This window comes from Hydrogenophaga sp. NFH-34 (assembly GCF_021401345.1).
GTDB classification, from domain to species: domain Bacteria; phylum Pseudomonadota; class Gammaproteobacteria; order Burkholderiales; family Burkholderiaceae_C; genus Hydrogenophaga; species Hydrogenophaga electricum.
The window spans coordinates 166,969-224,639 of sequence record NZ_JACBGE010000002.1; the positions used below are offsets into that span (position 1 = coordinate 166,969).

The following is a 57,671-nucleotide window of genomic DNA, read 5'->3' on the forward strand; positions in this document are numbered from 1 at the left end:
GGAATTCCTCGTCGGCGGCGCCGACCTGCTGGCCCGCATCGAAGAGTCCTTGCAGGGGCATGAGGCCGGCGACGTGCTCGATCTGCACCTCGAACCGGAAAACGCTTTCGGTGACTACGACGACCGGCTGCTCTTTCTGGAGCCGCGCCAGCTGTTTCCTGACGACCTCGAAGAGGGCATGGGCTTCGAAGGCCTGCCCGAAGGCTGCAATCCCGCCGCGCCGCGCGACCGCCTCTACTTCGTGAGCGACATCTATCCCGATCATGTGGTGCTGGACGGCAACCACCCGCTGGCCGGTATTGCCCTGCGCCTGAAACTGAAGGTGCATGCCGTGCGGGAAGCCGAAGTGGCCGAAGTGGGCCGTGGCACCCTCGGCGCTGGCTTCTTCCGCGCCCACATCGACCCGCCCGCCGACACGCCCCCGCGCACCCTGCATTGAAAAAACCCAGGGCCCTCACGGGCTCTGGGTTTTTTCACCACGGCCTGGCGATTTCAGCCGCGACCGGTCGATCCGTACCCGCCTTCACCGCGCTCTGAGGGGGCGGCAAACTCGTCCACCACGTGGAAACGCGCCTGGACCACGGGCACGACGACCAACTGGGCAATGCGCTCCATCGGCTCGATGGTGAAGGGGGTCGGGCTGCGGTTCCAGGCGCTGACCATCAGCTGGCCCTGGTAGTCGCTGTCGATCAGACCCACGAGATTGCCCAGCACGATGCCGTGCTTGTGACCCAGGCCCGAGCGCGGCAGGATCAGCGCCGCATAACCAGGATCGGCCAGGTGAATGGCCAGCCCGGTCGGCACCAGTTGCCAGGCATTCGGGGCCAGTGAGAGCGGCGCCTCCAGGCAAGCGCGCAGGTCCAGGCCGGCACTGCCCGGCGTGGCGTAAGACGGCAACTGCCCGGCCAGACGCCGGTCCAGGATCTTCACATCGATCTGCATCAGGGGTTCCAGTCCTTCACTCGGTCTTCTTGAGCGACTCTTCGAGCGCCTTGGTCGGATCTTCGGGTTCCGCTTCCTCGGCAGCAGGCGGGGGCTCCAGCGTGGGAGCCGCGCCGGCCTCGTGGGATTCTTCCTCGCCACCCATTTGCAGATCCTGCATGTTGTTGAGCATGTCCATCACCTGTGCATCATCGACCTTGACCGCCTTGTCAAGATTGCCCAGCACCAGCCCCGGGTTGAACAGGATCACCGACACCATGATGAGCTGCAGGATGATGAACGCGATCGAGCCCTTGTAGATCTGTGACGTGGTAACGGCCGGGATGCGCTCACCGGTCACCTCGTCGGTGTAATCCTCGCGCGCCGCCACGCTGCGCAGGTAGAACAGCGCAAACCCGAACGGCGGTGTGAGGAAGGAGGTCTGCATGTTCATGGCCAGCAGCACCCCGAACCAGATGAGGTTGATGTCCATGCTTTGGGCCACCGGCACCAGCAGCGGAATCACGATGAACGCGATCTCGAAGAAGTCGATGAACATCCCGAGCACGAACACCAGCAGGTTCACGAAGAGCAGGAAGCCCAGTTGGCCACCCGGCAGCTTGTCGAACAGATGCTCCACCCAGATGTGGCCGTCCGCCGCATTGAAGGTGAAGCTGAACACGGTCGAACCGATCAGGATGAACAGCACGAAGATCGACAGCTTGGTCGTGTTCTCCACCGCTTCCTTGAGCAGCGACACACTGAGCGTGCGGCGGCCGGCAGCCATGATCAGGGCCCCGACGGCGCCCATGGCGCCGCCCTCGGTGGGCGTGGCCACCCCCAGAAAAATCGTGCCCAGCACCAGGAAGATCAGCACCAGCGGCGGGATCAGCACGAAGGTCACCTGCTCGGCCAGTTTGGACAGCAGCCCCAGGCGCAGCAGCCGGTTCACGAGGGCCAGCGCCAGCGCCAGGAACGAGCCCACGGTGATGGACATGATCACCACTTCATCGCCCGCCGGCGGCATCTCGCGGCCGATCATCGGGTTGATGATGGCTTCGTGGTTCATGCCCCAGAACCAGCTCGCGGCGGCGCAGATGGCCAGCAGCACCAGCAGGGACACGTGCCCGGAGGCACCGCTGGATTCGCGATAGATGCGCGCTTCAGGGGGCAGAGCCGGCACCCACTTGGGCCGGAAAATCGCCACCCCGGCGATGAAGAGCAGGTACAGGCCCACCAGCATCAGACCGGGAATCAGCGCCCCCTTGTACATGTCACCGACCGAACGGCCCAGTTGGTCGGCCAGCACGATCAGCACCAGCGAGGGCGGAATGGCCTGGGCCAGCGTGCCCGAGGCGGTGATGGTGCCCGTCGCGATGGTGCGGTTGTAGCCGTAGCGCAGCATGATGGGCAGCGAGATCAGGCCCATGGAGATCACGGCCGCCGCGACCACGCCGGTGGTGGCCGCCAGCAGCGCCCCCACCAGGATCACCGCCACCGCCAGCCCGCCGCGTACCGGCCCGAACACCTGGGCCACCGTGGCCAGCAGGTCCTCGGCCATGCGGCTGCGTTCGAGAATGATGCCCATCAGGGTGAAGAACGGGATCGCCAGCAGCGTCTCGTTCTGCATGATGCCGATCACCCGCAGCGGCAGGGCCTGGAACAGGTTGGACGGGAACAGCCCCACCTCCATGCCGATGAAACCGAAGAAGAGGCCCGTGGCCGCCAGCGCAAAGGCGACCGGGAATCCGGTCAGCAGGAAAAACAGCAGGCCCGCAAACATCAGCGGGACGAACTGGTTGGCAATGAGTTCGGTCATGTCCGTCTCGCTCAGTGGGTGGTCTTGGGTGCCACGGCGGCGTGTTGGTGCTCGGCTTCGGCAATCTGCTTGGCCAGCATTTCGGCTTCACTCGGCCCGGTGTGGTCCAGCGGGTCCGGACCGGATCCGGTCAGAAAGGCCAGGCGCTTGATGAGTTCCGAGAACCCCTGCAGCAACAGGAAGGCAAAACCCGCCGGAATCAGCAGGTACACCGGCCAGCGGATAAGCCCCCCCGCGTTGAGCGACACCTCCCCGGAGGCCCAGGCACGGGCGAACACCGGCCAGCCCTCGATCATCATGAGGATGCACAACGGGGCAAGGAAGACCACGATCCCCAGCACGTCGATCCAGTTGCGCGTACGCTGGCTGAACTTGCTGGAAACAAAATCGATGCGGACGTGCGCGTTGCGCAGGAAGGCATAGCCGCCCCCGAGCATGAAAACGGCCGCGAACAGGTACCACTGGATCTCCAGCCACGCGTTGGAGCTGGTGCCGAGCACTTTGCGCACCACGGCATTGCCCGCACTGATCAGCGTGGAAGCCAGGATCAGCCACATGGTCAGCTTGCCGACCCAGTGGCTGAAGGCGTCGATGAGCCGAGATAGCTTAAGCAGGAAAGTCATAAAGGTTCCCCTCAGGGACGGGAAAATCGCAAACCCAGCAGTCTACGATGGCCGCGATGTGGGCGGCTGTTCAAAGGCTGACGACCTGCCGTCGGCCACTGCACAAAAAACCCCGCACACGCGGGGTTTGCAGCCAACGGCAGGCGGGACCGCTTACAGCTTGGCCGACTGCATGTAGCGGTCGAACTGGGCATCGGTGAAGCGGAACCAGAGGTTCTGGTCCTTGCGGAAGTTGGAATAGTCCGTGTAGATCTTCTTCCAGTGTGGATTGGAGTCGGTGAGTTCCTTGTACAGGTCCATCGAGTGCTTGAACGCCGAATCCATCACCGCCTTCGGGAACGGCAGCACCTTGGCGCCAGCGGCCACCAGACGCTTGAGCGCCGCCGGGTTGCGGGCGTCGTACATGGCCTGCATGGTGACGTGGGCGTGCGAAGCCGCAGTTTCGACCATCGCCTTGTACTCGGGCGACAGTGCATTGAAGGCCGCCTTGTTGATGTAGAAGTCGACCTGGGCACCACCTTCCCACCAGCCGGGGTAGTAGTAGTTCTTGGCCACTTTCTGGAAGCCCAGCTTTTCATCGTCGTACGGTCCGATCCACTCGGCCGCGTCGATGGTGCCCTTTTCCAGCGCCTGGTAGATCTCACCGCCGGGAATGCTCTGCGGCACGCCACCCATGCGGGTCAGCACGCTGCCGGCAAAGCCGCCGATGCGCATCTTCAGACCCTTGATGTCGTCCAGGGTCTTGATTTCCTTGCGGTACCAGCCGCCCATCTGGGCACCGGTGTTGCCACCCGGGAAGTTGATGATGCTGTACTGGTCGTAGAACTCGCGGAACAGCTTCAGGCCGTTGCCGTCGTAGTACCAGGCCGTCAGCTGGCGGCTGTTCAGGCCGAAGGGAATGGCCGTGCCCATTGCAAAGGTCGCATCCTTGCCGGCGTAGTAGTACGGGCAGGTATGGCCCGCTTCGACCGTGCCTTGCTGCACAGCGTCCACGACGCCCAGCGCCGGCACGAGTTCACCCGGAGCGTGCACGGTCACGGAGAATTTGCCGCCCGACATTTCGTTGAGCTTCTTGGCGAACACGTCGGCCGCGCCATGAATGGTGTCCAGCGACTTGGGAAAGCTCGAGGTCAGGCGCCAGCGAATGGTGGCCTGGGCTTGCACGGCCGGCGCAACACCGGCGGCGAGCACACCCGCGATACCGGCATGCTTGATGATGGAACGACGATCCATGTGAGTTGACTCCGTAATGGCGTTGGACTTGCTTGCCTGACCGTTGTGCGTTCATCGCGCAACGGCAGACGGGTGACTTGCAACAGTCCGGGGCATTTTAGGGAGCGGGTTCGGGGTCAACTGTCGGGTTTTCCCTCGAAACACACGCCGTCACGGCCAGCCTTCAGGGTTCTGCAAGCTTGGTGAAAGCCCGGCGCAAGCCAACGCAGAAACCTCAACAGGTCATTGAAACCTTCTCACAAGCGCGCTGCTCAGGCCGCTTTCAGATCGTTGGCACCATCGATCAGCAAGGCACCGAAACGCGCGCGGATCGAACGCTCGATGCCGGCGGCATCCAGCCCCAGATCGGCCAGCAGGCGGCCCGGATCGCCATGTTCCGTGAACACATCCGGCAAACCCAGTGAGAGCACGGGCAGGGACAGGCCTTCGGCTTGCAAGGCTTCCAGCACCGCACTGCCTGCGCCTCCCTGCACGCACCCCTCTTCCACCGTGACCAGGGCTTCGTGGCTCCGGGCGAGCTCGCGCAGCAGGTCGGTATCCAGCGGTTTGGCCCAGCGCATGTTCGCCACGCTCAGCCCCAGGCGCTCACCCACTGCCAGGGCCGGGTGCAGCAACGGACCGAACGCGAGGATGGCCACACGACGCCCCTGGCGCCGGACCTCCCCCTTGCCGTACGGCAAACCTTCAAGGCCGGCCGGCACCTGGGCGCCGATGCCCGCCCCGCGTGGGTAACGCACCGCCACCGGGTGGTTTTGCGCGAACGCGGTCGACAGCAGTTGCCGGCATTCGGCCTCGTCGGCCGGACAGGCCATCGCCATGTTCGGAATGCAGCGCACGAAGGCGATGTCGTAGGCGCCGGCGTGGGTCGCCCCGTCAGCGCCCACCAGGCCGGCGCGGTCCAGCGCGAACACCACGGGCAGATTCTGCAAGGCCACGTCGTGGATCAGTTGGTCGTACGCCCGCTGCAAGAAGGTCGAATAAATGGCCACCACCGGCTTCATGCCTTCGCAGGCCAGACCGCCGGCAAAAGTGACGGCATGCTGCTCGGCGATGCCGACATCGAAGTAACGCCCCGGGAAGCGCTGATGGAATTCGACCATGCCCGAGCCTTCGCGCATGGCCGGTGTGATGCCCACCAGACGCGTGTCGGCCTCGGCCATGTCGCACAGCCACTGCCCGAATACCTGGGTGAAGGTGGGCTTGGGCGGTGTGGCAGGCTTGACCAGCCCCACCGCCGGATCGAACTTGCCCGGTCCGTGGTAGGCCACCGGATCGGCTTCGGCCAACTTGTAGCCTTGCCCTTTTTTCGTGACCACATGCAGAAACTGCGGCCCGCTGTCGTTGTCCATCAGATGCCGGATGTTCTCCAGCGTCGGGATCAGCGATTCGAGGTCGTGCCCATCGATGGGACCGATGTAGTTGAAGCCGAATTTTTCGAACAGCGTGGCCGGCACCACCATGCCCTTGGCATGCTCTTCCAGCCGCTTGGCCAGTTCGAACAGCGGCGGCGCCCCCTTGAGCACGGACTTGCCCACATTTTTGGCCGCGGCATAGAACTGCCCGCTCATGAGCTGGGCCAGATAGCGGTTGAGCGCTCCCACCGGCGGCGAGATCGACATGTCGTTGTCGTTGAGGATCACCAGCAGGCGGCCGGTTTCCACACCCGCATTGTTCAGCGCCTCGAAAGCCATGCCGGCGGTCATGGCACCGTCGCCGATGATGGCCACCGAGCGGCGGCTTTCGCCCTTCATCTTGGCCGCCAGCGCCATGCCCAGCGCGGCCGAGATGCTGGTGGACGAGTGCGCGGTGCCGAAGGTGTCGTATTCACTCTCATCGCGGCGCGGGAAGCCGCTGATGCCGCCCCATTGCCGCAGCGTGTGCATGCGGTCGCGCCGGCCGGTCAGGATCTTGTGCGGGTAGGTCTGGTGCCCCACGTCCCACACCAGCCGGTCTTCCGGCGTGTTGAAAACGTAGTGCAGCGCGACCGTCAGCTCCACCGTGCCCAGGTTGGAACTGAGATGCCCGCCCGTGCGCGACACGCTGTCGAGCAGGTAGGCGCGCAACTCCTGCGCCAGCGGGCCCAGTTGGGTGCGGGGCAGGCGCCGCAGGTCGGTGGGGGATTCGATCGTGGAAAGCAAGGAGCTCATGTGGTTTTCAGGGACGCCAGCGCCCCTCCCTGTTCAGTGCGTGCGCCGCCCCACCCAGTCGGCCAGCGCGTGCAGATGGTCGGCCTGCGGCAGGCGGCTCTCGCGCAGCGCGGCGTGGGCTTCACCCAGCACGCGGTCTGCGTAGGCCTGGGCCCCGTCCAGCCCCATCAGCGAAACAAACGTGGGCTTGTCGGCAGCGGCATCCTTGCCTGCCGTTTTTCCCAGCGTGGCGGAGTCGGCGGTCACGTCAAGAATGTCGTCAACGACCTGAAACGCCAGGCCGATGCTTGCGCCATAACGGCGCAGCGCCTCCTGCGTGGGTGCGTCGGCCAGCCCTGTGGAAGCGCCCATGGTGACGCTGGCCTGCAGCAGGGCACCGGTCTTGAGCCGGTGCATGGCCTCCAGGGCCGGTTGGTCCAGCGCCAGGCCCACGCTGGCCAGGTCGATCGCCTGCCCACCGGCCATGCCCTGCCCGCCCGCAGCCCGTGCCAATTGCCGGCACAGCGAGGCCGCCATGGCGGGCGGCAAAGACCCGTCGTCGGGCAACATCAGTTCAAACGCCAGGGCTTGCAGCGCGTCACCGGCCAGAAGGGCCTGCGCCTGGCCATAGCGCACGTGCACGGTGGGCTTGCCCCGGCGCAGCACGTCGTTGTCCATGCAGGGCATGTCGTCGTGCACCAGCGAATAGGCGTGAATGAGCTCCACCGCGCACGCGGCGCGCAAGGCCGCTTCGGGCAACCCACCGACGGCCTCGGCCGCGGCCAGCACCAGCAGCGGACGCAGACGCTTGCCACCATCGAGCACCGCATAGCGCATGGCGTCACCCAGCCCGGCGGGTGCATCGGCACACACCCAGCGGGACAGCGCGGCTTCCACCGCTTGTTGCTGGCGCTCGCGCCAAGCCCCGAAGGTGGGCCAGGACAGGTCATTCATCACGGCACTCACGCAGCATCCCAGGGTTTGAGCTGCCCGTCGTCGAGCACCTTGATCTGGTTCTCCACGGCGTCCAGACGCTCGCGGCAGAACGCCAGCAGTTCGGCCCCCCGCTGGTAACGGCCGAGCAACTGGTCCAGGGGCAATTGCCCGGCGTCCAGATCGGCCACGAGTTGCTCCAGTTCCTGGAGAGCGGCCTCGTAGCTGGCCGCGGGCGGGGCGGCCCGGGAACGCGGTGTTTTGGAAGGAGAGGAAGTGGTCATCGGGAGACGGTTGGGGTCCCGGCGCAGCGCGTCGGCCAGCGCCCCGGCACAGCCGCCAGGCGCGCCGCAAAGTGAAAGATTTTAACTGCTGCCCCTGCGCATCCCGCATCGCAAAAACCCACGCTGCGCCAGGCCTTCAATGGGAGCCCCGGGGTACAATCGCCGGTCTTTTTTTCAACTGACGGGCCTTACAGCCCGGAGGGACGAACCCACCCACCCATCCCGCGCCGATCGTTCACTCGTTAAGCGCTTCACCCTGCCCCTTCATAGGGGGAGTCTTTAGGTCAGGACCGTCATGTCTGATTTGAGTCTTCAATTGCAGCAGGCCGCAAGCCAACTTCCGGTTTCCAGCTACTTCGACGAGGCATTGTTCCGCCAGGAACTTGAAACGATCTTTCAGCGCGGGCCCCGCTATGTGGGGCACTCCAACGCCGTTCCCGAACTGGGCGACTACTTCGCCCTGCCCCAGGAAGATGAAGGCCGTGCGCTCGTGCGCACCGCCCGGGGGGTGGAACTGGTCTCCAACGTGTGCCGCCACCGGCAGGCCGTGATGCTCAAAGGCCGAGGCAACCTCGGCCAGAACGCCAGCGGCCATGCGGGCGGGCACATTGTGTGTCCGCTGCACCGCTGGACCTACAACGGCGGCCAGAGCGCCGGCACCCGGCTTGGCAATCTGCTGGGTGCCCCGCACTTTTCGCAGGACCCCTGCCTGGACCTCAAGCGCTACCCGCTGCGCGAATGGAACGGCCTGCTGTTCGAAGACAACGGCCGCGACATCGCCGCCGATCTGGCGGGCATGGGCCCTGCCGCCACGCTCAATTTCGACGGCATGGTGCTCGGCCACGTCGAGTCTCACATCTGCCACTACAACTGGAAGACCTTCATCGAGGTCTATCTGGAGGACTACCACGTCGAGCCCTTCCACCCGGGTCTGGGCAACTTCGTGACCTGCGACGACCTGAAGTGGGAATTCAAGCCCGAGTTTTCGGTGCAGACCGTGGGCGTGCAGAACCTGCTGGCCCAGTCAGGCAGCCCCGCCTACCAGCGCTGGCACGAGGTGCTGATGAAGTTCCGCAACGGCGAATTGCCGGCGCACGGCGCCATCTGGCTGACCTATTACCCCCACATCATGGTGGAGTGGTATCCGCACGTGCTCACGGTGTCGACACTGCACCCGCTGGCGGTCGACAAGACGCTGAACCTGGTGGAGTTCTATTACCCCGAAGAGATCGTCGCCTTCGAACCGGAGTTCGTGGAGGCGCAACGCGCCGCCTACATGGAGACCTGTATCGAGGACGACGAGATTGCCGAGCGCATGGATGCCGGCCGCAAGGCCTTGCTGGTGCGCGGCGACAACGAGGTCGGGCCGTACCAGAGCCCCATGGAAGACGGCATGCAGCACTTCCATGAGTGGTACCGGGAGAAGATGAGCTTCCCCCCCGCCGCCTGAGGGGCGCCACCTGCGGCCCGGCCAAGCCGGTTCCGCGGTGGCCCAGGCCAGACACCCCGTCATCCACACCGCTTCACCGGACTTTTTCATCATGCAGGCTTTGTGGATGTTGCTGGGCGCATTTTTCTTCGCGTCCATGGCGGTGTGCATCAAATTCGCGTCGCCACACTTCAACAGCTTCGAAATTGTGGCCTACCGCGGGCTGATCGGCATGGTCCTCCTGCTGGGTCTGACCCGCGCCCGGGGCATCTCGCTGCGCACCCGCTATCCGATGATGCACGCGTGGCGCAGCCTGGTGGGCACCATCGCGCTGACCAGTTGGTTCTACGCCATCGCCCACCTGCCGCTGGCCACCGCCGTCACGCTCAACTACATGAGCAGCGTCTGGATCGCCGCCTTCCTGCTCGGTGGCACCATCATCACGCAAGGTTTCGGCATGCCGGTACGCCGCCAGTCTCCGCTGTTCCTGGCGGTGATCGCCGGCTTCATCGGTGTCGCCATGATGCTGCGCCCCACGCTGGGCCCCGATCAGTTTCTGGGGGCCCTCGTCGGGCTGTTCTCGGGACTCTTCTCCGCACTTGCCTACCTGCAGGTGGCCGCACTGGCCCGGGCCGGCGAACCGGAGAGCCGCACCGTCTTCTATTTTTCGGTGGCGTCGGTGATCGCCGGCCTGCTGGGCACGGCGGTGGCCGGCATCTCGCCCTTGACCTGGCCGGCTGCGCTGTGGTTGCTGCCGATCGGCCTCCTGGCCGTCTTCGGCCAGCTCTGCATGACACGGGCCTACACCCGCGGCTCGACCATGGTCGTGGCCAACCTGCAGTACTCGGGCATCGTATTCGGCGGCATTTACGGCCTGACGCTGTTCGGCGACCGACTGCCCCTGATCGGCTGGCTCGGCATGGCGCTGATCATCGTCAGCGGCATTGCCGCCACGGCCCTGCGCGAGCGCGCTGTGCCCAATGCACCGGCCGAAGAGCATTGACCTGAAGCGGCCCTGAGCCCCGCCCAGGCGGGTGATGGCCGCCTGCCCGCGACTGCGACAGAATGCAGCCATGTACCAGACCCTCATCACCCCTGCCCAACTGCAGCAGCTCATTGCCAGCGGCGAACCGCTGCGCCTGTTCGACTGCAGCTTCGAACTGACCGATCCCGACGCCGGCCACCATCAGTTTCTGACGCAACACATCCCGGGTGCCACCCACGCGCACCTGAACGAGATGCTGAGCGAGATGCATGGCCGCGATACCGCCAGCGGTGGTCGGCACCCGCTGCCTGCGCGCGAAGCCTTTGCGAACCGTCTCGGCGCCGCCGGCGTGCGACCCGACATGCAGGTGGTGGTTTACGACCGCCAGGGTGCCAACTACTGCGGACGCCTGTGGTGGATGCTCCGCTGGTGCGGGCATACGGCCGTGGCGGTGCTCGACGGCGGTTTGCAGGCCTGGGTTGCGCAAGGCTTAGCCACCCGCAGCGGCCCGGCAGACCCTGTAGCCCCCGCCAGCCAACCCTACGGGCTGCGCGCACCGCTGGTCCCGATGGTCACCACCAGCGAACTGATGGCCCGGCTGGGCCGCGCCGACACGACCGTGCTGGATGCCCGGGGCGCGCCGCGCTTCCGTGGCGAAACCGAGCCGCTGGACCCGGTGGCCGGCCACATCCCCGGCGCCCTCAACCGGCCGTTCCCGAGCAACCTGGGCCCGGATGGCCGTTTCAAACCGGCCGAGGTCCTGCGCGCGGAATTTCTTGCCCTGCTGGGTGCCCGCGCACCGGAAACGGTGGTTCACCACTGCGGCAGCGGCGTCAGCGCCATCCCGAACGTGTTGGCCATGGCGGTGGCGGGCCTGGGTACCGGCAGCCTGTACGCGGGCAGTTGGAGCGAGTGGTGCACCACCCCCGGCGCCCCCTGTGCCAGCAGCCAGGCTCAACCCCCTGCCGCATCCGCCGATACTCCTCTCAAGCACTGAGACGGCGGCGCCCGGCTTGCCCTTCCGTTCACTGGCGCGCAACTTGAAATTATTCCCCCGCACTCCGGCCGTTCCCGCGCGCCATCTGCACGCCGACACCGAGCGCCTGATCGCCCTCGTGGTGGGGGTGTTCAGCTCGGCACTGGTCCCCCTTCTGTACGCGCAAAAACCGATCGATGCCGCCGCTCCGGGGCTCATCGCAGTGTTGGCCTGGGCCTGTGTGGCCCTGCTGCATCTGGGCTACCGGCGCTATGTCGTTCACGTGCTCGTCTTCGGCACACAACTGGCCGCCATGCTGGACGCCGTGGCTTACGGCTCACTGCGTTCGGCCTCGACCAGCGCCATGGTGGCCGCTGTGGCCGGAGCCGGCATCTTTCTCAGTCGACGGGCCCTGGTCGCGGCCGTGTGTTTCGCGCTCGGGGCCATGGCGCTGCTCACGCTGGCCGAATGGCACGGCCACATCCGCGTCGAGTCGCTCACCATCACCCTCAACACCTTGCTCACACACGGGGCAACCACCATGGTCGTCGCCCTGGTGGTCTTCTACGCGCGGCGCCAGAACGACCAGGCGCTGCACCGGCTGAGCACCGAGCTGGAAGCGCGTCGGGCGAGCGAACGCCAGCGCGATCGCAGCATGAGCCGGTTTGCCCGCATCTTCCGCAACAGCCCGAGCCCGCTGGTGGCCCAATCGGCCCGGACTGGCCGCATTCTCGACGTCAACCCGGCCTTCGAACGCCATTTCGGCTACAAGCGGTCACAAGTGCTGGGGCATGACGACGCCTTCCTGTGGGCAGAACCGGAACACCGCGAAGCCTACCTCCACCGCCTCTGGCACGAGCGCCGCACCGAGAAAGTGGCCGTGCACTGCCGACGAGCCGATGGCAGCACCTTTGAAGCCGTGATTTCCTCTGAGTTGGGTGACGCCCGCAGCGACCAGCTCATCATCACCACGGTCGACGACGTGACCGCGCAGAACGCGGCGATGGAACAGTTGCGCCGCTCCGAAGAACGCTTTTCCAAGGCCTTCAACTTCAGCCCGCTGAACATGACCGTCACCCGCCTGTCGGACGGTCAGTTCATCGAAGTCAACCGGGCCGAAGACAAAGTCCAGGGCCGACCGCGAGACGAACTGCTGGGCAAGACCTCCGTGGAAATGGGCGTGTGGCCCACGCCCGAAGACCGCGCCGCCTTTGTGGCCCGGCTGCGGCGTGACGGTCACGTACACGGCTACGAAACGCGCATGCGGCACAAAGACGGCCGGCTGGTCGATTCGCGCCTGTGGGCGGAAATCATCGACATCGACGGCGAACCCTGCGTGCTTTCCTGCACCGTCAACGTCAGCGAAGAAAAGCGGCGCGAAGCGCTGCTGAGCGAGCTGGCGCGCGGCATGGCCGGCCACACCGGTGAAGCCCTGTTCGACAGCCTGACACGCCACATGGCCCAAGCGCTGGGCGCCGACATGGCCGGCCTGGCGGAAACGACCGACGACCAATGGATGCGTACCCTGGCCGTCTACGCCGACGGCGCGCGGGCCCCGGACTACAGCTACCTGCTGGCCGGGACCCCCTGCGAACAGGCCATGCGCCACCCCTCCCTGTGCATCTTCGCCCGCGACGTGGACCTGCTGTTCCCCAACGACGCCGAGCTCAAAGGCCACGGCTTCAAGGCCTATGTGGGCCAGGGCCTGTTCGACGAAGACGGCCAGCCCATCGGCATCCTGCACGCCCTGTGGAAAGCCCCCATGGCGCTGGACGCCCAGCGTCAGACGCTGATGTCCATCTTTGCCGGCCGGGCCACCGCGGAGTTGCTGCGGGCCCGCCGTGAACGCGAAGTCCGCCAGCTCAACGCCACGCTCGAACAGCGGGTGCTCGAGCGCACGGCAGAACTGCAGAAGCTCAACGACGAACTCGACTCCTTCGCCTATTCCGTCTCGCACGACCTGAAGTCGCCGCTGCGGGCCATCGACGGCTTCACCCGCGTGCTCAACGACCTGCTGGCCGAAAAGGCCACGCCTGAAGAGCGCCAGTTGCTCGATCGCGTGCTCGGAGCCACCCAGCGCATGGGCATGCTGATCGCCGACCTGCTGGCACTGGCACGCATCAGCCAGGGCGCGCTGGAGCGCCAACCGGTGGACCTGAGCGCCATGGCCCAGGAGGTGCTGGAGCATGAGCAGGAACGACAACCCCAACGCATGCTCCAGTGGCGGATCGCCCCGGGCCTGCAGGCGCACTGCGATCCGCGCCTGATACGCATTGCCCTCGAAAACCTGCTCGGCAACGCGGTGAAGTACACCCGGGACCAGCCGCAACCGCTGATCGAATTCCACAGCGAGCTTCCCGCCGACGGGGGTGCGCCGGTTTTTGTGGTGCGCGACAACGGCACCGGATTCAACATGGCGTATGCCGACAAACTTTTCAAACCGTTCCAGCGCCTGCACAGGCCCGGCAGCGGCTTTGAGGGCACCGGCATCGGCCTGGCCACCGTGCGCCGTGCGGTCGAGCGCCATGGCGGCACCATCAGTGCCTGCGCCGAACCGGGCCGGGGTGCCGAGTTCCGGTTCACGCTGAGCGCGCCCGACACCCCCGGCCCGGAGACGGCGCCATGACCTTGCCACCGGACGATGGCGCCCCGCTGACCGCCGAGCAGCCACCCGGCATCCGGCAGTATCAGGAGCGGTCGCTGTTCGTGCTGCTGCTGGGCATCGCGCTGTCGAGCCCACTGGTCACCGGCAGCGTTTTCGCCCGTGAAGGTCTGACGCCGCTGTCGCTGGTGGCCATGGCGCTCACCGCTGCCGTCTGGCTGCTCCTGGGGCTCTATCACTACGGCCAGCGCCAGCGCGTGGCCAACCTGCTGGTCTATGTGCTGGTGCTGGCCTCGGGCGCTGCCATCGCCGCCCAGGGCTCGGTGCGCAGCTCGGCCTCACTGGTGATGCTGGCCGCGGTCGTCGGCGCCGGCACCTTCCTGCCACGGCGCAGCATGCTGTTGTGCGCTGCGCTGGCCATCGCCCTGCTGGGCGCCCTCAACCTGATGGAAAACCGGGGCCTGCTGCCGGTGACGGATATGGACACCGGGTGGGCGGTCTGGGTCACGCAGGCGGCGGTGCTGCTGAGCCTGCTCGTGGCCGTGAGTTTCGGACGCCGCCGCATGATCCACGCGTTCCAGGCCCAGAACCGGGCCCTCGAAGAAGTCATCCGGACGCAGGACGAGCTGAAGGCCAGCCAGGCGCGCCTGCAGGCGCTGTTCCGCAACAACCCGGCGGCCTGTGCGGTCCAGGTGCTGGCCTCTCGCACTCTGGTGGAAGCCAACGAGGCCTTCATCCAGATGTTCGGCTACCCGCGCAGCGAACTGCTGCACCAGACCCCACCGACGCTGTGGCATCACCCGCCAGACCGGCAGGCCTTTCGGGCGGCGCTGCACGCCAGCGGGCGCGTGCGAGGCATGCAGGCACAAGGCCGGCGCAAAGACGGCTCCCTGTTCGACGCCAAAGTGCATGCCGAGGTGGTGCGTCCGGGCGACGAGGACCTCGTCATGGTGATGGTGATCGACGTGACGGCCGAAGTGGCCTCGCGGCGCGAACTCGAACAATCCCGTGACCGCTTCTCCAAAGCCTTCAACTTCAGCCCCCTGGGGATGACGATCACGCGCCTGTCGGACGGCCAGTTCGTCGAGGTCAACCCGGCCAACGAGCGGGTGCTGGGCTGGACCCAGGCCGACTTTGCGGGCCGCAATGCGCTGGAGGCCGGCGTGTGGCCATCGCGCGAAGACCGTGACCGCTACGTGGCCCAGTTGCTGCACGACGGGCGGCTGGCCGGCTACGAGACCCGCATGCGCACCAAGGCGGGCGAGGTGGTCGACGTGAAGGTCTGGGCGGAAAAGATCGAACTCGATGGCGAACCCTGCATCCTTTCCTTCACCCTCAACGTGGCCGAAGAAAAGCGCCGCGAAGCCATCCTGCTCAACGTGGCCCAGGGGGTCTCGGAAGAAGTGGGGGAAGCCTTTTTCCGGTCGTTGGTGGAGCACCTGGCCCGCGCCATCGGTGCCGACGGCGTGATGGTCGGCGAAGTCGGCCAGCACCGCCGGCTGCGCACCCTGGCCACGATCTGGCAAGGCCAGCTGCTGCCGCCGCAGGAGCACCCGCTGCACTTCACGCTGTGCGAGCAGACCCTGCAACAGCACCGGCTCCTGCAGCACGAAATCCCCGAGCCCGGCCCGATGCCGCTGGTCGCCCCGTTCCGCCACGCCCCCCTTCGCGCGTTCGCGGGAATGCCCCTGCGGGATGACGACGGCGCGCCGGTCGGTCTGCTGATGGCGGTCTGGCGAGATCGTCCGCCGCGCCAGCACGACCTGCCCTCCCTGCTGACCATCTTCGGCAGCCGTTGCACCGCCGAGCTTCAGCGGCTGCGGCGTGACCGCGAAATCGCGTCGCTGCACGGAACGCTGGAGCAGCGCGTGGCCGAACGAACCGCGCAGTTGCATTACCTCAATCGCGAGCTCGACGCCTTCGCCTACACCGTCTCGCACGATCTGAAGTCGCCCCTGCGCGCCATCGACGGCTTCATGCACCTGCTGCAGGAACAGCTCGATGACCGCCTGCAGCCGGACGACCACGACCTCATGCAGCGGGTGCAGGATTCCGTGACCCGCATGGGCAGCCTGATCACCGATCTGCTGTCGCTGGCCCGGGTCAGCCAGGGGCAGCTCCAGCGCATGGACACCGACCTCACAGACCTGGCCGAAAGCGTGATCCGCCGCGAGCGCGATCGCGACCCGACCCGCGAGGTGCGCATCTGCATCGCCCCAGGCCTGCGTGCCAACTGCGACCCCCGCATGGCGCAGATCGTGCTGGAAAACCTGCTGGGCAACGCCTGGAAATACTCGCGCCAGCAGCCTGATGCCATGATCGAGCTCGGTCTGCTGGCAGCCACGCCAGACGCGGCCGACACCGCCGTGCCGCAGTTCTACATCCGCGACAACGGAGCCGGCTTCGACATGTCGCGCGCCGACCGCTTGTTCAAGCCCTTCACCCGCCTGCACTCACCACAGGAGTTCGAGGGCACGGGCATCGGGCTGGCCACGGTGCGCCGCATCATCGAGCGGCACGGCGGTGAAATCCAGGCCCAGGGCGCCGTCGGCGCCGGTGCGACCTTTCGGTTTTCCTTCGGCCGGCCTGGCATTGACGGCTGAAGGCGCCGCAAGGGCGCATCCGGCAGGCCGGGTGCTTCAGTGCGCGTGGTGGGCGAAGCGGCTGACCAGGGTCACCAGCCCGATGCCGGCCACCAGCCACAGCACCTGGGCCACCGTCTGCCCCAGGCTCAGGCGTTTTTGCAGTTGCGGGATCAGGTCGGCCAGTGCAACGTAGATGAAGCTGCTCGACGCGGCGACCAGGAAGTACGGCAGCCAGTCGGCAAACTGCGACAGCAGAAAGTACCCCGTGACCCCACCCAGCGCCGTCACGGTACCGGCCAGCGACACCTTGAGCAAGGCCGCGCGCTGCGTGCCCGAGGTCGCACGCAGGACCGCCAGGTCACCCATGTGGTGCGGCACCTCGTGCGCCAGCACCGCCAGCGCCGCCACCACGCCCAGCCGCATGTCCGCCAGGAACGCCGAGGCGATCAGGATGCCGTCGCCGAAGGCGTGCACGCTGTCGCCGGCCAGCACCGTCCAGCCGCCCGAGCGCAGGCCCCCTTCGGCCTGTGCGTGGTGGTGATGCCCCGCGTGATGGTGGTGGTGACCCGCGGCGGGATGGTGATGGTCATGACCGCCGAGCCCGGCGTCGGCCGCCATCCCGGCCTGGCCGTGCTCATGGCCGTGGTGCCAGAGTTCGGCCTTGTCCAGCAAGAAGAAAAACACCAGCCCTGCCAGCAACAGCGCAAACAGCTCGTGCGCACCCGCCGCGCTCTCGAACGCCTCGGGCAGCAGGTGCATGAATGCCGTGGCCATCAAGGCCCCCGCCGCCAGGCTGAGCATGTGCTGGGTGAAGCGCGCCAGCATCGCGAACCCCAGCACCGCCGCCAGCCACACACTGCCAACGCCGGCGGCCACCGTGCCCAGCAGGATCGCAAACAGGGTCATCTTGTTGTTTCCATCCACAAAAAAAGGGCCGCTCCCGCGGCCCTGTGACAGAGAGGCTCCGGCCCGGTTCAGGCCACGCCGTGCTGCTGGAACCAGGCCAGTGCACGCTTCCAGCCGTCTTCGGCGGCCGCCTGGCGGTAGCTCGGCCGGTAGTCCGCGTGGAAGGCATGGGGAGCCTCGGGGTACACCACAAAGGTCGACGCCTTGGCCGCCGCATTGCCGGCCGCCAGCGCAGCCTTCATCTTATCAACGGAGTCCAGCGGAATCCCTGTGTCGGCCTCGCCGTAGAGGCCCAGCACCGGGCCATGGAGCTGCGCCGCCACGTCGATGGGGTTGCGCGGCGTCAGGTCGTTCTGTGCCCCCACCAGGCGGCCATACCAGGCCACGCCGGCCTTCACCGCCGGGTTGTGCGCCGCGTACAGCCACGTCTGACGCCCACCCCAGCAGAAGCCCGTCACACCCAGCTTCCGGGTGTCGCCGCCATGGGCCGCCGCCCATTTCACGGTGGCGTCCAGATCGCCGATCACCTGCGCGTCGGGCACCTTGGAGATCACCTCGGCGATGAGCTTGGCCATCTCGCCATACCCCTGCGCGTCGCCCTGGCGCACGAACAGCTCCGGCGCAATGGCCAGATAGCCGGCCCGGGCGAAACGGCGCGCGGTGTCGGCGATGTATTCGTGCACCCCGAAGATCTCCGACAACACCAGCACCACCGGCAACCCGGTCTTGCCCGCCGGCGCGGCGCGGTAGGCCGGCATGGAAAAGCCGTTCACGTCGATCATCACCTCGCCGACCGTGAGGCCGTCGGCCGGGGTCTTGATCGCCGTCTGCGCCAACGTCGGCAACGTGGAGGCCGCATAACCCACGCCCAGCGCGGCCTTGAGCGCGGTGCGGCGGGAGGGACCGGCCTCGGTCGACAGGCCGGGCAGCAGGGCGGAAAGATCCTGAGTCTGCGATTCGTTGAGCATGGTGGTCATCTCCTGTTTGGGGGTGGGAAAGCTGTGGTGATCCAATTTGAAACCTGAAAGTTCACCCACGCAGACGATGAACGAAATGGTTGTGCTTATTCTTGGTGACCCCATTGAAGAGCGCGGTATGACTTTTGGACGTGCTGCATTTATCCCAGCGGCATGCCATTCCAAATGCTGTCTCCCGCAACACAAAAAGGGCTACAACTCAACAAAAGTCAAACCAATCTCAAGCTTTCGATCCACGCAGTCATTCCTGACGGGCGAGCCCGCTCTGCGCTCCCGTTCACCGGGCGACGAACTCAGGTTTCAATCCACGCCCGTCATTGCTGACGGGCGAGCCCTTCGCATCCATCAACTTGATCCATCACCAGATTTTTCAGACTCTGCACGAACCGCAAACGGTAACGCTGAAAAATCGCTTCGCCCAAAACAGCAAGTGAGGAAAACATTCAAGAAATCAATGGAATACGAGGTGCGCGAACCTTCCAAGGCACCGTCCGGCACTTCAGGTTCGCGCAGTCATGATAAGCGGCCGACACGGCCATCACCAGCTCAAAGCACGAGCGGACCGTCGAAATCCACCGCCTTGAAATGCCCGTGTTCGCGCATTTCGGCGCCCCGAACATCCGGGACACGGTATAGCCGCAAGCAGTCCTGCGTCGGTTCGATCTCGGCCAGCAGCTTTCGCTCCAGCTCTTCGAAGCCAGACAGCTCGACCCGGCACTCGAACACAGATTTCTGGACCCGCTGCCCCGTGCTCTCGCAGACTTTGGCCACCCGCCTCAGCCGGCGCCGGCCAGTTGCGGTCTCGGTGCTCACGTCATAACAAACGATCACCAGCACGCCAACACCTCACCACACCAGAAACGGCAGATACCCGGTGACCAGCCCGGATTCGTCACTTTCCAGCCAGATCGCCCGCGCCATCAGTCGCGCCTGCACCAAGGGCACCAGACCGAGCGGCAGCGCCTGCTTCAACACCGGGTGTTGAACCTCCTCCTGCTTGCGCTCCTGAAAAGCCACCACAACGCCCGTCGCGTTCGCCCGTCCATGGAAAACACCGACCGCAAATCCGCCTTGACCAACAAGGGCTGTCGATCAAAGTACTGGCGCGCCGCTTCACCCTCCAGGCCATGCAGCACATCCAGGTCACCCGCATCAGGCAACGCGCGCAACGTGGCGGCCAAGTCTTGCGTGCCACGCGTCAGCGCTGCCACCCTGTTTCTCAGTTTCTTGCCCACGGGCCTATCCCCGCTCGCGCGGGGGAACCGACCGGAATGGAGAAACCCGACACGATCAGATGGGCCTATCCCCGCTCGCGCGGGGGAACCTCTACCGCCGTGGCGTGCATGGCCTGCTGGTAGGGCCTATCCCCGCTCGCGCGGGGGAACCGCGCCGGGCCCGCTCGATTGGGGAGTCGGTGGCGGCCTATCCCCGCTCGCGCGGGGGAACCTTGCACGGTGGCGAGCTGGCGCATGGCCGACTGGGCCTATCCCCGCTCGCGCGGGGGAACCAACTGCGCGCCCCACATCACGAAGGCGTCGGAGGGCCTATCCCCGCTCGCGCGGGGGAACCAGCGTGCCCGAGCCCTTCGCGCTCTTGCCCTGCGGCCTATCCCCGCTCGCGCGGGGGAACCTCCCACGCCAGTGCGCTGGAAGTCAGCGTGGTGGGCCTATCCCCGCTCGCGCGGGGGAACCAAACGATGCACAGACTCGGACAGATCGCTCGGGGGCCTATCCCCGCTCGCGCGGGGGAACCACGGTGGTGCTGCCGTAGTTGATGCCATAGGCGGGCCTATCCCCGCTCGCGCGGGGGAACCTTGATGCCTTTGCCCTTCCCGTGAGCCTGCTGGGGCCTATCCCCGCTCGCGCGGGGGAACCGCACAGAACTGCACGCAGCTTTTCCACTGCTGCGGCCTATCCCCGCTCGCGCGGGGGAACCGATGGGTGCTCCGGTGGGGGTTTCGTTCAGGCGGGCCTATCCCCGCTCGCGCGGGGGAACCTTGCCGGGCGGCGTGGACACGTCTGCACGGGCGGGCCTATCCCCGCTCGCGCGGGGGAACCCGCGACGCGGCCGGCGTGCGCCTGCCAGGCGCGGGCCTATCCCCGCTCGCGCGGGGGAACCCACAAATATATTGGTTGTACCTAAAGAGATAACGGCCTATCCCCGCTCGCGCGGGGGAACCATCGTGTACGCGACGGCCGTTTCGTTGAGCCGGGGCCTATCCCCGCTCGCGCGGGGGAACCATAGACGCTCACGGCGGCGGTGCACTGCATGTGGGCCTATCCCCGCTCGCGCGGGGGAACCGCAGGGACGGCGCTCAACAGCATCCTGGCGCAGGGCCTATCCCCGCTCGCGCGGGGGAACCGAGGGGTGAGCGCAGCGATGGAGGCTGGATCTGGGCCTATCCCCGCTCGCGCGGGGGAACCTCGATGGCCGCGACGATCTTCTCGGTGCTCTGGGGCCTATCCCCGCTCGCGCGGGGGAACCGTCAGGGATGGCCGGCTTGACGTCCTGTACACGGGCCTATCCCCGCTCGCGCGGGGGAACCGGCACAGGGCACGACGTCGTCGTACCGCTGCAGGGCCTATCCCCGCTCGCGCGGGGGAACCCAATGTATCTCCCCGTCTTAGGGATGCGATCACGGCCTATCCCCGCTCGCGCGGGGGAACCGAAGGCGCAAAGCTGCCCGGGCGCCTTGCCAAGGGCCTATCCCCGCTCGCGCGGGGGAACCTGGGACATTCGCCCGCCAGGCCGATGGATGTAGGACCTATCCCCGCTCGCGCGGGGGAACCGTGTGTTGGGGTGCGCCGGCTGGCCGCGCTTCGGGCCTATCCCCGCTCGCGCGGGGGAACCCGCCGCCGCCTACTGGAGGGAGCTGTGATGCTGGGCCTATCCCCGCTCGCGCGGGGGAACCACGACTTTGATGCTGGCCTGCTTGCCGACGTAGGGCCTATCCCCGCTCGCGCGGGGGAACCGCATCGGTTTTTACGGTCACCGTGCCCGGGTTGGGCCTATCCCCGCTCGCGCGGGGGAACCTGAGCGGGGGTCGGGGTCGAGTAGACGACAACGGGCCTATCCCCGCTCGCGCGGGGGAACCCTTCCAGTTGCCCGCAGATAGACCCCGATCATCGGGCCTATCCCCGCTCGCGCGGGGGAACCTTGGTGCAGTTTTTTGCAAACACGTACAGCCGGGGCCTATCCCCGCTCGCGCGGGGGAACCGCTCGGTATTGGCGGGCCGGCGTGCCCGATCACGGCCTATCCCCGCTCGCGCGGGGGAACCGCCGTGCCCGAGACAGCCGAGGCGGCTGCCTGAGGCCTATCCCCGCTCGCGCGGGGGAACCTCCTTGCGGATCGTGGTCGCCACTTCCAGCTCGGGCCTATCCCCGCTCGCGCGGGGGAACCACCTACGACCACGCCCGCGCGCTGACCTCCGAGGGCCTATCCCCGCTCGCGCGGGGGAACCCACCCCACCCAACCCGCTTCGGCGGGTTTTTTGGGCCTATCCCCGCTCGCGCGGGGGAACCTGGTCCATGAGCGCGACCACGCGGTAGATGCGGTGCCTATCCCCGCTCGCGCGGGGGAACCGGCACCGCGCTGATCGTCGAGGGCATCAAGCAGGGCCTATCCCCGCTCGCGCGGGGGAACCCTGACCTCCATCGAACACGAAGCCCGCGAGCAGGGCCTATCCCCGCTCGCGCGGGGGAACCTCACGGACTATCTGGTCCGCGAAATCGTCTTGGGGCCTATCCCCGCTCGCGCGGGGGAACCGACATCGTTTGACCCGGTGCGGCTCGGTGCAAGGGCCTATCCCCGCTCGCGCGGGGGAACCTGCTCAGCGATGGCTTTGTGTGCCTGCTGGGGGGGCCTATCCCCGCTCGCGCGGGGGAACCCAGCGGCAACGGTGCCGATTGGCGAATGCACAGGGCCTATCCCCGCTCGCGCGGGGGAACCTCGCCCAGCGCGGACTTGTGGATTCGCGTTTTGGGCCTATCCCCGCTCGCGCGGGGGAACCGCCGCGAGGCCCTCTCCGTCATTCACATCAACGGGCCTATCCCCGCTCGCGCGGGGGAACCCAGTGCCAGCCGGTCTTGAGCTGTGCCTTGAGGGGCCTATCCCCGCTCGCGCGGGGGAACCTGCTCCAGGGCCTTGCTCACGTCAGTAAGCTGGGGCCTATCCCCGCTCGCGCGGGGGAACCGGCGTTTTCCACGCGGTGAGCGTGGGGGTGGCGGGCCTATCCCCGCTCGCGCGGGGGAACCCACCGCCGGATGCGGCCAGACCAAAGCACGACGGGCCTATCCCCGCTCGCGCGGGGGAACCGCTATCTGATCGCCCACGGCTGGCCAAGCGTTGGGCCTATCCCCGCTCGCGCGGGGGAACCTGTCCAACCTTCCTGGCGCACCTGGCGCACGCGGGCCTATCCCCGCTCGCGCGGGGGAACCATGTATACGGCCGACGGATATAAGGGCGGTGAGGGCCTATCCCCGCTCGCGCGGGGGAACCTCAGGGTCGGTGGCGCCGTAGTCGGTGGTGAGGGGCCTATCCCCGCTCGCGCGGGGGAACCTTCACGTGGCCGCACTTGAGGCACTGCTTACTGGGCCTATCCCCGCTCGCGCGGGGGAACCGTGCGCCTGCCTGCTGGCACGCTGGTGCTGCCGGGCCTATCCCCGCTCGCGCGGGGGAACCAGCAGCTGCTCACCAAGCAGCGCGCCATCACGGGGCCTATCCCCGCTCGCGCGGGGGAACCACCTGGCCGCAGTCTTGCGCGAGCATGAAAGCGGGCCTATCCCCGCTCGCGCGGGGGAACCCTTCTGCATGCCGCCCGGAGTCATATCGAATTGGGCCTATCCCCGCTCGCGCGGGGGAACCTTCTTGCTCGCGTTGCCCCGCAGAACGTGCACGGGCCTATCCCCGCTCGCGCGGGGGAACCGCTAGGACAGGCTGGCTTGCACAGCAACAACAGGGCCTATCCCCGCTCGCGCGGGGGAACCGAAAGCACAGGCAAGACCCGCACGCCCCATCAGGGCCTATCCCCGCTCGCGCGGGGGAACCGCGAGGTGGCGGGCTGCGATCTGGTGTGGCCGGGGCCTATCCCCGCTCGCGCGGGGGAACCTTGCCGGTCAGGTCGTACAGGTACTGGCGCTTGGGCCTATCCCCGCTCGCGCGGGGGAACCTTGTGTTTCAACAGCTGCAAGGTCTATCCGTCGGGCCTATCCCCGCTCGCGCGGGGGAACCGTGGCCGGTGAGATGCTGACCAGCGACCTGCTGGGCCTATCCCCGCTCGCGCGGGGGAACCTGACACACCCCACAGCCGGCGGCGGCGCTCCGCGGCCTATCCCCGCTCGCGCGGGGGAACCTTCGGCCTCGGAATCTTGACGATCACGTCAGGGGGCCTATCCCCGCTCGCGCGGGGGAACCGGGGTCGGCGGTGGTGGCGGTGGTGGTGCCTTCGGCCTATCCCCGCTCGCGCGGGGGAACCAAGGAAAGAGGAATGATGGGGATGGTCGATCAGGGCCTATCCCCGCTCGCGCGGGGGAACCGAGATCAAAACCCACCAGCAGCGCCTGGGGTGGGGCCTATCCCCGCTCGCGCGGGGGAACCGGCTCAAAGCCCGGCAAATCGGGCTGCAGGAAGGGCCTATCCCCGCTCGCGCGGGGGAACCTCTCACACCCAACTTGTTGAGGCGTAAGAGAAAACAACGAATCACATTCGGATTATTAAAGAGCGTTTTCTGGTCTGCCGAGACGAGTCACCCACATGCCGTCCAGCTCCACCAACTCACGAGAGGGAGTTCCGAGGTGAGCAAGGCCAATGCCACCGACCTCGTTCAGATCACGCCAAACCATTACCAAGCTGCCTCTCGGCTCCTGGCCGTGCCAATCGGAGACAACACCCCACGTGCGCTCCCGCACACCCTTGTTCATTCGGGGTGCGACAAACACTTTGGGAGCCACCTCCAACATCACGGATGCGAGAAAGCCGTGGAAACGGTCGGCGACATCACGTGTCACGATCATCACCAGCGCCATCGATCTCCTCCATGCGCAGCACCTGCTTGATCTTGTCGATCATCGACGGGATGACCTGCTGTTTGCGAAACACCTGTGCCGCCTCGCGGCGAACCAACCGGTCAACCGTTTCCTCGGCCCCTTCGGCCACCCTCTTCGCTGCCGAGAAGGCAATCTGCAACGTGACCGTCTCGCGAAACAGGTCAGCAATGTCCAGCACAAACGACTGTCCCGAATCCTCATGAATGAAGCCGAGAGGGGGAAGCGCCGCCAGTGACTGAACGGCAATCGCCGCCGCTGCTTGTACGGCAGTGGCGGCGTGGTTCAGAGCCTGATTGGGAATGTCGGCGGCCGTTGGGTCGGCACGGTCGTAGTGGCGACCATTCCACTCAATGCCGTGTCTGTCGGCGATCAGCTTGTACATGACCTTGACGCGAGAGCCCTCGATGCCTCGCAGCGTGTCCAGATCGCGATGGGGTAGAACCTCGCCAAGCCGCAAGGCATACATATGCCGCGCGACACTCACCCGCCGACGCGGATTACCCCACAGCTCTGCCTGTCGCCGTGCGACATCTGAACGATCCGGCATCAGCGGAGGTGCGGTGTATGCGCGCACACCGTCCGATCCAACGGCTGCCATCAAGGTGCCGTGGCGGGCGAGCAGTCGCAATGCGTCGTGTGTCACGCTGCTGCCCGGCCCCAGCAAGATCATGGACACCGATTGGTGGGGAATCTGATCTGCACGCGGAGTCAAGGTCTCGTTGCCCCGCACGAAGTGCAGACACCCGTCGACGACGCACAACTCACCACGTTCCAGCCATAGCAGCCCATGGCGGTCTGCGTGCGGAAATCGGGCCGTTTCCAACCCAAGACGTCCTTTCAGCACTTTGGAAACCTCGCCGGCTCAGCTTCTGGCAGGACGCAGCAGCAACAAGCCAAAACCAAAAGAGCGGTGTCGCCCTACACCTTGCGCCAGCAACCTTGCGAACGCCTGCGGGTCGGCCACTCTCAAGTGGCCCGCCAGTATGGCGTCAGGTCCATCGACAACGCGGCTGTGGCGCGCATCGCCTGCGCCCGTTTTCTGGCTCCTACGCGTTACTCCCAACTGCCTGTAACTCGTCACGTGGGCATCCACCTGCTCTGCGCCGCCCTGCCGTGTCAACAGATCGCGCAGCCATTGCACATACACCTCGCCCCGATTCGGTCCGCCATCACCAGCCTTCTCCACCGCAACCAAAAAGGCATCTCTCTCGCGACCTGTCTTCCCTTCGCGAATGATGGGGCGCACACGCACCTCGAACCCAAGCACGTGCCCTTCGGCCCATTCCGTTGGAAACGACCGCACGCTCATGCCCCTGTGGTGCTGAGTCTCACCAAGACCCAATGCAGCCGCAACGTCAGGCTCCGCCAAGGCAGCCAGTTGGGCGAGTTCGGTAGCGTTCAATTTGGAGTAAGCCAGCAAACCCTGCTCGACATCCAGGTAACGAAATGGCTGCGGCGCGTGTTCACCGAAGGCCGCTCGCAACAGCGCGTGAAACGCATAGCCCAAATCGCCTTGAGCGTCCAACAGCCGATGGTGCGCAGCCCATGCAGCCAGTCGCTGCGGATCGGGTCTGGTGTGCAGAAGATAGAGAGGTTCAACGCTCATGACATGCTCCCTGCGTATCGGATGAGCCCTTCGCGCACAGGGCGCCAGCCGCCGTGGACGCCACTGGTCCAATTGCGTTCATCGCACACATCCACCAAACGGTCACCCGGTAGTTGCCCTTCGCCATCTGGCCACTGGGCTCGCAATCCCTGCTGCCCACTGACCAAAGGCGCAAATTGCAGGGCTTGCAAAACCGTATCCGCGTCGATCCACCCGGCCACCAACCGCCCCACGGGCAGACAAGGTTTGCGTCCGATGAAGAGAGGACGCTGGGGCCGGTCCATCGCTTGGGCTACTTCATCCAGCGTGGGCGACTCGTCAGCAGGATCAAGCCGCAAAGCAAGAAGGGCCGTGAGGTCGGCGTGGTAGTCGCGGTAACGCTGGAGCGTCAAAGACTTACGCCCGCTTTTTGCCATCGAATAGCTAGGACTCTTCGCACGCCCCTCTGGTTGCCCAAACGTTGTCCAGCCGGCGTCATCTTCAAACAGCTCTGCCGTTTGATACTCCCGCAGCTTCTGCGTTTGTGCCTCCAATCGGGTACCCAATCGCAACCGCTCTTGCAACCGGTTGTGCGGCACATCGTCGCCCCGATCCCAGCCCAGGGCATTGGCGATCAACCCCGTGACCATGGAAAGAGCAGGGAAGTCGCGAATGACACCGTAGTTATCAATGGTCTCGCCCCCAAACGCTATGAGCGGGGACGACAACCTGATCAGCAAATAGCGCGCCATATCAGGCCGCCTGCGCTGGCGCTGCGCCTTGGGTGATGTAGGCTTGCACCCACGTTGCAAGGTCATTGAGGGGCAGGCGCTCGGCGTTGGGAACGGTCACTTTGTCCAAGGCCAGGAAGCGCCGATCCAGCGTAGCCCCATAGGCCCCGTCCAGCTTGCCGATTTCGTCTGCCAGCATCTGCACAGCGGCCTCTCGTAGCGCTGCGTGGTCCGTCGGCAAGGCATTCTGGAATGCACCTGCGAGGCTGCGTGGTTGCCAGTCGCCCACTTCCACCAACATGAACTTGGCCCAGTCAAACGGTGCGGTCGATCCACGCTTGGCGCCAGGGCTGACCGTGGCGATCAGGTGCAACAGGTGCTGCACCACGCGACCAGCAAGCTCTCGCTTTTCGGTGGGCAAAGTGGCCCAGTCTTTGGCTGCTTCACCCTCCAGGTTGGCAATCAGTTGCGGCACGTCCACCACCACGTAACCGTAGTACAGGCCGGATGCCAGTTCGGTATCAAAGATGCCTGCGGAACCCAACTCACCTGCTTCGCGCTGCAGGTCGTCCACCACGGTGAAGTAGTCGTTCTCGACTTGGGCTTCGTGCACCGTGAAGGCGTGGGCCACGTACACGGCGGCATCGCGACTGGCCAGTACGTCAGAAGTGACCATGCGACCGAACAGGGCGGACTCCAGTCCACTGCCGTGTTTCAGTGCTTCGATGTTCTTCTTCTCGTCCTTCAAAAACTTGGCGATGGCGGACTTGAGCACTTTGGCCTCAGTGTTTTCCTGTGCCAGCTCCGCGCAGCGTTTGACCAAGTAGTCAATCTCCGCGTAGCCCATCAAAACGGCTTGCCCGGTTTCAAGCGCGTCTTTGCCCTTTGATTCTTTCCCGCCCTTGTCCAAAAGACCTGCGTCTCGCAGACCTTCGCCGGCCGCCTGTGCCAAGGCTTCGGAAAGACCGCCCTCCATCAACCTTCTTCGGATCAAGTCCAGTGTCACCCTGGAGCGGACGGCCATGGGCACACCCAGGCTCGCCAGCGAGAAATGGTCCTCAGCCACCCGCCAGTGGCGCTTCAAACACTGAGACGAAATGCGCGTGCGTATGGCATCACCATAGGGCAAACGCTTCGCCAGACCTGCGTCGTCGCGGTTCAGCAGTGCGCCGGGGTAGTTGTGCAGGGTGTGGATCTGGATAAAACGGGGCAGATTCATGAAAGCTCCTTGAGTGATGGTTTGTTATGACTTGGATTCGGTTCGGGCCAGCGACGAAAAATAGAGGCCTGCGATCTGAAGACGTATTTCCTCGGCTTCTGCTTGGCTGCTGCGCAAGGCGCTACCTTCCTTGAGCACCAGTTCGCCCAGCTCGCGCCAGTTGGGTGCCACGCCTTTGCTGGCCAACAATCGCAGCACACGAGGCAAAAGCTGCGTGAAGGCATCGCCTCGCGAAGTGAGCAGTTTGGTGACGCGCGACTCAGACACACCGGCGGTGGCCAACTGCCTGCCCAGCCTTTGTTTACCGTCGTGTCCAGCGAGCGCCATGCCATGAGCAATCAAAGCCCAACGCGGCCAGGTATCTGCATGCCATTGCTCTGGCGCCAAGCCTGCCGCTGACAAGGCTCGTGCCAACGCAGCCAACTGGTGGGGCTGGAGCGCGTCTGGTTTGAGCCGGGCCAGTGCCGCGCGGTCACCGGTGCTGGCGCGCTTGATGTAGGCAGCCAGCGCCCCAAAGGGCTCACGGTACGCGGCGGCAGCCTCTGGTGGGGCGTGCTCTTCCAAGGTGGGTTCAAGCGTGGTCACTGGTTTCCTCCTGACGTTTGGTGGTTTGTTGGCGGTAGTAATTGACCAGATCGGATATAGGGAACTTGTCACTGCGAAGCCCACCATGAAAGCGTGACAAAGCCGCAGACTGGGCTCGGTACTTTTGGATGCCGCTGCGCGGTCCGGCGTCAAACGCCACTTTCAGAATGGCTTCTGCCCGTTCAACCAACCCGAGCAACCATCGCAGTCGCTGTGCGGCGGGATCAGCTGCCTCCACCTCTTCATTGAGGTCAACAAAGAAACGCGCGTCTTCGGCTTCTTCAAATGGTGCAGAAAACTTGCTTGCCTTTGCTTTGTTTCCTTCACTGCTGTCACCAGAGGCACCATTCCCAAACAAGACCGCCAGTGCAAGCCAGAGCAGCTTTCGAACTTCGCCAATAGCAGAGATGCGCTGCCCGGCAATGCGCTCCAGATGAGCTTTCTGGTTCGTCTTCAAAAGCCCCTGCACCTTGGGTGAAACAGGCACGCGACGCTCGTGGTAACCCTCCGTCTTCCCTTGCCCACGAGTGACTCCCTGCGTGACAAAAACCAAGCTATCACCGTTGGTTGAGTGATCAAAGTCTTGAGCAACCGGTGCTTGGTATTTACCGCCAAACATCAGCTCCGAAACCAATTTGTAGGGAAACCCATTGGCGGTGATCGTGAGTGCCTTACCGCCTTCCACGTCAATAGGTGTCCATGCATCACCCGTCAACCCGTTTAGCTCTTTCGCAGCAATGCGCGCCGCTTTGCTACCGGTCCCAACAGACATGATTTCACCGTCAACACACCGCAAACGAATACGACGACAAATCTCGATGTAGAAGGGGTCGAGTTTGGAAAACGACAGGCTATCGAGCCCATCCCAAGGAGCAAGCCAGACCAGTGCCAAGCCGTCATCCCCTTGCAAACCATATGCTTCCACCGTTCGGCCGCGTCTCCTTAGCAACGCAGCAATGTCTCGCATCCAACGACCTCCGGGGAAACCGGCAGCAGCCACACCCACACCTGGCTTGCTGGCAAAGCCTCCGTTCATGCGAGAAATTCCGTAGTTGCCAGCACCCAAAAATCCATCCTGAGTTTGCAAGCTCAACAAAGCAAACAGCCAGTCTTCGGGCTGTGATCGTCGCGCGCGGCTGCCTTTGAGATCATGGTTCTTGGATGTGACCAACATGTCAATTTCATCAGCGGCAAATGCCTCAGATTTCCAATCCGAGACACTTCCGCCAACGACGGCAGCCTGCAACAGCGCTGGTCGATTCGGCGGAGAAACCAAACACCACGCTGCCCCGTCTGGGTCATCTGGTGTGAGCGCCAACAACACATCACGCCACTCCTGCGCAGTTTCAATAACCGCTGTTCTTTCTGCTCTATGCAAGGCGATAGCGGCTAGCTGAACCAGAAATGCGTGCCAGGGGTGGCGCTGGTGCGGACGCAAAGCCGGGTAGTCGCGCACCTCGTCTGCGGCCAGTGCCACGAACAACTCAGGCAAGTTGGCACAAACGGTATTCCCATCGCTCGCACGGCGATAGCGAATGAGAGGCTCGGTGAGCAAGCAAAACTGCAGCTCCGGGGCAATCGTCATATGGGTACTCCCTGTGTGGGCTTGTTTTCGTCGAGGGCTTTCAAGCGCTCAAGCCCAAAGCGGTTGTAACGATAACGCGCTGAGCCCAAGGTGAACTCAAAACCTGCGCTGGCGGGCAATACGGCGATACCTGTTGGCAAGGCGTCAGGGCTGACGCCCTCGGGGACTTGATGGTGACGCAACGCCAATTGCTTCACGGCCTGCTGGAATGGGCCGGGCTGGGGCGGGTCAAAAGTCACCAAGCGATCCGCCGCGCCAAGGCGGGTCGCAATTTTTTGATCACTGTCCGGAAACAGAACCTCGCCAAACGCCTCGTCGTACGGCAAGGTGTGAAGGTGCCCAACACCTCTTCGAGCACTGGTATCACCCTCAATGGTCTGCCCCAGTTTCTGCCAGTCGGGCCCAAGATCATTTTCGATCCCCTGCAGCGCTTCGATGTGCGTGGCGTGTTCCACCAGCATGCGGTTATCTGCTGGTATCTGGCGACTGGGCTGTGCCTGAATCAATCGCTTGGTAGCTTCAACCATGCGCAGGTCGGGGTACACACCGCCTCCATCGCGGAATCGGCCCAGGCCATGGCGAGCACGCTTGAGCATGGGTGTGAGGTCGTTGCCAGCGGGGGTGAGCACCCAAGCCTGCGGCAGGCGGTAGCCCTCTGGCCGCTCTGCCTCGGGTCGGGCATGTCGGTGCAAGCGGCCCAGGCGCTGTAGCAACACATCCATGGGGCACAGGTCGGTGATGAGCAAATCGGCGTCAACGTCCAGGCTTTGCTCCAATGTTTGCGTGCCGATGATGACGCAGCCCTTTGTGTCTTGCCGCGTTTTTCCCAGTTGCGCTTCGACTGCCTGATCCAGCAAAGGACGGTCTTGACGGCTGTAGCGACTGTGGTGAACGGTGCTGACGCCGTTGACCTTGAACAAACAGTCACCGCCTTGAGCCAAGGTCAGTTCTTCCAACGCTTTCAATGTGGCGACGGCAGCAGGCACGGTATTGCGCACCACAAGCACGCGCGCGCCTTGCGCCGCAGCCTGCAAGGCGAGCATCGAAATCTGCTTGGGGTCGTCCATGGCATCCAGCGTCTCCCAATACACCGTTTTGTGTTGCGGGTTGCCTGCCACGGGGTGCAAGTGAATGCCGGTTGAATCTCGGAAGCTGAGTGCCGGATAGGCGGCTGCGCATGCATCGGCCAGCGAGGGTGGCGCATGCTTCTTTTTGCTCCCAATGTTGAGATAGCGCGTTCGGGCCATGGCGCCGAGGGTGGCGGAAAGCAATATGGAGTGACCACCGGCCTTGATGTGCGCTTGAAGCAATTTCTCCAACAGCACGGTCATGTACGCATCGGATGCGTGCACCTCATCAACCACCAACAAGCTGCGAGCCAGCAAGGCGTGACGCATGTGGGCATGCTTGACCTTGAGCGCGCCGAGCAAGGCTTGGTCGATGGTGCCCACCGCGATGGTGGCGGCCAGAAAGCGCTTGGGTGATTCAGCCACCCACCGCTGGTGAGCTGTGTAGTCATCAGGGACATCGGGCCACTGGACTTTGAAATCCGGCAGGCTGATTTTTTCCTGATCGTCTGCGGCCTCGTATCCTGGCAACGCGCGCACGACTACGGGGGCATCTTTTGACCATAGCCGCGTCACCAATGCCAACACACGTTGATAGAGCTGTGTTGCCGCGACGCGCGTGGGCAAGGCGAAGTACAGGCTATCTACCTTGCCCGCTTCAAATAGCTGCACGAAGCGCCACAACGCGGCTTCGGTCTTGCCGCTGCCGGTTTCAGCCTCCAGTACCACGATGTCACCCAAGGAGAGATCGGCTGTCTCCAACTGCATGGGGCGGGCCGTCGGCACACCAAAAGCTGCACTGAACGATGGGGGTTGAACGTGCAGTTCATTTTTCCAAGTAGCCACATCCAGACCGATGGAGTGCACTGCATAAGCTGCACGAGTGACTGCCGACTGGATTCGATCTTCTCCAGGTACGGTGTATGGGAAGAATGCTTCGCGTGTGTCGGAGCCCAGCCAGTCAGCCAGCTGAACCAGCCCGGCAAATAGATGTACGAAGGCGGGTTGGCCAGGCATGGGTCGCAGGCATTCCCTGAAGGCCAGCGGATAGCTTTGCCTCACCCGTTCGCCCATCCGGGTCAAAGTGGCTGCCGGGTCGTACAACACCGTCCCGCAGTTGGCCAGCACCGGCTTCCAGATACTCGCCGTTTGCTTTTCAGGACATTCACCCAGCGGTCGCCCGTGGTGACTGATGCTCGCCTGAAGCAAGTCACAGACAGCCAGTTCACCCCAGGCCACCATTTCTGCAATGGGCAACCCGGCTGCGTAGTGTTCGGCGTTCGGTACGCGCCCGGCAATCAGTTCCCAGCCTTCGGGTCCATGTCCAAATGGGGTGGTAGGCCAATGCGCTGGCGCTCTTTCGGGAGGTTGCCATCGTCGAGACTGAAAGCCGGCGTTGGCTTTGCCGACATCATGCAGAAAGACCAACACGGCCAGTCTCTGCAAATCTGATTCGTCGAGGGGCCGACCTGCCGCAAGTTCAAGCGAACGCCGAATACCCGCGCATTCAGCCAAAGCCAAGAAGCACGCAGCGACGTCGGTCATGTGATCCAGCAATGGATGCTCACCAATCAACTGCCCCGATTTGTCTCGCGACAGTTTTCCCCAGGCCACCGGGTTGGTATTCGCCGTCACCGTGCGCCCTCCTGTCTGAGCCTCTGCTTCTGACACGACCGATTTCTCCCTGAAGGTTTTTCCAAAGCTGGTGGATTGCGTGAAGGAGTGTGCAAGCGCTCGGTCTCAATTCATGAGACACCCCACCGAGCCACCCCGTCCCGCATCCTCTGCAGCACCCGCTCGCGCAACGCCGCAGGCGCCAGCACCTCCACCTCCGGCGTGTGGCGCAGGATGTCCATCACCAGTTCACGGTCGTCGCTGTACGGGATCTGCAGCAGCCAGTGGCCTTCGCTGTCCCATTCGCCTTTCTGCGCCGGGTGCCACTGTTCCGCAGCGACCCAGCGGGCGCGCTCGGGCGTGAAGCGCAGCGTGGCCCATTGCACGGCCTTGCCGCTGAAGATGCCGTAGCCATTGCCCAGGGTCTGGTCCAGCACGTCTTCGGGTACATCAATGGCCGGCGCGTCTTCGATCTGCGGCTGGCTGATGTTGTCGAGGCTGAAGCTGCGCAGTTCGTCGCGCTCGTGGCACCACGCGTCCAGCAGCCAGTTGCTGCGGTAGTGGATCAGGCGCTGGGGCGAGACGCTGCGTTCGCTGCTCTGGCCGGAGCCGCGCGCCTGGTAGTGAATACGCAGGCGCAGGCGCTGGGTGAGCGCCAGCCCGACGGTCTCGAAGCACTGCGGCGGCACGCGCCGCTGCCACAGGCCGATGACGCGAACGCGCCGCCCGAGCAGGCTTTGGGCGGATCGGTCCAGGCCCGACTGCTTGAGCATCTTGGTCAGCCGGTTTTCCAGCGGCTGCAGGTGTCCGCGCAGCAGGTCGCCGGGCTGGATGTCGCGCAGCAACTGGTCCAGCGTCACCAGCGCCAGCACTTCGGACGGTCTGAGCCACAGGCCGGCCATCTCCTCGGGCTGCTCACCCGCCAACTCGGATTCACGCCACACATAACAACGCGCTTCGTGGTCCCAGTGGATCGGGTGCCCCAGTTCCACCCGCAACCAATCCAGATCGCGCATCAGGGTGGCGCGCGAGACCTGCAGCGTCTGCATCAGTTCCGCCAGCGTGACGCGCCTCCGCTGCCGCAGGGTTTTGGAAAGCTGATGAAGGCGTTCAGTTTTTGACATTGTCCCCCCCCTTTTTTTGCGGTGGTGACTCGTGGGTCACCTGTTCTCGCGTTTGCACTGTTAGATCGTGTGGTCCCCGTTCAGTGCGCCTGCTCCCAGTTCGGCCCCACGCCCACCTCGGCCAGCAGCGGCACCTTGAGTTGCGCGACGCCCGCCATCAGGCGCGGGATTTCGCTGCGCACCCAGTCCACTTCCGAATCGGGTACTTCGAACACCAGTTCGTCGTGCACCTGCATGATCATCCGGGTGCCCTTGCCCTGGTCGTCCAGCGCTTTCTGCACCGCCACCATGGCCAGCTTGATGAGATCGGCGGCCGTGCCCTGCATGGGCGCATTGATGGCCTGGCGCTCCAGCGCGGCCTGCTTGGCACCTTTGGCGTTCTTGATGTCGGGCAGCACCAGCTTGCGGCCGAACACGGTCTCCACATAACCCTGCTCTTTGGCCAGCGCACGGGTGTCGTCCATGTACTGCTTGACGCCGGCAAAGCGCGCGAAGTAGCGGTCGATGTAGGTCTTGGCGGCGGCGTTTTCGATGCCCAGCGACTTGGCCAGGCCGAAGGTGCCCATGCCGTAGATGAGGCCGAAGTTGATGGTCTTGGCGTAGCGGCGCTGTTCGCTGCTGACCTCGGCAGTGGTGATGCCGAACACCTCGGCCGCGGTGGCGCGGTGCACGTCCTGCCCTTCCTGGAAGGCCTTGAGCAGGGCGTGGTCGTCGCTCAGGTGGGCCATGATGCGCAGCTCGATCTGCGAGTAGTCGGCACTGGCGATCACGTGGCCCGGCGCGGCCACGAAGGCCTCGCGCACCTTGCGGCCTTCGGCGGTGCGGATGGGGATGTTCTGCAGGTTGGGGTCGTTGCTCGACAGGCGCCCGGTCACGGCCACCGCCTGCGCGTAGTGGGTGTGCACGCGGCCGGTGCGCGGCAGCGCGAGCTGAGCCAGCTTGTCGGTGTAGGTGCCCTTGAGCTTGATGAGGCTGCGGTGTTCCAGAATCTTGGCCGGCAGCGGGTAGTCCTCGGCCAGCTTTTCCAGCACCTCTTCGTCGGTGCTGCGGGCGCCGGTGGCGGTTTTCTTGATGACGGGCAGGCCCAGCTTGTCGAAGAAGATTTCGCCCAGTTGCTTGGGGCTGCTCAGATTGAAAGGCTGGCCGGCGATCTCATACGCCTCCTGCTCCAGCGCGAAGATGCGCTGGCCCAGCTCGTGGCTCTGTTTCGCCAGCGTGGGCGCGTCGATCAGCACGCCGTTGCGCTCGATGCGGTAGAGCGTTTCGCTGCTGGCGATCTCCAGCTCGTAGATGAACTTCAGCTTGGCGTCGGCTTCGATCTGCGGCCACAGCGTGCGGTGCACGTCCAGCGTCATGTCGCTGTCTTCGCACGAATACTCGGCCGCCTTGGCCACGTCCACCTGCGCGAACGGAATCTGGTGCGCGCCCTTGCCGCACAGGTCTTCGTAGTTGATGCCACTGCGGCCCAGGTGGCGTTCGGCCAGGCTGGCCAGGCCGTGCGGCTTGTGCACTTCCAGCACATAGCTCTGCAGCATGGTGTCGTGCACATACCCCTGCACCTCGATGCCGTGGTTGGCGAACACGTGGCGGTCGTACTTGATGTGCTGGCCGAGCTTGTGCCTGGTCGGGTCTTCCAGCCAGGGCTTGAGTTTGGCGAGCACGTCGTCCAGCGGCAGTTGCTCCGGCGCGTCCGGCCCGGCGTGCGCAAGCGGGATGTAGGCGGCTTCGCCCGGCGTCACGCTGAAGCTGATGCCCACGATCTGCGCCACCATTTCATCGAGCGAGGTGGTTTCGGTGTCGATGGCGGTGAGCTCGGCCGCCGTCAGCTTCGCCAGCCAGGCGTCGAAAGCGTCCCAGGTCAGCACCGTGTCGTAGGCCAGCGTGCTGGCAGCCGGCGCGGCCGGCTCCGCAAACAGGTCGTCGCTGGCACCGGACGCCGGGGCCGGCGCGGCGGGTGTTTCCCCACCGCCCAGCGCCTTGGCCAGGCCCTTGAAGCCATAGGTTTCGTAGAAGCGGCGCAGTGGCTCTTTCTGCGGTTCGCCCATGCGGATGGCGTCCAGCGACGGCAGGCCGGGCACCCAGCCGTTCAGGTCGCAGTCGGTCTTGATGGTCAGCAACTGCCGGCCGATGGGCAACCAGTCCATCGCCTGGCGCAGGTTCTCGCCCACGGCACCCTTGACCTGGTCGGCCTGGGCGATGAGGTTGTCGATCGAGCCGTATTCCTGCAGCAGCTTCACCGCCGTCTTGGGGCCGACCTTGTTGACGCCCGGCACGTTGTCGACCTGGTCACCCACCAGCATCTGGTAGTCCAGCATCAGGCGCGCCGGCACACCGAACTCGGCCTCCACCCCGGCCAGATCGCGCAGCTTGCCGCTCATGGTGTCCAGGATGGTGATGTGTGGATTGACCAGTTGCGCCAGGTCCTTGTCGCCGCTGCTGATGAGCACGTCCAGCCCCTGGCTGGCCGCGGCCACGGCCAGCGTGCCGATCACGTCGTCGGCCTCCACGCCGGGCACGTCCAGCACCGGCCAACCCGAGAGGCGCACCACTTCGTGGATGGGCGCGATCTGGCTGCGCAGATCGTCGGGCATGGGGCTGCGCTGGGCCTTGTAGTCGGGGTAGAGGGCGTCGCGGAAGGTCGGTCCCTTCGCATCGAACACGCAGGCTGCGTAGGTCGCCGGAAAGTCGTTCAGCAGCTTCTGCATCATGTTGATGATGATGCGGATGGCACCGGTTTTCTGCACCGTGCCATCGGGCAGGGTGATGCTCATGGCGTCGCCGCCGGCGAAGAAAGCGCGATACAGGTAGCTGGAGCCATCGACCAGCAGCAGGGAAGGTTTTGCGTCGGACATGCGGCAATTGTGGGGCACAAGGCACAGCCCGCCCCAGGTGGCGGCCCTTTGCCTACAATCCGGTTCATGCGCGCCCGAAACCTCCTCCTTCCGTCTGCCCTGCTGTCGCTGGGCCTGTGCCTGTCCAGCTTCGGGGCCCATGCCCAGACGCCGCCCCCGGCCGAAGCGCCCCAGGGCATCGAGGCGGACCGCAACAACCAGCTGATCGAGCGCATCCAGCACGAAGACGCGGGCAGCCGCATCGAGGAACTGCGCGTGGGCGGCGAGACCCGCAGCATCAACGTGCAGCCCAAAAACGGCGGTGCGGGCTACGAGGTCGCCCCCGTCTCCGGCGGTGAAAACGTGGGCTCGGGCAGCGCCACGAACGCCGGGCGCAGCCGCTGGCGCATCATGAGCTTCTGACGGCCATGGCCGTCTACACCGACGTTCCGTTCGCGGAAGCTGCGGCCCTGATCGAACGCCTGGACCTGGGCGTGCTGACCGGCCTGCGAGGCATCCAGGGCGGCATCGAAAACACCAATTATTTCGCCACCTGCGAGCACGATGGCCAGACGCACGAACACGTGCTGACGGTGTTCGAGCGCCTGGGCTTCGACCAGTTGCCGTATTACCTGCGGCTGATGCAGCACCTGGCGGGCAAGGGCATCCCGGTGCCGGCGCCTGCCGCCGACAGCCAGGGCGAGATCCTGCACACGCTGGCCGGCAAGCCGGCGGCCGTGGTGACCAAGCTGCGAGGCCGCAGCGAACTGGCCCCGGGCGTGCGCCATTGCACCGCCGTGGGCGGCACGCTGGCCCGGATGCACCTGGCCGGGCGCGATTTCGCACTCAGCCAGCCCAATCTGCGCGGCCTGTCGTGGTGGAACGAAACCGTGCCGGTGGTGCTGCCGCACCTGTCGCCGGCGCAGAACGAGCTGATCCGCGCCGAACTGGCCTACCAGAACCACGTCGCCGCCCTGCCGGCCTATGCCGCCCTGCCGCGTGGCCCGGTGCATGCCGACCTGTTCCGCGACAACGTGATGTTCGAAGGCGAGGCCCTGACCGGCTTCTTCGACTTCTATTTCGCCGGCCAGGACACCTGGCTGTTCGACCTGGCGGTGTGCCTGAACGACTGGTGCGTCATGCACGCGGCCGATGCCACCGACGGCCGGCACCGTGCCGACCTGGCGCAGGCCTTCCTGTCGGCCTACGAAGCGGTACGCCCGCTCACGGCCGCCGAGCGCGAGCTGCTGCCGTCCATGCTGCGTGCCGGGGCGCTGCGCTTCTGGCTCTCGCGCCTGTGGGACTGGTTCCTGCCGCGCGAAGCCTCGATGCTCCAACCCCATGACCCGGGCCATTTCGAGCGCGTGCTGCGCGAACGGCTGGCCCGCGCGGACGCGCTCGACCTGCTGCGCGCGCCCTGCGCCGTCCCGGCCTGACCGGCCGCTCCCCCTGCCCGCGCGCCGCGCCCCTGTCTTTTCGCGTTTGTTCTCGCGCCGATGAAGCTTCACATCGTTCCCGCCCGCACCGGCTTCACCTGGGTCCGCCTCGGAACCCGCACCTTCCTGCGCCAGCCCCTGGCGCTGGCAGGCCTGTTTTTCATGTTCATGGCCCTGGTGACGGTGCTGGCACTGGTGCCGGTGGTGGGCTCGGTGGTGGCCCTGGTGCTGGTGCCCGCGGCCACGCTCGGCATCATGGCCGCCTCCCGCGAGGCCGACGCCGGCCGCTTCCCCATGCCCAGCCTGCTGCTGACCGGTTTCCGGGCCGACCGCCAGCGCACCCGCACGCTGCTGACCCTGGGCCTGATCTACGCCGTGGCCGTCACCGTGGTGCTGGGGCTGGCCGCGCTGGTGGGCGGTGACCCGGCCAGCGCGCCCCCGCCGCCGGCCGATGCCGACCCGACCGAGCTGGCCCGCGACGCGCTGCTGGGCGGCGGCCTGTGGCTGGCCATGCTGCTGTACCTGCCCATCGGCATGGCTTTCTGGCATGCCCCAGCCCTGACCCACTGGCACGGCATCGGCCCGGCCCAGAGCCTGTTCTACAGCGTCATGGCCTGCTGGGCGAACAAGGGCGCCATGCTGGCCTACATGGCCGGCTGGGTGTTCATATTCATGGGCAGCAGCGTTGTGCTCAGCCTCATGGCCGCCCTGCTCGGCCCGGCGCTGCTGGGGGTGGTCCTCTACCCCATGGTGCTGCTGATGGCCTCGCTGTTCCACGCGTCGGTCTACTTCACGTACCGCGACAGCTTCCAGACCGACGACACACCGGTCGACACCGCCGCCACCTGATGGGCGCGGATGGCGATGGCGCCCGTCATCGGTGCGCCATCGAACCGTCACAGAGGTTTCACACGCAGGACCGATGCTGCCAGGGTTTCAGACCAACCCACGAGGCACATTGATGGCACACGACCTGTCCCGTCCGCTGGACCCCTTCAACGACGAAGACTCCAACACCACCCCCAACCCGCACATCGACCAGATCGTGCAGGCCCGTCTGTCGCGCCGCGGCCTGCTGCGGGGCGCCCTCGGCGGCGCCGGCCTGGTGGGCGCGGCCGGCCTGACCGCCTGCGCCAGCACCGGCCAGGGCGCCGTCGCCAGCCCGCTGGGCAGCCTCGGCTTCAAGCCCGTGGCCAAGAGCATGGCCGACATGGTGGTGGTGCCGGAAGGCTACACCGCCACCATCGTCTACGCACTGGGCGATCCGCTGTCGGCCAGCACCCCGGACTTCAAGAACGACGGCAGCGACACCGCTTTCGACCAGCGTGCTGGCGACCACCACGACGGCATGGAGTGGTTTGGCCTGGATGCCCAGGGCAAGCCCTCGCGCACCGCTTCGGCCCGTGGCGTGATCGCCATGAACCACGAGGCAACCACCGACCAGAAGCTCTCGTCCTTCTTCCTGCACGCCAACGGCGGCGCCTCCACCCTGCCGCGCCCGGCTTCGGAAATCGACAAGGAACTGATGATCCACGGCCTGTCGGTCGTGGAGCTGCAGAACGACGGCAAGCGCTGGGCCTACCAGAAGGCTTCGCCGTTCAACCGCCGCGTCACCACGATGAGCGACGCCGTGATCCACGGCCCGGCCCGTGGCAGCGAACACCTGGTCACCCGCTACGACCCCACCGCCACCAAGGCGCGCGGCACGCTCAACAACTGCGGCAGCGGCAAGACGCCCTGGGGCACCTACGTGTCGGGCGAAGAAAACTGGTTCGGCTACTTCTTCCGCGACGCGCAGGACGATGACCGCCGCAAGAAGGACAAGCAGGTGCAGGCCCTGGTGCGCTACGGCCGCAAGGCCGGCGCGGCCAGCCGCCACGGCTGGGAAAGCGGCGGCAGCGACGAGCGCTACGCACGCTGGAACAACGGCGCCCTGGCCGCCAGCGCCCAGGACGACTTCCGCAACGAGATGAACACCTTCGGCTACGTGGTGGAAATCGACCCCTACGACAAGACGCAGGCCGTGCGCAAGCGCACCGCGCTGGGCCGCCTGGGCCACGAAAACTGCACCTTCGCCCGCGCGGTGGCCGGCCAGCCCGTGGTCGCCTACATGGGCGACGACGCCCGGGGCGAATACATCTACAAATTCGTCTCGGCCGCCCGCTGGGAAGCCGCCGATGCCGAGCCCGCCAACCGCCTGGCCGCCGGCGACAAGTACCTCGACAAGGGCACCCTCTATGTCGCCCGCTTCAAGGACGACGGCTCGGGCGAATGGCTGGAACTGTCGATGGACAACCCGGTCATCGCGGGCAGCTCGTACTTCGAGTTCAAGAACGCGGCCGACATCGCCGTCTTCACGCGCCTGGCCGCCGACGCCGTGGGCGCCACCAAGATGGACCGACCCGAATGGGCCGGCGTGAACCCGAAGAACGGCGAGGTCTACATCACCCTCACCAACAACAGCAACCGCACCCCGGCCGCCACCGATGCGGCCAACCCGCGCTCCTACACCGATCTGAAGAACGGCAAGGAGCAAAAGGGCAACGTCAACGGCCACGTGATCCGTCTGGCCGAAACCCAGCCGACCGCCAGCGCGTTCAAGTGGGACATCTTCCTGTTCGCCGCCGAGGCGGGCGCCGACAAGTCGACCATCAACCTGTCGAACCTGAGCGACGAGAACGACCTGTCCTCGCCCGACGGCCTGGTGTTCAGCCAGGCCACCGGCCTGTGCTGGATCGAGACCGACGACGGCGCCTACACCGACCAGACCAACTGCATGCTGCTGGCCGCCGTGCCGGGCCGCGTGGGCGATGGGGGGACGCGCACCCTCACCCACGGCAACCGCACGGTGACCACCCATGCCGGCAAGCCGCAGACCCCGGCCACGCTCAAGCGTTTCCTGGTCGGCCCCAAGGGCGCCGAGATCACCGGCATCACCGAAACGCCCGACGGCCGCGCCCTGTTCGTGAACATCCAGCACCCGGGTGAAAACACGAACATGGCCGACATCGGCAACCCGGCCAAGTACGAAAGCCACTGGCCCGCCAGCGTCGGCTACGGCGTGGGCCAGCGTCCGCGCTCGGCCACCATCGTGATCACCAAGAACGACGGCGGCCTTATCGGCAGTTGAATCTTCAGCCACCCCCTCGCCCCACAAAGGGCCCGCCTTGGCGGGCCCTTTGTGTTTTCAGGGCAACGCCGGCGGGCGGTATCCGTCGGCCAGCCCGCGGCGCTGGGGAGCGCTCCACGGGCCCTGCTCCAGCACCCGCACGAACACGCCTTCCACCTGGGCGGCAATCTGCCGCCAGTCGAGATCGGCCACCGAGGCACGCGCCGCCTCGCGGGCCCCGGCCAGGCATTCGCCCGCCGTGGCCAGCGCATGGGCCTGGGCCACGAAGGCGGGCGCATCACCCGCCGGCACGACCCAGCCGTTGTGCCCGTGCCGCACCCACTCGGCCGCCGCCGCGGTGTCGAAGGCGAGCACCGGCAGGCCGCTGGAGAGCGCTTCCAGCGTCACGTTGCCGAAGGTTTCGGTCAGGCTGGGAAACAGCAGCAGGTCGGCCGAGGCGTAGCAGGCCGCCAGTTGGTCCTGGCTCTGCATGCCCAGAAAGCGGGCATCCGGGCAACGTTCAGCCAGCGCGGCGCGCTGCGGCCCGTCGCCCGCCAGCACCAACCGCACGCGGGTGCGGATGGCTGGGTCGGCACGCACCGCCTCGCACGCCTGCAGGGCGATGTCGAGGTTCTTTTCAGCGGCCAGGCGCCCCACCACGAGCCAGACCTGTTCGCCCGGCTGCACGCCCCAGGCGGCGCGCAGGTGTTCGTCACGCCGGCCGGGATGGAAGCGCGCGGTGTCCACCCCGCGTGCCACCACCTGCAGGCGCTCGAACCCCTGCGACAGCAGTTCGGCACACAGGGCGCGCGTGGGCACCATGGTGCACTGCGTCAGGTTGTGGAACTTGCGCAGGTAGGCCGCGATGGGCTTGCGCAGCCAGCCCAGGCCGTAGTGGGCGCTGTAGCGGTGGAAGTTGGTGCGGAAGTCCGAGGTCACCGGCAGTTGCAGACGGCGTGCCGCCTGCAACGCCGACCAGCCCAGCGGACCTTCGGTGGCGATGTGGACCAGGTCGGGCCGCTGGCGCGACCAGGCGTTGATCAGCGCCTTGCGCCCGGGCAGCCCCAGCCGGAGCTCGGGGTAGCGCGGAATCGGCATGCCCGGCACCAGCAGTTCCTGCACGCTGCCGGCGGCCAGCGCCGCGTCATCGGGCCGCTGGCGCGGCCGCACGAGCTGGACCTGGTGGTTGCGCTCGCACAGGCCGGCCACCAGCCGCGCCAGGGTGAGCGCCACCCCGTTGATCTCGGGCGGCCAGGTCTCGGTGACCACGGCCAGGCGCAACGAAGGGAGGGCGGCAGGAAAGTCCTGCAGCACGATGTCCTGGGAACGCAAGCTGTCCATGCCGCCATGTTCGGGGCCGCACACGGCAGTGGTGTGACACCGCGGCACACCCGTGACAGCGGTGTGTCGGCACCGTGCTGTCACCGGATTTTCATGCGCTTGCGACAGCATGGCGGACCCTCAACCCTGTTGGAAGGACCGCCCGTGAACCGCTTTCTCGATGACCTGAGGACCCAGCGCTGGGACGACCACCGCTACTACCACCACAGCCGCATCAACCAGGCGCTGCACCTGGTCAGCGCGATCAGCTTTCTGGTCGCCTACGCCTGGCTGTGGATCGACCCGGTGGTGTCGGCCCTGATCGCCTGGCTGGTGTCCATGACCTCGCGCCAGGCCGGCCATTTCTTCTTCGAGCCGCGCGGCTACGACGCCATCAACCAGGTCACGCACGCCTACAAGGAAGACGTGAAGGTGGGCTACAACCTGCGGCGCAAGGTGGTGCTGATGGCGCTGTGGGCCGCCGCGCCGCTGCTGCTGGCCACGGCCCCGGGCCTGTTCGGCCTACTGCCGGTGCATGAGGGCTGGGGCGGCTACGTGCGCCAGGTCGGCGCGCTGTGGCTGGCCATCGGCATCGGCGGCCTGCTGTTCCGCACGGTGCACCTGTTCTTCCTGCGCGACGTGCGCACCGGACTGGTGTGGCTGGCCAAGATCGTCACCGATCCGGTCAACGACATCCGCCTCTACCACCGCGCGCCGCTGCACCTGCTGCGCGGCCAGTGGATGGACCCGGGCCACCCGTCGCACGGCTGAGTCGGGCACGATGGCCGCGCCCCGCGCCAAAGCCCCCGCCCCGTCAGGCCCGCCGGCCCAGCACCGCCCGCCCCCATTCCCGGGCCATGCGGCGGCGCAATGGCCCCGCTGCCGGCGTCTGGCCCGGCGGCAGCCACCAGCCGCCGGCCTGCATGTCGCGCCCCGCCGCCAGGAAGCGCTGCAGCACCTCGTCGAACTCGGCTTCGCCCAGGTCGAGGCTGAAGATGAGGCGCCCGGTGCCGACCCAGCTCAGCGCCAGCCCCTGCCAGCGCAGGCAGTAGGCGAACATCCAGTGGTAGCGCGAGGCTTCGGTGAAGCCCAGCGTCCAGATGCTCTGCAGGTTCGTCGCCACCACGGGCAGGCCGGCTTCGGCCATGGCCGCGTTGAAGCGGGCGGCGCGATCTTTCCAGCGCGCGTCCTGGTCGGCGTACAGCGCCTGCACTGCGGGCGATGCCAGACGGTCGAGAAAGGCCGCCATGCCGGCCATCACCCAGGGGTGGGCGTTGAAGGTGCCGCGCGCCAGGCAGAGGTCGGCGGGCCGCTCGGGGCGGAAACGCTGCATCAGCGCAGCCCGGCCACAGACCACCCCCACCGGGAAGCCACCACCCAGCGTCTTGCCGTAGGTGACCATGTCGGCCTGCACGCCGAAGTAGGCCTGCGCCCCGCCCGGCGCGAGCCGGAAGCCCAGGAACACCTCGTCGAAGATGAGCACGATGCCGCGCTCGGTGCAGACCTCGCGCAGGCGCTGGAGCCAGCGCGTGTAGGCCGCACGGTCAAAGCCCGCGCTGCGACGGCCGGCCACCAGCGCCGAATCGGCCGGGGCATTGTGGTTGGGGTGCAGCGCCTGCAAGGGATTGACCAGCACGCAGGCAATGTCGCGCCGCTGGCGCAGCACCGCCAGGCTGCGTTCGCTCATGTCGGCCAGCGTGTAGGTTTCGCGCGGCGGCAGCGGGTTGCCGGGGCCGGGCTGCACGTCTTCCCACCAGCCGTGGTAGGCGCCCGCAAAACGCACCAGGTGCCGCCGGCGGGTGTGGTAGCGGGCCAGCCGCACGGCCTGCATCACGGCTTCGGTGCCGGACATGTGGAACGAGACCGATTCCAGCCCCGACAGGGCCCGCAAACGCTGCACGTTGTCGGCCACACAGGGGTGGTAGGCGCCCAGGGTGCCGCCCAGCGCCGACGCCCGCTGCGCCGCCTCGGCCATACAGGCCTTGTAGAAATCGGCGCCGAACACGTTGACGCCGTACGAACCGGTCAGGTCGATGAAGCGCTGGCCATCCAGATCGACCAGGTGCCGGCCTTCGGCAGCCTGCAGGAAGGCGCCGACGCGCAGACGCCGGCTCACCAGGTCGCTGAACGGGAACGGCACCCGGTAGCGGCCCGTCAGTTGCAGATCGGGCAGCCCCTCGCGGGCCTCGGCCGTCAGGGCCAGGGTGCGCGCATGGCGCTGTTCGAAGCCGGCGCTCAGCGCGTCGAACGCGGCGCGGCGGCGCGCGGCGATGGCCGGGCCCGCCCCGTCGGCGTCGAAAAACCGCTGTTCATCGAGGCTGTAGCCCGGCAGCCAGCGCGCCAGGCGCTTGGCCAGCCGCGAATGCCCCGCCAGCGAACGGTGCTTGGCGCGCGACAGGGCCCAACGCTGCCGCAGCAGCGGCCAGGCCAGCACGAGGGCGGCCGAAGGCCACAGGATTTCAGAGGGCAGCATGGGCAATCGGTGGCAATGGACAGGCCGCTTTTTTAGGGCGCAGGCGTGACAGCCGCGTGAACACCGCATGACATCCCGTCACTGGCTGCGCCGACTGGCGCTCAACGAAGACCTCAACTTCCTGCTCACCAACCGCGTGCCGCGCATCGCGCTCACGCACTTCATGGGCTGGTTCAGCCGCCTCCGGCATCGGGGGGTGCTGAAGGCTTCGCTGGCCGTCTGGCGGCTCTTCACCGACCTCGATCTGAGCGATGCGCAGCCCACCCGCTACACCTGCCTGCACGACGTCTTCACCCGCGCGCTGCGCCCGGGCGCGCGCCCGCTGGACCCCGACCCGCAAGGCCTGGTGAGCCCCTGCGACGGCATCGTGGGTGCCCACGGCCGCATCGGTGATGCGGGTGACGCCACCGGTGGCGGCCCGCAGATCTTCCAGGCCAAGGGCTTCCCCTACCGGCTGGCGGACCTGCTGGGCGACGACGCGGCCGGCCAGGCGCTGGCGCGGCGACTGCAAGGCGGCACCTACGTGACGCTGCGGCTGACCTCGGCCATGTACCACCGCATCCACGCACCGGCCGATGCCCGCCTGCGGCAGGTGACCTACCTCAGCGGCGACACCTGGAACGTCAACCCCATCGCGCTCAAGCGGGTGGAGCGCCTGTTCTGCCGCAACGAACGCGCCGTGTTGCACCTCGAACTGGCCGACGGCACGCCGCTGCTGCTGGTCCCGGTGGCGGCCATCCTGGTCGCCAGCCTGCGCCTGCACGCGATCGACGTGCCCCTGAACCTGCGCTACCGCGGCGCCCACCAGTTGCCGTGCGATCAGGCCTACCGGCGCGGCGACGAACTCGGCTGGTTCGAGCACGGCTCCACCGTCATCGTGCTCGCGCCGCCCGGCTGGGCCAGCGTGCCGGGGCTGGGCACCGGCCAGGCCCTGCGCATGGGCCAGGCACTGCTTCGGCGGGCCTGTCATGAAGACGTCACGCACTCTTCATGAAACCGTCATCAATTCCACTGGGTGCCCCGCTATGCTCGCCCGGACAGCGCGTCAGGCCCTCGTCCCGCGCTATTCCTTTTTCATCCTTGAGTGTTGGAGGCTCCATGCGCGCCCTGAAAAAAGCCCGAAAACTGATTGAAACCCAACCCGACCAACCCGCCGCGGCCATCCTCTCGGCCCTGGTGGTGGCCCTGGAAGCCGAACAGCCGTACGCCATCAGCGATCTCTACCGCCTGGACTACGACACCTTCCAGCTGGCCCTGGAATTGCTGCAGGAATGGCGCCTGGACCGCTACTACACCAGCAAGGTCCGGCTGCTCGATCTGTCCGTGCAACTGAGCGACCTCAAGCAGGCCGGCGCCGTGCCCACCGAGGCGACCCCGGGCGCCTGAAGCCGCTGCCGTTTCCGCCAGGCCCCTGCAGCGAAGACCCGCTGCAGGGGCTGTTTTTTGGCGCCCTCGCCGCCCTTGCCACACGCGGCGGCACCGTTTCATGACGCTGACACAGAGCCCGCCTAGGCTGCCGGGTTTTCAACGATGCCCGCGCCCCTGGTGGCCGCGGTCCGAACCATGCAGCGTCACCTCCCGTCCCCCGCCCTCTCCCACCTGACCCGCCTGCCGCTCCTGGCCGCCCTGACCGGCGCCTGCCTGTTGGCGCAGGCAGCGCCCGCCGCCCCCGCACCCCAGACCCCGTTCGCCATGGTGGCGCACCTACCGGTGCACGGCGTGGCCGAAATCGTCGCGGCCACGCCCGACGGCCAGCACCTGTTCTACACCAGCGCCGACGCGGGCGAACTGGGCGTGGTGGACATCCGCGACCCGGCACACCCGCGCACCCTGCCGCCGGTGAACGTGCGCCTGCACGGCATCGGTGAACCCACCTCGGTGGCCATCACGCCGGACGGGCGCTACGCCGTGCTGGCCCTGCGCCTGGACGACGACAAGAACAACCCGCGCCGCGGCCTGCTGCGGATCTACGACATCCGCGACAAGGCCACGATCACCCACGTTCGCGACGTCACCGTGGGCATCGGCCCCGATTCGCTGGCGCTGGCTGGCAGCGGCCGCCGGTTGCGCGCCGTCGTCGCCATCGAAGACGAGGAAAGCGATGCCAAGGGCGACGCCACCCTGGGCGGCCAGCGCCCGGGCTTCATCGATGTGGTCGGGCTGGAAAGCCTGTACGGCGGCGCCGACAGCGGTCTGCAGCGCCTGGATCTGGTGGCGGCTTTGCGCGCCACGCCCGGCGTGCTCTACCCCGAGGACCCGCAGCCCGAGTTCGTCGCCATCCGCGCCGATGGCCGCGAAGCCGTGGTCTCGCTGCAGGAGAACAACGCGGTGGCCGTGGTCGATCTGAGCCACCCGCGCCGCGCCCGCCTGGCCCGCGTGTTCAGCGCCGGCACCGTGACCCGCACGGGCAACGCCGACCTGCAGCGCGACAAGGAAATCCGGCTCCAGGACAGCTTCACCGGCCGCCGCGAACCCGATGCCGTGACCTGGGTGTCGAACAGCGTGATCGCCCTGGCCAACGAAGGCGACGGCAAGAAAGGCGCCGACGGCACGCTGCCCGGCGGCCGCGGCTTCACGCTCATGGACATCCGCGGCCAGGTGGTGTTCGAAACCGGCGACCGCACCGAACGCCACGCCGTGCAGCACGGCCACTACCCGGATGCGCGCTCGGCCGCCAAGGGCGTCGAGATCGAGTCCGTGGCCAGCGCGCATTTCGGCGGCCGGCCCTATCTGCTAGTGGGCTCCGAGCGCGGTGCCTTCGTCGAGGTCTGGCGCATGGACCAACCGGGTGCGCCCACCTTCGTGCAGCTGCTGCCCACCGGCCAATCGCCCGAAGGCCTGACCACCATCACCCACCGCCGCGACGGCCAGCAACTGTTCGTCACCGCCAACGAAGGCGACGGCTCGCTCAACCTCTACCGCTTCCACGCGCAGGGCGCCCCCGCCAACCCGGCCGACGTGCAGGTGATCGCTGCCAGCGACGACATGCCCTGGGGCGCGATCTCGGGCCTGACCAGCGACGGCACCCACCTCTGGGCGGTGCCCGACAACGCCTTCGCCACCTCGCGCATCTGGCGCATCGACACCCGCCAGGTGGCGACCGCCGGCCGCATGGTCATCGACCAGGCGCTCATGCTCACCGATGGCAACGGCCAGCCGCTCAAGCTCGACCCGGAAGGCATCGCCCGCGTGGCCGACGGCTTCTGGATCGCCAGCGAAGGCGCCACGGTCGACGGCAACGAACTGGTGAAGGTGGATTTCCAGGGCCGGCTGCAGCGGCGCGTGAAGCTGCCCGCCAGCATCACGCAGCGTTTTGCCTCGCCCAAGATCAGCACCGGCTTTGAAGGCGTGACCGCCAGCCCCGACGGCCAGACGCTCTACATGGCGGTGCAGCGCGGCTTCGACCCGGCCAAGCCCCAGGCCGCCATCCTGCGCTGGCACATCCCCAGCGACACCTGGACCACCGCGCTCTACCCGCTGGAGCAGCACAGCCAGAACCCGAAAGGCCTGTGGATGGGCCTCTCGGAAATCCAGCTCACGCCCGATGGCCGGTTGCTGGTGCTGGAGCGCGACAAGGGCGGCGGCGAAGCGCGCGCCATCACGGCCGAAGTCAAGCGCATCTACAGCGTGCGCGTGGCCGACATCGCCGAAAACGCCGTGCTCGGCAAGACCCTGGTGCGCGATCTGCGCAAGGACCTGAACTTCGTGCAGGAGAAGGCCGAAGGCATGGCCCTGCACCAGGGCCGGCTCTGGGTCGCCAGCGACAACGATGGCGCCGGCTGGACCCGCATGGTCGACGCAGGCACGCCCTGATGCCCTTCATGTCTTGTTGTGTTGCTACAACAAATATAGCTATCTCATGAAGTGTCACAGAGGTTTTATGCGCTTTCGATGCAATGGGCGCACCTGCTTGCCAAGGGCATCAGGCGGAGAAAAAACCTCCACCCGTACCAACACATCCTTCAAGGAAAAAGCATGAACAAGAGCCTGATCGCTCTGGCCGTCCTGGCCGCTTCCGGCGCCGCGATGGCGCAGTCCTCCGTGACGCTGTATGGCCGCGTCGACCTGTCCGTGGGCTCCCTCAAGGAACTCGGCAAGGGTAGCGAAACCAAGATGTTCCAGGGCGGCGACGGCGGTCTGACCACGTCGCGCTGGGGCCTGCGTGGCAGCGAAGACCTGGGCGGCGGCCTCAAGGCCATCTACAAGCTGGAAAACCGCTTCAACGCCACCGACGGTTCGTCGCAAGACCCGTTCTTCAAGGGCGAATCCACGGTCGGCCTGTCGGGCGGCTTCGGTACCGTGCGCCTGGGCCGCGCGGCCACGGTGTACGACGACATCCGCGCCCTGTCCTACAGTTCCAACGTGTTCGACTCGGCCTTCACGCCCGCGTCCAACGGCGTGTTCAAGTCGGGCGGCGACTACAACAGCCGCTTCAACAACATGATCAGCTACGAAACCCCCTCCTTCGGTGGTTTCTACGCCGGCCTGAACCACGCGCTGGACAACGACAGCACCAAGAACGAAACCATGACCGCGCTGAAGGCCGGCTACAAGAACGGCCCGCTGCACGCTGCTCTGGGCTACCAGAACGAGCGCAAGACCGACGACAAGTACGTCGCCCTGTCCGGCGCCTACGACCTGGGTGCCGCCTCGATCTCGGCCGGCTACAACCAGCGCAACGGCACCGATGCCAACGGCGATGACACCGAATTCACCGTCGGCGTGAACGTGCCGCTGGGCGCCGTGAACCTGTCGGCCGGCTACGCCAACAGCAAGACCGAAAAGGGCGGCGCCACGTCGTCCAAGTCGTCGGGCTTCGGTCTGGGCGCCACCTACTCGCTGTCCAAGCGCACCCGCCTGTACGGCGGCTACCGCACCCACGAAGTCAAGAACGGCGCCGGCACCAAGACGGCCGACACCCGCCTGTTCGCCCTCGGCATCCGCCACGACTTCTGATCACCAGCCCGGGCGCTGCCCGGGCCGCGGTTCCTTCGTTTCTCCAAGGTTGCACGCGGGCCTGGCGCCCGCACTCAGAGATCGTGCAGCTTTTTCATGCCGCCGGTGGCTCACGCCACAGGCGGCTTTTTTATGCGTCCACGGGCGTGAGCTTGGCCACGCTCAGCGCCAGCCACTTCACGCCATGGCGGTTGAAGCTGACCTGGGCCCGGGCGTCGGCGCCCGCCCCTTCGATGGCCAGCACCTTGCCCTCGCCGAACTTGTTGTGGAAGACCTTCTGCCCGGCCCGCAGGTCGACGCCGCGGTCTGGCTCCGGCGCCTTGGGTGCTGGCGCCCGGTCGGCCGCGGCCAGCCAGCCCGGCGTCCAGGCCGGCTGCGCCCCCGCCCCGGCCGCCCCGCGGCCTCCGCCCTGCCAGCCACCGGCCGACAGGCCCTGACGGGCCTGCGGCGGCGTGAGCCACTTCAGCGCGTCTTCGGGCAGTTCGTCAAAAAAGCGGCTGCGCAGGTTGTAACGCGTCTGGCCGTGCAGCAGCCGGGTCTGCGCGTGGGCCAGGTACAGGCGCTGGCGCGCCCGCGTGATGGCGACGTACATCAGGCGGCGCTCCTCCTCCAGCCCGTCGCGGTCGCTCATGGCGTTTTCGTGCGGGAACAGGCCTTCTTCCAGGCCGGTGATGAACACGGCGTGAAATTCAAGCCCCTTGGCCGCATGCACCGTCATGAGCTGCACCGCATCCTGCCCGGCCTGGGCCTGGTTGTCGCCGGACTCCAGCGCGGCATGCGTCAGGAACGCGGCCAGCGGGCTGAGCGTTTCGCCGGTGTCAGGCACCACGGCCGGCAGCGGCTCGTCGACCAGGGGCTGACTCATGTCGAGCCCCTGGCTCGCCGGGCTCTGCGTCAGCGGTGCGCCCAGCTCGTCCACCGGCAAGGCCACCGCGTCGCGGCCAAAACCTTCCTGCATCACGAAGCTCTCGGCCGCGTTGACCAGCTCCTCCAGGTTCTCGACCCGGTCTTCGCCTTCGCGCTCCTGGCGGAAATGTTCGACCAGACCGCTGCGGTCGAGCACCAGCTCGATGATTTCCTTCAAGGTCATGCCCTGCGTCTTTTCACGCATCACGTCCAGCAGGGCGACGAAGTGGCCGATGGCGGTGCCGGCGCGACCGGTGACGCCGCTGGCCGCGTCGTGCAGCGAACAGCCGCTCGCGCGCGCCACGTCCTGCAACTGCTCGACGCTGCGCGCCCCGATGCCGCGCGGCGGGAAGTTCACCACGCGCAGGACGCTGTTGTCGTCGTGCGGGTTCTCCAGCAGACGCAGGTAGGCCAGCGCGTGCTTGATTTCAGCGCGCTCGAAGAAGCGCAGCCCGCCGTACACGCGGTAGGGCATGCCGGCGTTGAACAGCGCGGTTTCCATCACGCGGCTTTGCGCGTTGCTGCGGTAGAGCACGGCCATCTCGCTGCGCGCCATGCCCTCGCGCTCGAGTTGCTTCATCTCGTCGACCACCCAGCGCGCTTCGTCGAAGTCGCTGGGCGCCTCGTACACACGCACCGGCTCGCCCGCGCCCGCATCCGTGCGCAGGTTCTTGCCCAGGCGCCGGCTGTTGTGGCCGATCAGCTCGTTGGCCGCGTTGAGGATGTTGCTGCAGCTGCGGTAGTTCTGCTCCAGCTTGATCTGGTGCCGGACCTGGAACTCGCGCACGAAGTCGGCCATGTTGCCCACGCGCGCGCCGCGGAAAGCGTAGATGCTCTGGTCGTCGTCGCCCACGGCGAAGACCGCATTGCCCGAGGGCGGCAGCCCTTCGAGCGGCGGCGCCGAAAACATCTTGAGCCAGGCGTATTGCAGGCGGTTGGTGTCCTGGAACTCGTCGATCAGGATGTGCCTGAAGCGCCGCTGGTAGTGCACGCGCACCGGGTCGTTGTCGCGCAGCACTTCGTACGAACGCAGCATCAGCTCGCCGAAATCGACCACGCCTTCGCGCTGGCACTGCTCTTCATACAGCTGGTAGATCTCGACCTTGCGGCGCGTCTCGTCGTCGCGCACCACCACGTCGCGCGGGCGCTGCCCGTCTTCCTTGCAGCCGCTGATGAACCACTGCAACTGCTTCGGGGGAAAGCGCTCGTCGTCCACGTTGTGCTGCTTGCACAGGCGCTTGATGGCCGAGAGCTGGTCCTGCGTGTCCAGGATCTGGAACGTGGCCGGCAGGCCCGCCGCCTGGTGGTGCGCGCGCAGAAAGCGGTTGCACAGGCCGTGGAAGGTGCCGATCCACATCCCGCGCACGTTCACCGGCAGCATCGCCGTCAGGCGGGTCATCATCTCCTTGGCCGCCTTGTTGGTGAAGGTCACGGCCATGATGCCGCCGGGCGAGACCTGCCCGCTTTGCAACAGCCAGGCGATGCGGGTGGTCAGCACCCGGGTCTTTCCCGAGCCGGCGCCCGCCAGGATCAGGGCGTGTTCGGCCGGCAGGGTGACGGCGGCGGCCTGCTCGGGGTTGAGGCCGACGAGCAGCGGGGAGGGATCTTCAAACAGCATCGGGCGATTGTAGAAAGCCGCTCCACCCCCCGATAGCGACCACCTCCCGCCATATGGCCTTTCGTATACCGGGCATATGCGCGGTGCCCGCCCCCAGGCGGACGCATCCGGCCTAGAATCAATCACCGGGCCCAAGCAATTGCGCCCGGTTTCTTTTTTCCACCCCCGGAATCAAGGGCCGGCCAGTTCCAAGCGCCTTTTCATCAACCCACCTCCCGAAACGGTCGAGGTGACTGAAAGGCCCACATGGAAATCTTCGACTACGACAACATCCTGCTGCTGCCGCGCAAGTGCCGCGTGGAAAGCCGCAGCGAGTGCGACCCTGGCATCGAATTCGGCGGCCGGCGCTTCAAGCTGCCGGTGGTGCCGGCCAACATGAAGACGGTGCTGGACGAGTCCATCAGCGAATGGCTGGCCGCCAACGGTTATTTCTACGTCATGCACCGCTTCGACCTGGACAACGTGGCCTACGCGAAGCGCATGCGCGAGAAGGGCCTGTTCGTCTCCATCAGCTCGGGCGTGAAGGCGCCGGACTATGCCGTCATCGACCGGCTGGCTGCCGACGGTGTGGGCGCCGACTACATCACCATCGACATCGCCCACGGCCACGCCGAGAGCGTGCGCCTGATGGTCGAGCACATCAAGAAGAAGCTGCCCCAAGCCTTCGTGATCGCCGGCAACGTGGCCACACCCGAAGCCGTGATCGACCTGGAGAACTGGGGCGCCGACGCGACCAAGGTCGGCGTGGGCCCGGGCAAGGTCTGCATCACCAAGCTCAAGACCGGTTTCGGGACCGGCGGCTGGCAACTCTCGGCACTCAAGTGGTGCGCGCGCGTGGCGACCAAACCCATCATCGCCGACGGCGGCATCCGCCACCACGGCGACATCGCCAAGAGCGTGCGCTTTGGCGCCACCATGGTGATGATCGGCTCGCTGTTCGCCGGCCACGAAGAGTCACCGGGCCAGACCGTCGAGGTCGACGGCAAGCGCTACAAGGAGTACTACGGTTCGGCCAGCGACTTCAACAAGGGCGAGTACAAGCACGTGGAGGGCAAGCGCATTCTGGAGCCCATCAAGGGCCACCTGGCCGACACGCTGCGCGAGATGCAGGAAGACGTGCAGAGCTCGATCAGCTACGCCGGCGGCACCCAGCTGACCGATCTGAAAAAGGTGAACTACGTGATCCTCGGCGGCGAGAACGCCGGCGAACACCTGTTCATGTAAGCACGGCCCGGCCGCTCAGATCCCGAGCAACTGGCGGGCCAGCCGGTGCAGGCGGTGGCGCGGCTGCACCAGCGCTTCCAGCACGCTGAAGTGATTCAGCCCGGGCAGCGCTTCGCAGACCGGCACGGCCGCCGTCCCCCAGGCCTGGCGCATCAGGGTGTTCTGGCGCAGGAACTCATCGCTTTCGGCCCCGCCGGCCACACAGGACAGCGCTCCCCGGTCAGACAGGGCCGCCGGGGCGGGAAACCGCGCCGGGCTCGCCTGCGCCACCTGTGCGGGTGTCAGGCGCAGCGCATCGCGCAAAAATGGGGTGTGGCGCAAGGGCTCCAGTTCGTACAGGCCCGAGATCGACAGCGCGTTTTTCACCAGCGCCGGTGGCAGATCGCTGCGCCATTGGGGCCACAGAGCCGCCAGCAGCATCGCCGCCAGATGCCCACCGGCCGAGTGCCCGACGACGGTGATGCGGTCGGGATCACCGCCGTGGGTGGCGATGTGGTCCCAGGTCCAGACCAGCGCCTTGACCATCTGCAGCGCGATGTCGGGCACCGTCACCGCCGGGCACAACGCGTAGTTGGGCACCACGACCACCGCCCCCCGCTGCACGAACGGCGGCGCCACAAAACTGTGATCGCGCTTGTCCAGGCTGCGCCAATAACCCCCATGAATGAACAGCAGCACCGGGGCCAGCGGCCGATCGGCCTGGCGCGGTGGCAGAAACAGGTCGAGCGTCTCGCCACTGCCATGGCCATAGGCCACATCGGGCAGGCACACCAGACGCTGCCGCGCCTCGGCCGAGGCACTGGCCCAGTGCGCCAGATGCTTGGCATGCGCAGGCACCAGCGCCCGGTTGTTGTACTGGGCGTCCAGCCAGGCGGTGTCGGTTCGGGCATTCATGCCGGCGATTTTGGCACGCACGGGCCAAGGGGTGGCTCAGAGCGGGCCATAATGGATTCTGAATTCAGAATCCCGAAACCATGCCCACCGTCCCGCTGCGACCCGCATCACCGCCCGACCTCGTCGAGCAGGTCTACCAGGCCTTGCTGGAAGCCATCAGCGACGGCACGCTGCCACCGGGCAAGCGCCTGACCCAGGAAGACCTGGCGAGCTGGCTGGCGGTGTCGCGCCAGCCGGTCACCCTCGCCCTTCGCCGGCTGAAACAGGATGGTCTGGTGCAGGCCGCCCCGCTGGCGCACGGAGCGGCCGGGCGCACACGCGGGCTGCAGGTCAGCCCCCTGGACCCCGAACAGGTCGCGCGCGTGCACCAGGTGCGCAGCGCCCTGGATGCGCTGGCGGTGCAGTTAGCCGCGCAGCGCCGAGCCGACATGGACCCGGCCCTGTTCATCCGCGGGCGCGCGGCGGTGGCGCGCGGCGACGTGCGCGCCATGATCGCGGCCGACCTCGACTATCACCGCGCGCTCTATCAGGCCTCGGGCAACCCCCTGATCGAACAGAGCGCCCTGCTGCACTGGCACCACATCCGCCGCGCCATGGCGCTGGTGCTGCGCACCCATCCCCTGCGGGCGTCCGTATGGGATGAACACGCAGCCATCGCGGCCGCCATCGCCGCTGGCGACGCCACGCACGCCGAGGCCCTGATGCGCGAACACGGCCAGCAGGCGCGCGAACGCCTGTTCAACCGCCTGGCCACCCTGACACCGACATCGACACCCCCTGACGACGGCAGGTCCGGCAGTCCCCAAGAGGCTGCCGGACAGTCCCCCGCCGCGCCTGCGAACCAGGCCCGGACCCTGTCAAAGACCTGACCGCCCACCCCCGCGGTCGCCCACCCCCTCCTACAATTTTTTCGGCCTCCCGGCCTTTCCGAGACATCGTGAACGCCTTTTCCTCTCCGCCTCCAACCGTCGCCGTGCTGGGCATCGGCATGATGGGTTTTCCCATGGCCCGCCGCCTGTGCGAAGCCGGGCTCACCGTACACGCCTGGAACCGCTCGCGCGACAAGACCGAACGGCTGCAACCGTTCGGCGCCCATGTGCACGACACCCCGGCCCAGGCAGTCGCGCAGGCCGACATCGTGATCACCCTGCTGCAGGACGGCCTCGCGGTCGAAGACGTGCTCTTCCACCAAAGCGCCGCCCACGGCCTGCGCCCCGGCTCGCTGGTGGTGGACATGTCGTCCATCCAGCCCCGCCAGGCGCGCGACCACGCCGCCCGGCTGGCCGCGCTGCAAGTGCGCCACCTGGACGCCCCGGTCTCCGGGGGCACGGTCGGTGCGGAGGCCGGCACGCTGGCCATCATGGCCGGGGGCCGCGCCGCCGACTTCGAGCGGGCGCAGCCCGTGCTGGCCCTGCTGGGGCGCGCCACCCACGTCGGCCCCACCGGCGCCGGGCAACTGGCCAAGCTGGCCAACCAGATGATTGTGGGCATCACCATCGGCGCCGTGGCCGAGGCCCTGCTGCTGTGTGAAAAAGGCGGCGCCGACATGGGCAAGGTGCGCCAGGCCATCGCCGGAGGCTTCGCCGACAGCCGCATCCTGCAGGTGCATGGGCAGCGCATGGTCGAACGCGACTTCGACAAGCGCGCGGCCATCGCCGTGCAGCTCAAGGACATGCGCAACGCCCTGAGCACGGCGCAGGAAATCGGCTTCGATGCGCCCATCACCGCCCTGTTCGAGCAGCTTTTTGCCGACGCGGTCGACCACGGCCTGGCCGAACTGGACCATTCGGGCCTGTTTGTCGAACTCGCCAGCCGCAACGGCCTGTGCTGAGCCGCGCAGGGCAGCCGCTCTGAGCGCATAAGCCGGGCTTTGACCCGGCTTTTCTTCGCCTTGCTGCCCCACCAAGCCGCCAGAATCGGCTGGAGCCGGGGCTGTACCCGCACGGAGATACCCGATTGAATCCGTCCACCCTCATCGGCATGATCGCCAGCGTGGTGCTCATGGCGGTGATCCTGCTGTTTGCGGTCGATGACCCGCTGCGTTTCATTGATGCGCCCAGCATCGCCATCGTGCTCGGTGGCACGCTCGCAGCCACCTTCCTGAGCTATCCGCTGCGCGAGGTGTTGCGCGTGTTCCAGCTCGTGGGCAAGGTCATCCGCCAGGAACGCATCGACACCAAACTGCACATCGAAGAGCTGGTGGTGATCTCGCGCCTGTGGATGCAGGGCGACCTTCAGGCCGTCGAACGCGCCCTGGCACAAATCCAGAACCCCTTCCTGCGCACCGGCGTGCAGCTCGTCATCGACCATACGCCCGAAGACGAAATCATCGACCTGCTGCAATGGCGCATCGCCCACATGCGTTCGCGCGAAGCCGCCGAGGCCCAGATCTTCCGCCTCATGGCCACCTACGCGCCAGCCTTCGGCATGCTCGGCACCCTGCTCGGCCTCATCAACCTGATGGAGCTGATCGGCGCGGGCGACATGAAGGCCATCGGCCAGCAACTGGCGATCGCCCTCATCACCACCTTCTACGGCATCCTGCTGGCCAACCTGGTGTTCAAGCCGATTGCGGTCAAGCTCGAACGCCGCACCGAGCAGCGCCTGGTGCTGATGAACATGGTGCTCGAAGGCATCTCGCTCATGCACGCCGGCCGCAGCCCTGCGCTGATGCGCGAAACCCTCAAGGCCTTCGTGGCGCAGTACGACGACGAAATCTACGACGGCAAGCCCGAACGGCCGGCCAAGCCTTCGCATGGCCATCGCTGAAACATCGCCGCCTGCTGCACCGGCACCGCGCCGCCCGACACCGGCGCGCGTCTCCACCCAGTCGGGCCGGTACCGCCGCTGGCACATGGAGGAGCGCCATGAAACCGAAGAAGAGGGCTGGCTGCTCACCTACCTGGATGTCATCACGCTGATGCTGGTGGTGATGGTCGTCATGCTGGCT

General features: G+C 66.5%; 47 protein-coding genes and 1 CRISPR repeat array (2 of these 48 only partly in view). Of the genes, 20 read left to right on the top strand and 27 right to left on the bottom strand.

Annotated elements, in window-relative coordinates; genetic code table 11:
* Window positions 1–439 carry the 3' portion of an FKBP-type peptidyl-prolyl cis-trans isomerase gene (locus tag L0977_RS02705; protein ID WP_234263157.1) on the top strand. The gene continues 89 nt to the left of window position 1, outside the view, so the window shows 439 of its 528 coding nt (coding positions 90–528); the start codon falls outside the window, past its left edge; it ends in the stop codon at window positions 437–439.
* Window positions 440–492: 53 nt separating this feature from the next.
* Here the strand turns inward: L0977_RS02705 and dut are convergent, their stop codons facing one another.
* The 7 genes from dut to xseB all read right to left on the bottom strand — a co-directional run bounded on the left by dut (window position 493) and on the right by xseB (window position 7,939).
* Window positions 493–942 carry a dUTP diphosphatase gene (dut, locus tag L0977_RS02710; RefSeq protein WP_234263158.1) on the bottom strand — a complete coding sequence of 150 codons (450 nt, stop codon included), beginning with the start codon at window positions 940–942 and terminating at the stop codon, window positions 493–495.
* Between the two features lie 16 nt (window positions 943–958).
* Window positions 959–2,740: a TRAP transporter large permease gene (locus tag L0977_RS02715; RefSeq protein WP_234263160.1), complete on the bottom strand. Its 1,782-nt coding sequence runs from the start codon at window positions 2,738–2,740 to the stop codon at window positions 959–961.
* Between the two features lie 11 nt (window positions 2,741–2,751).
* The gene (locus L0977_RS02720; RefSeq protein WP_234263162.1) at window positions 2,752–3,363 is read right to left on the bottom strand and encodes a TRAP transporter small permease subunit; all 612 of its coding nucleotides are present in this window, start codon (window positions 3,361–3,363) and stop codon (window positions 2,752–2,754) included.
* A 153-nt stretch (window positions 3,364–3,516) separates the two neighbouring features.
* On the bottom strand, window positions 3,517–4,596 hold the full coding sequence (locus L0977_RS02725) for a TRAP transporter substrate-binding protein (protein WP_234263163.1): 1,080 nt from the start codon (window positions 4,594–4,596) through the stop codon (window positions 3,517–3,519).
* A 251-nt stretch (window positions 4,597–4,847) separates the two neighbouring features.
* Entirely contained in the window at window positions 4,848–6,743 is a 1,896-nt protein-coding gene (gene dxs / locus L0977_RS02730) for a 1-deoxy-D-xylulose-5-phosphate synthase (protein ID WP_234263164.1), read from the bottom strand.
* A 33-nt stretch (window positions 6,744–6,776) separates the two neighbouring features.
* Window positions 6,777–7,676, bottom strand: a complete 900-nt coding sequence (locus L0977_RS02735) for a polyprenyl synthetase family protein (RefSeq protein ID WP_234263165.1) — start codon at window positions 7,674–7,676, stop codon at window positions 6,777–6,779.
* An 8-nt stretch (window positions 7,677–7,684) separates the two neighbouring features.
* The gene (xseB, locus tag L0977_RS02740) at window positions 7,685–7,939 is read right to left on the bottom strand and encodes an exodeoxyribonuclease VII small subunit (RefSeq protein WP_234263168.1); all 255 of its coding nucleotides are present in this window, start codon (window positions 7,937–7,939) and stop codon (window positions 7,685–7,687) included.
* Window positions 7,940–8,234: 295 nt separating this feature from the next.
* Between xseB and L0977_RS02745 the strand changes: the two genes are divergently transcribed.
* From L0977_RS02745 to L0977_RS02765, 5 genes are all read left to right on the top strand, one after another.
* Window positions 8,235–9,389, top strand: a complete 1,155-nt coding sequence (locus L0977_RS02745) for an aromatic ring-hydroxylating oxygenase subunit alpha (protein WP_234263170.1) — start codon at window positions 8,235–8,237, stop codon at window positions 9,387–9,389.
* 91 nt (window positions 9,390–9,480) lie between these two features.
* Window positions 9,481–10,371, top strand: coding sequence for a DMT family transporter (locus L0977_RS02750; protein ID WP_234263171.1), 891 nt, complete (start codon window positions 9,481–9,483; stop codon window positions 10,369–10,371).
* A gap of 70 nt (window positions 10,372–10,441) precedes the next feature.
* Complete coding sequence (locus L0977_RS02755; RefSeq protein ID WP_234263173.1) at window positions 10,442–11,350, top strand: sulfurtransferase; 909 nt, start codon at window positions 10,442–10,444, stop codon at window positions 11,348–11,350.
* A 43-nt stretch (window positions 11,351–11,393) separates the two neighbouring features.
* Window positions 11,394–13,955 (top strand): PAS domain-containing sensor histidine kinase, encoded by a 2,562-nt coding sequence (locus L0977_RS02760; protein WP_234263174.1) that lies wholly within the window; start codon window positions 11,394–11,396, stop codon window positions 13,953–13,955.
* A complete protein-coding gene (locus tag L0977_RS02765) occupies window positions 13,952–16,534 on the top strand; it encodes a PAS domain-containing sensor histidine kinase (protein WP_234263175.1) in 2,583 nt (860 codons plus the stop codon). Before L0977_RS02760 ends, L0977_RS02765 begins: the two co-directional genes overlap by 4 nt.
* Before the next feature lie 36 nt (window positions 16,535–16,570).
* Here L0977_RS02765 and L0977_RS02770 read toward each other — a convergent pair whose 3' ends face one another.
* From L0977_RS02770 to polA, 16 genes are all read right to left on the bottom strand, one after another.
* Window positions 16,571–17,422 carry a ZIP family metal transporter gene (locus L0977_RS02770; protein WP_234263176.1) on the bottom strand — a complete coding sequence of 284 codons (852 nt, stop codon included), beginning with the start codon at window positions 17,420–17,422 and terminating at the stop codon, window positions 16,571–16,573.
* A gap of 68 nt (window positions 17,423–17,490) precedes the next feature.
* Window positions 17,491–18,390, bottom strand: a complete 900-nt coding sequence (locus L0977_RS02775) for a dienelactone hydrolase family protein (protein WP_234263177.1) — start codon at window positions 18,388–18,390, stop codon at window positions 17,491–17,493.
* 323 nt (window positions 18,391–18,713) lie between these two features.
* A complete protein-coding gene (locus tag L0977_RS25385) occupies window positions 18,714–18,842 on the bottom strand; it encodes a hypothetical protein (RefSeq protein WP_267966305.1) in 129 nt (42 codons plus the stop codon).
* 103 nt (window positions 18,843–18,945) lie between these two features.
* Window positions 18,946–19,236, bottom strand: a complete 291-nt coding sequence (gene cas2 / locus L0977_RS02780; protein ID WP_234263178.1) for a CRISPR-associated endonuclease Cas2 — start codon at window positions 19,234–19,236, stop codon at window positions 18,946–18,948.
* A gap of 9 nt (window positions 19,237–19,245) precedes the next feature.
* Window positions 19,246–19,371 carry a hypothetical protein gene (locus tag L0977_RS25390; RefSeq protein WP_267966306.1) on the bottom strand — a complete coding sequence of 42 codons (126 nt, stop codon included), beginning with the start codon at window positions 19,369–19,371 and terminating at the stop codon, window positions 19,246–19,248.
* On the bottom strand, window positions 19,368–19,634 hold the full coding sequence (locus L0977_RS02785) for a CRISPR-associated endonuclease Cas1 (protein ID WP_234263179.1): 267 nt from the start codon (window positions 19,632–19,634) through the stop codon (window positions 19,368–19,370). The genes L0977_RS25390 and L0977_RS02785 overlap by 4 nt, the downstream gene beginning before the upstream one ends.
* Window positions 19,635–24,056: direct repeats of the CRISPR family, unit length 29 nt; unit sequence GGGCCTATCCCCGCTCGCGCGGGGGAACC.
* A gap of 55 nt (window positions 24,057–24,111) precedes the next feature.
* Window positions 24,112–24,423 (bottom strand): type I-E CRISPR-associated endoribonuclease Cas2e, encoded by a 312-nt coding sequence (cas2e, locus tag L0977_RS02790; RefSeq protein WP_234263180.1) that lies wholly within the window; start codon window positions 24,421–24,423, stop codon window positions 24,112–24,114.
* Window positions 24,395–25,288, bottom strand: a complete 894-nt coding sequence (gene cas1e / locus L0977_RS02795; RefSeq protein ID WP_234263182.1) for a type I-E CRISPR-associated endonuclease Cas1e — start codon at window positions 25,286–25,288, stop codon at window positions 24,395–24,397. Before cas1e ends, cas2e begins: the two co-directional genes overlap by 29 nt.
* An 18-nt stretch (window positions 25,289–25,306) precedes the next feature.
* Window positions 25,307–26,050, bottom strand: a complete 744-nt coding sequence (gene cas6e / locus L0977_RS02800) for a type I-E CRISPR-associated protein Cas6/Cse3/CasE (protein ID WP_234263183.1) — start codon at window positions 26,048–26,050, stop codon at window positions 25,307–25,309.
* A complete protein-coding gene (cas5e, locus tag L0977_RS02805; RefSeq protein WP_234263185.1) occupies window positions 26,047–26,781 on the bottom strand; it encodes a type I-E CRISPR-associated protein Cas5/CasD in 735 nt (244 codons plus the stop codon). Before cas5e ends, cas6e begins: the two co-directional genes overlap by 4 nt.
* A 1-nt stretch (window position 26,782) precedes the next feature.
* Entirely contained in the window at window positions 26,783–27,979 is a 1,197-nt protein-coding gene (gene cas7e, locus L0977_RS02810) for a type I-E CRISPR-associated protein Cas7/Cse4/CasC (RefSeq protein ID WP_234263187.1), read from the bottom strand.
* Window positions 27,980–28,003: 24 nt separating this feature from the next.
* Window positions 28,004–28,564 carry a type I-E CRISPR-associated protein Cse2/CasB gene (locus L0977_RS02815; RefSeq protein ID WP_234263188.1) on the bottom strand — a complete coding sequence of 187 codons (561 nt, stop codon included), beginning with the start codon at window positions 28,562–28,564 and terminating at the stop codon, window positions 28,004–28,006.
* Window positions 28,551–30,149, bottom strand: a complete 1,599-nt coding sequence (locus L0977_RS02820) for a type I-E CRISPR-associated protein Cse1/CasA (RefSeq protein WP_234263189.1) — start codon at window positions 30,147–30,149, stop codon at window positions 28,551–28,553. Before L0977_RS02820 ends, L0977_RS02815 begins: the two co-directional genes overlap by 14 nt.
* The gene (gene cas3 / locus L0977_RS02825; protein WP_234263190.1) at window positions 30,146–32,851 is read right to left on the bottom strand and encodes a CRISPR-associated helicase Cas3'; all 2,706 of its coding nucleotides are present in this window, start codon (window positions 32,849–32,851) and stop codon (window positions 30,146–30,148) included. Before cas3 ends, L0977_RS02820 begins: the two co-directional genes overlap by 4 nt.
* Window positions 32,852–32,961: 110 nt before the next feature.
* Window positions 32,962–33,954, bottom strand: a complete 993-nt coding sequence (locus L0977_RS02830) for a helix-turn-helix transcriptional regulator (RefSeq protein WP_267966308.1) — start codon at window positions 33,952–33,954, stop codon at window positions 32,962–32,964.
* 80 nt (window positions 33,955–34,034) lie between these two features.
* Window positions 34,035–36,806 carry a DNA polymerase I gene (gene polA, locus L0977_RS02835; protein WP_234263192.1) on the bottom strand — a complete coding sequence of 924 codons (2,772 nt, stop codon included), beginning with the start codon at window positions 36,804–36,806 and terminating at the stop codon, window positions 34,035–34,037.
* 66 nt (window positions 36,807–36,872) lie between these two features.
* On the opposite strand from polA, the gene L0977_RS02840 reads away from it, so the two are divergent.
* From L0977_RS02840 to L0977_RS02855, 4 genes are all read left to right on the top strand, one after another.
* Entirely contained in the window at window positions 36,873–37,208 is a 336-nt protein-coding gene (locus L0977_RS02840; protein ID WP_234263193.1) for a hypothetical protein, read from the top strand.
* Window positions 37,209–37,213: 5 nt separating this feature from the next.
* On the top strand, window positions 37,214–38,221 hold the full coding sequence (locus tag L0977_RS02845; RefSeq protein ID WP_234263194.1) for a homoserine kinase: 1,008 nt from the start codon (window positions 37,214–37,216) through the stop codon (window positions 38,219–38,221).
* A 60-nt stretch (window positions 38,222–38,281) separates the two neighbouring features.
* Window positions 38,282–39,070, top strand: a complete 789-nt coding sequence (locus L0977_RS02850; protein WP_234263195.1) for a BPSS1780 family membrane protein — start codon at window positions 38,282–38,284, stop codon at window positions 39,068–39,070.
* A gap of 112 nt (window positions 39,071–39,182) precedes the next feature.
* The gene (locus tag L0977_RS02855) at window positions 39,183–41,351 is read left to right on the top strand and encodes a PhoX family protein (protein ID WP_234263196.1); all 2,169 of its coding nucleotides are present in this window, start codon (window positions 39,183–39,185) and stop codon (window positions 41,349–41,351) included.
* 57 nt (window positions 41,352–41,408) lie between these two features.
* On the opposite strand, the gene L0977_RS02860 is transcribed toward L0977_RS02855, so the two are convergent.
* Entirely contained in the window at window positions 41,409–42,671 is a 1,263-nt protein-coding gene (locus tag L0977_RS02860) for a glycosyltransferase family 4 protein (protein WP_234263197.1), read from the bottom strand.
* A 144-nt stretch (window positions 42,672–42,815) separates the two neighbouring features.
* On the opposite strand from L0977_RS02860, the gene L0977_RS02865 reads away from it, so the two are divergent.
* The gene (locus tag L0977_RS02865; RefSeq protein ID WP_234263198.1) at window positions 42,816–43,421 is read left to right on the top strand and encodes a hypothetical protein; all 606 of its coding nucleotides are present in this window, start codon (window positions 42,816–42,818) and stop codon (window positions 43,419–43,421) included.
* A gap of 43 nt (window positions 43,422–43,464) precedes the next feature.
* Here the strand turns inward: L0977_RS02865 and L0977_RS02870 are convergent, their stop codons facing one another.
* Window positions 43,465–45,123 (bottom strand): aminotransferase class III-fold pyridoxal phosphate-dependent enzyme, encoded by a 1,659-nt coding sequence (locus L0977_RS02870; RefSeq protein ID WP_234263199.1) that lies wholly within the window; start codon window positions 45,121–45,123, stop codon window positions 43,465–43,467.
* A gap of 67 nt (window positions 45,124–45,190) precedes the next feature.
* Between L0977_RS02870 and asd the strand changes: the two genes are divergently transcribed.
* From asd to L0977_RS02890, 4 genes are all read left to right on the top strand, one after another.
* Window positions 45,191–46,117 (top strand): archaetidylserine decarboxylase, encoded by a 927-nt coding sequence (gene asd, locus L0977_RS02875; RefSeq protein WP_234263200.1) that lies wholly within the window; start codon window positions 45,191–45,193, stop codon window positions 46,115–46,117.
* 104 nt (window positions 46,118–46,221) lie between these two features.
* Window positions 46,222–46,509, top strand: a complete 288-nt coding sequence (locus L0977_RS02880; protein WP_234263201.1) for a hypothetical protein — start codon at window positions 46,222–46,224, stop codon at window positions 46,507–46,509.
* A 177-nt stretch (window positions 46,510–46,686) separates the two neighbouring features.
* Entirely contained in the window at window positions 46,687–48,936 is a 2,250-nt protein-coding gene (locus L0977_RS02885; RefSeq protein ID WP_234263202.1) for an esterase-like activity of phytase family protein, read from the top strand.
* Window positions 48,937–49,098: 162 nt separating this feature from the next.
* Window positions 49,099–50,079, top strand: coding sequence for a porin (locus tag L0977_RS02890; RefSeq protein ID WP_234263203.1), 981 nt, complete (start codon window positions 49,099–49,101; stop codon window positions 50,077–50,079).
* Between the two features lie 130 nt (window positions 50,080–50,209).
* Here the strand turns inward: L0977_RS02890 and L0977_RS02895 are convergent, their stop codons facing one another.
* On the bottom strand, window positions 50,210–52,603 hold the full coding sequence (locus L0977_RS02895) for a UvrD-helicase domain-containing protein (RefSeq protein WP_234263204.1): 2,394 nt from the start codon (window positions 52,601–52,603) through the stop codon (window positions 50,210–50,212).
* A gap of 246 nt (window positions 52,604–52,849) precedes the next feature.
* Here L0977_RS02895 and L0977_RS02900 point away from each other — a divergent pair, with 246 nt between their 5' ends.
* Window positions 52,850–53,827 carry a GMP reductase gene (locus tag L0977_RS02900; protein WP_234263205.1) on the top strand — a complete coding sequence of 326 codons (978 nt, stop codon included), beginning with the start codon at window positions 52,850–52,852 and terminating at the stop codon, window positions 53,825–53,827.
* A gap of 15 nt (window positions 53,828–53,842) precedes the next feature.
* Here the strand turns inward: L0977_RS02900 and L0977_RS02905 are convergent, their stop codons facing one another.
* Window positions 53,843–54,721 (bottom strand): alpha/beta hydrolase, encoded by an 879-nt coding sequence (locus L0977_RS02905; protein WP_234263206.1) that lies wholly within the window; start codon window positions 54,719–54,721, stop codon window positions 53,843–53,845.
* Window positions 54,722–54,801: 80 nt separating this feature from the next.
* On the opposite strand from L0977_RS02905, the gene L0977_RS02910 reads away from it, so the two are divergent.
* From L0977_RS02910 to L0977_RS02925, 4 genes are all read left to right on the top strand, one after another.
* Entirely contained in the window at window positions 54,802–55,590 is a 789-nt protein-coding gene (locus L0977_RS02910; RefSeq protein ID WP_234263207.1) for a GntR family transcriptional regulator, read from the top strand.
* A 68-nt stretch (window positions 55,591–55,658) separates the two neighbouring features.
* Window positions 55,659–56,552: an NAD(P)-dependent oxidoreductase gene (locus tag L0977_RS02915; RefSeq protein WP_326491041.1), complete on the top strand. Its 894-nt coding sequence runs from the start codon at window positions 55,659–55,661 to the stop codon at window positions 56,550–56,552.
* Window positions 56,553–56,677: 125 nt separating this feature from the next.
* Complete coding sequence (locus L0977_RS02920) at window positions 56,678–57,490, top strand: motility protein A (protein ID WP_234263208.1); 813 nt, start codon at window positions 56,678–56,680, stop codon at window positions 57,488–57,490.
* Window positions 57,477–57,671: the start of an OmpA/MotB family protein gene (locus L0977_RS02925; protein WP_234263209.1), read on the top strand. Its footprint extends 666 nt past the window's final position; the window shows 195 of its 861 coding nt (coding positions 1–195); the start codon lies at window positions 57,477–57,479; the stop codon falls past the right edge of the window. The genes L0977_RS02920 and L0977_RS02925 overlap by 14 nt, the downstream gene beginning before the upstream one ends.

Excerpts from the sequence above, each read along its gene's own strand:
- L0977_RS02715 (WP_234263160.1), bottom strand. The coding sequence starts at position 2,740 with ATGACCGAACTCATTGCCAACCAGTTCGTCCCGCTGATGTTTGCGGGC.
- L0977_RS02775 (WP_234263177.1), bottom strand. The coding sequence starts at position 18,390 with ATGCTCAACGAATCGCAGACTCAGGATCTTTCCGCCCTGCTGCCCGGC.
- L0977_RS02895 (WP_234263204.1), bottom strand. The coding sequence starts at position 52,603 with ATGCTGTTTGAAGATCCCTCCCCGCTGCTCGTCGGCCTCAACCCCGAG.
- L0977_RS02880 (WP_234263201.1), top strand. The coding sequence starts at position 46,222 with ATGCGCGCCCTGAAAAAAGCCCGAAAACTGATTGAAACCCAACCCGAC.
- L0977_RS02840 (WP_234263193.1), top strand. The coding sequence starts at position 36,873 with ATGCGCGCCCGAAACCTCCTCCTTCCGTCTGCCCTGCTGTCGCTGGGC.
- L0977_RS02830 (WP_267966308.1), bottom strand. The coding sequence starts at position 33,954 with ATGTCAAAAACTGAACGCCTTCATCAGCTTTCCAAAACCCTGCGGCAG.
- cas6e (WP_234263183.1), bottom strand. The coding sequence starts at position 26,050 with ATGAGCGTTGAACCTCTCTATCTTCTGCACACCAGACCCGATCCGCAG.
- L0977_RS02845 (WP_234263194.1), top strand. The coding sequence starts at position 37,214 with ATGGCCGTCTACACCGACGTTCCGTTCGCGGAAGCTGCGGCCCTGATC.
- L0977_RS02885 (WP_234263202.1), top strand. The coding sequence starts at position 46,687 with ATGCAGCGTCACCTCCCGTCCCCCGCCCTCTCCCACCTGACCCGCCTG.
- L0977_RS02735 (WP_234263165.1), bottom strand. The coding sequence starts at position 7,676 with ATGAATGACCTGTCCTGGCCCACCTTCGGGGCTTGGCGCGAGCGCCAG.
- cas2e (WP_234263180.1), bottom strand. The coding sequence starts at position 24,423 with ATGGCGCTGGTGATGATCGTGACACGTGATGTCGCCGACCGTTTCCAC.
- polA (WP_234263192.1), bottom strand. The coding sequence starts at position 36,806 with ATGTCCGACGCAAAACCTTCCCTGCTGCTGGTCGATGGCTCCAGCTAC.
- xseB (WP_234263168.1), bottom strand. The coding sequence starts at position 7,939 with ATGACCACTTCCTCTCCTTCCAAAACACCGCGTTCCCGGGCCGCCCCG.
- L0977_RS02765 (WP_234263175.1), top strand. The coding sequence starts at position 13,952 with ATGACCTTGCCACCGGACGATGGCGCCCCGCTGACCGCCGAGCAGCCA.
- L0977_RS02890 (WP_234263203.1), top strand. The coding sequence starts at position 49,099 with ATGAACAAGAGCCTGATCGCTCTGGCCGTCCTGGCCGCTTCCGGCGCC.
- cas7e (WP_234263187.1), bottom strand. The coding sequence starts at position 27,979 with ATGAATCTGCCCCGTTTTATCCAGATCCACACCCTGCACAACTACCCC.
- asd (WP_234263200.1), top strand. The coding sequence starts at position 45,191 with ATGACATCCCGTCACTGGCTGCGCCGACTGGCGCTCAACGAAGACCTC.
- dxs (WP_234263164.1), bottom strand. The coding sequence starts at position 6,743 with ATGAGCTCCTTGCTTTCCACGATCGAATCCCCCACCGACCTGCGGCGC.
- L0977_RS02855 (WP_234263196.1), top strand. The coding sequence starts at position 39,183 with ATGGCACACGACCTGTCCCGTCCGCTGGACCCCTTCAACGACGAAGAC.
- dut (WP_234263158.1), bottom strand. The coding sequence starts at position 942 with ATGCAGATCGATGTGAAGATCCTGGACCGGCGTCTGGCCGGGCAGTTG.
- L0977_RS02745 (WP_234263170.1), top strand. The coding sequence starts at position 8,235 with ATGTCTGATTTGAGTCTTCAATTGCAGCAGGCCGCAAGCCAACTTCCG.
- L0977_RS02900 (WP_234263205.1), top strand. The coding sequence starts at position 52,850 with ATGGAAATCTTCGACTACGACAACATCCTGCTGCTGCCGCGCAAGTGC.
- L0977_RS02820 (WP_234263189.1), bottom strand. The coding sequence starts at position 30,149 with ATGACGATTGCCCCGGAGCTGCAGTTTTGCTTGCTCACCGAGCCTCTC.
- L0977_RS02770 (WP_234263176.1), bottom strand. The coding sequence starts at position 17,422 with ATGACCCTGTTTGCGATCCTGCTGGGCACGGTGGCCGCCGGCGTTGGC.
- cas5e (WP_234263185.1), bottom strand. The coding sequence starts at position 26,781 with ATGGCGCGCTATTTGCTGATCAGGTTGTCGTCCCCGCTCATAGCGTTT.
- L0977_RS02755 (WP_234263173.1), top strand. The coding sequence starts at position 10,442 with ATGTACCAGACCCTCATCACCCCTGCCCAACTGCAGCAGCTCATTGCC.
- L0977_RS02750 (WP_234263171.1), top strand. The coding sequence starts at position 9,481 with ATGCAGGCTTTGTGGATGTTGCTGGGCGCATTTTTCTTCGCGTCCATG.
- L0977_RS02870 (WP_234263199.1), bottom strand. The coding sequence starts at position 45,123 with ATGCTGCCCTCTGAAATCCTGTGGCCTTCGGCCGCCCTCGTGCTGGCC.
- L0977_RS02860 (WP_234263197.1), bottom strand. The coding sequence starts at position 42,671 with ATGGACAGCTTGCGTTCCCAGGACATCGTGCTGCAGGACTTTCCTGCC.
- L0977_RS02850 (WP_234263195.1), top strand. The coding sequence starts at position 38,282 with ATGAAGCTTCACATCGTTCCCGCCCGCACCGGCTTCACCTGGGTCCGC.
- L0977_RS25385 (WP_267966305.1), bottom strand. The coding sequence starts at position 18,842 with ATGTTTTCCTCACTTGCTGTTTTGGGCGAAGCGATTTTTCAGCGTTAC.
- L0977_RS02910 (WP_234263207.1), top strand. The coding sequence starts at position 54,802 with ATGCCCACCGTCCCGCTGCGACCCGCATCACCGCCCGACCTCGTCGAG.
- L0977_RS02905 (WP_234263206.1), bottom strand. The coding sequence starts at position 54,721 with ATGAATGCCCGAACCGACACCGCCTGGCTGGACGCCCAGTACAACAAC.
- L0977_RS02725 (WP_234263163.1), bottom strand. The coding sequence starts at position 4,596 with ATGGATCGTCGTTCCATCATCAAGCATGCCGGTATCGCGGGTGTGCTC.
- L0977_RS02720 (WP_234263162.1), bottom strand. The coding sequence starts at position 3,363 with ATGACTTTCCTGCTTAAGCTATCTCGGCTCATCGACGCCTTCAGCCAC.